This window comes from Streptomyces sp. ATLC9, assembly GCF_057196705.1.
In genome coordinates, this window is the sequence record NZ_JBXUOY010000012.1 from 1 (window position 1) to 41,672 (window position 41,672).

32 protein-coding genes, 5 tRNA genes and 1 riboswitch are annotated in these 41,672 nt (G+C 73.7%); of the genes, 18 read left to right on the forward strand and 19 right to left on the reverse strand.

What is annotated here, in order from left to right; translation table 11 throughout:
• Positions 1-447 precede the first annotated feature (447 nt).
• Entirely contained in the window at positions 448-1,005 is a 558-nt protein-coding gene (locus AC2CJA_RS02620; protein WP_241718311.1) for a MarR family winged helix-turn-helix transcriptional regulator, read from the reverse strand.
• 143 nt (positions 1,006-1,148) lie between these two features.
• Here AC2CJA_RS02620 and AC2CJA_RS02625 point away from each other — a divergent pair, with 143 nt between their 5' ends.
• The gene (locus AC2CJA_RS02625) at positions 1,149-2,459 is read left to right on the forward strand and encodes an MFS transporter (protein ID WP_484601002.1); all 1,311 of its coding nucleotides are present in this window, start codon (positions 1,149-1,151) and stop codon (positions 2,457-2,459) included.
• Here AC2CJA_RS02625 and AC2CJA_RS02630 read toward each other — a convergent pair.
• Both AC2CJA_RS02630 and AC2CJA_RS02635 read right to left on the reverse strand, forming a co-directional pair.
• A complete protein-coding gene (locus AC2CJA_RS02630; protein ID WP_484601003.1) occupies positions 2,456-4,186 on the reverse strand; it encodes an ATP-binding SpoIIE family protein phosphatase in 1,731 nt (576 codons plus the stop codon). The genes AC2CJA_RS02625 and AC2CJA_RS02630 overlap by 4 nt on opposite strands.
• 147 nt (positions 4,187-4,333) lie before the next feature.
• Entirely contained in the window at positions 4,334-5,686 is a 1,353-nt protein-coding gene (locus AC2CJA_RS02635; RefSeq protein WP_484601029.1) for an NAD(P)/FAD-dependent oxidoreductase, read from the reverse strand.
• A 379-nt stretch (positions 5,687-6,065) separates the two neighbouring features.
• On the opposite strand from AC2CJA_RS02635, the gene AC2CJA_RS02640 reads away from it, so the two are divergent.
• Positions 6,066-6,965 carry a TetR/AcrR family transcriptional regulator gene (locus AC2CJA_RS02640; RefSeq protein ID WP_484601004.1) on the forward strand — a complete coding sequence of 300 codons (900 nt, stop codon included), beginning with the start codon at positions 6,066-6,068 and terminating at the stop codon, positions 6,963-6,965.
• Between the two features lie 256 nt (positions 6,966-7,221).
• Positions 7,222-9,198: an NPCBM/NEW2 domain-containing protein gene (locus AC2CJA_RS02645; RefSeq protein ID WP_484601005.1), complete on the forward strand. Its 1,977-nt coding sequence runs from the start codon at positions 7,222-7,224 to the stop codon at positions 9,196-9,198.
• 61 nt (positions 9,199-9,259) lie between these two features.
• On the opposite strand, the gene AC2CJA_RS02650 is transcribed toward AC2CJA_RS02645, so the two are convergent.
• Entirely contained in the window at positions 9,260-11,455 is a 2,196-nt protein-coding gene (locus AC2CJA_RS02650; RefSeq protein ID WP_484601006.1) for an asparagine synthase-related protein, read from the reverse strand.
• 681 nt (positions 11,456-12,136) lie between these two features.
• Here AC2CJA_RS02650 and AC2CJA_RS02655 point away from each other — a divergent pair.
• A complete protein-coding gene (locus AC2CJA_RS02655) occupies positions 12,137-13,624 on the forward strand; it encodes an NsdA family TPR-like regulatory protein (protein ID WP_484601007.1) in 1,488 nt (495 codons plus the stop codon).
• Positions 13,625-13,716: 92 nt separating this feature from the next.
• Positions 13,717-15,009, forward strand: a complete 1,293-nt coding sequence (lhgO, locus tag AC2CJA_RS02660) for an L-2-hydroxyglutarate oxidase (protein ID WP_484601030.1) — start codon at positions 13,717-13,719, stop codon at positions 15,007-15,009.
• Positions 15,010-15,043: 34 nt separating this feature from the next.
• On the opposite strand, the gene AC2CJA_RS02665 is transcribed toward lhgO, so the two are convergent.
• Positions 15,044-15,841 carry an SAM-dependent methyltransferase gene (locus AC2CJA_RS02665; protein WP_484601008.1) on the reverse strand — a complete coding sequence of 266 codons (798 nt, stop codon included), beginning with the start codon at positions 15,839-15,841 and terminating at the stop codon, positions 15,044-15,046.
• Between the two features lie 225 nt (positions 15,842-16,066).
• On the opposite strand from AC2CJA_RS02665, the gene trmB reads away from it, so the two are divergent.
• Both trmB and AC2CJA_RS02675 read left to right on the forward strand, forming a co-directional pair.
• Complete coding sequence (gene trmB, locus AC2CJA_RS02670) at positions 16,067-16,933, forward strand: tRNA (guanosine(46)-N7)-methyltransferase TrmB (RefSeq protein ID WP_484601009.1); 867 nt, start codon at positions 16,067-16,069, stop codon at positions 16,931-16,933.
• 134 nt (positions 16,934-17,067) lie between these two features.
• Complete coding sequence (locus AC2CJA_RS02675) at positions 17,068-20,241, forward strand: DEAD/DEAH box helicase (protein WP_484601031.1); 3,174 nt, start codon at positions 17,068-17,070, stop codon at positions 20,239-20,241.
• A 12-nt stretch (positions 20,242-20,253) separates the two neighbouring features.
• On the opposite strand, the gene AC2CJA_RS02680 is transcribed toward AC2CJA_RS02675, so the two are convergent.
• Entirely contained in the window at positions 20,254-20,907 is a 654-nt protein-coding gene (locus tag AC2CJA_RS02680) for an ATP-binding protein (protein ID WP_484601010.1), read from the reverse strand.
• Positions 20,908-21,093: 186 nt separating this feature from the next.
• On the opposite strand from AC2CJA_RS02680, the gene AC2CJA_RS02685 reads away from it, so the two are divergent.
• From AC2CJA_RS02685 to AC2CJA_RS02700, 4 genes are all read left to right on the forward strand, one after another.
• Positions 21,094-21,939 (forward strand): helix-turn-helix domain-containing protein, encoded by an 846-nt coding sequence (locus tag AC2CJA_RS02685; protein ID WP_484601011.1) that lies wholly within the window; start codon positions 21,094-21,096, stop codon positions 21,937-21,939.
• The gene (locus AC2CJA_RS02690) at positions 21,939-22,163 is read left to right on the forward strand and encodes a DUF397 domain-containing protein (protein WP_484601012.1); all 225 of its coding nucleotides are present in this window, start codon (positions 21,939-21,941) and stop codon (positions 22,161-22,163) included. Before AC2CJA_RS02685 ends, AC2CJA_RS02690 begins: the two co-directional genes overlap by 1 nt.
• A gap of 9 nt (positions 22,164-22,172) precedes the next feature.
• Entirely contained in the window at positions 22,173-22,661 is a 489-nt protein-coding gene (locus AC2CJA_RS02695; RefSeq protein ID WP_484601013.1) for a glutathione peroxidase, read from the forward strand.
• A gap of 142 nt (positions 22,662-22,803) precedes the next feature.
• On the forward strand, positions 22,804-23,559 hold the full coding sequence (locus AC2CJA_RS02700) for an antibiotic biosynthesis monooxygenase (protein WP_484601014.1): 756 nt from the start codon (positions 22,804-22,806) through the stop codon (positions 23,557-23,559).
• A 133-nt stretch (positions 23,560-23,692) separates the two neighbouring features.
• On the opposite strand, the gene AC2CJA_RS02705 is transcribed toward AC2CJA_RS02700, so the two are convergent.
• From AC2CJA_RS02705 to AC2CJA_RS02760, 12 genes are all read right to left on the reverse strand, one after another.
• Positions 23,693-24,748 (reverse strand): M23 family metallopeptidase, encoded by a 1,056-nt coding sequence (locus AC2CJA_RS02705; protein WP_484601015.1) that lies wholly within the window; start codon positions 24,746-24,748, stop codon positions 23,693-23,695.
• An 11-nt stretch (positions 24,749-24,759) separates the two neighbouring features.
• A riboswitch (cyclic di-AMP (ydaO/yuaA leader) is annotated at positions 24,760-24,897 on the reverse strand.
• Between the two features lie 267 nt (positions 24,898-25,164).
• On the reverse strand, positions 25,165-25,401 hold the full coding sequence (locus tag AC2CJA_RS02710) for a hypothetical protein (protein WP_484601016.1): 237 nt from the start codon (positions 25,399-25,401) through the stop codon (positions 25,165-25,167).
• Positions 25,402-25,499: 98 nt separating this feature from the next.
• Positions 25,500-26,801: an APC family permease gene (locus AC2CJA_RS02715; protein WP_484601017.1), complete on the reverse strand. Its 1,302-nt coding sequence runs from the start codon at positions 26,799-26,801 to the stop codon at positions 25,500-25,502.
• Positions 26,802-26,993: 192 nt separating this feature from the next.
• Complete coding sequence (locus AC2CJA_RS02720) at positions 26,994-27,419, reverse strand: SHOCT domain-containing protein (protein ID WP_484601018.1); 426 nt, start codon at positions 27,417-27,419, stop codon at positions 26,994-26,996.
• Between the two features lie 224 nt (positions 27,420-27,643).
• Positions 27,644-27,805, reverse strand: coding sequence for a hypothetical protein (locus AC2CJA_RS02725; RefSeq protein WP_484601019.1), 162 nt, complete (start codon positions 27,803-27,805; stop codon positions 27,644-27,646).
• A gap of 39 nt (positions 27,806-27,844) precedes the next feature.
• Positions 27,845-28,201, reverse strand: a complete 357-nt coding sequence (locus tag AC2CJA_RS02730) for a PRC-barrel domain-containing protein (protein WP_484601020.1) — start codon at positions 28,199-28,201, stop codon at positions 27,845-27,847.
• Between the two features lie 199 nt (positions 28,202-28,400).
• A tRNA-Lys gene (locus AC2CJA_RS02735) sits at positions 28,401-28,473 on the reverse strand.
• A gap of 244 nt (positions 28,474-28,717) precedes the next feature.
• Positions 28,718-30,673, reverse strand: a complete 1,956-nt coding sequence (locus AC2CJA_RS02740) for a DEAD/DEAH box helicase (protein WP_484601021.1) — start codon at positions 30,671-30,673, stop codon at positions 28,718-28,720.
• Positions 30,674-30,926: 253 nt separating this feature from the next.
• Positions 30,927-31,715 carry a hypothetical protein gene (locus AC2CJA_RS02745; protein WP_484601022.1) on the reverse strand — a complete coding sequence of 263 codons (789 nt, stop codon included), beginning with the start codon at positions 31,713-31,715 and terminating at the stop codon, positions 30,927-30,929.
• Between the two features lie 55 nt (positions 31,716-31,770).
• Positions 31,771-32,145, reverse strand: coding sequence for a fluoride efflux transporter CrcB (crcB, locus tag AC2CJA_RS02750; RefSeq protein ID WP_484601032.1), 375 nt, complete (start codon positions 32,143-32,145; stop codon positions 31,771-31,773).
• An 8-nt stretch (positions 32,146-32,153) separates the two neighbouring features.
• Positions 32,154-32,669 (reverse strand): FluC/FEX family fluoride channel, encoded by a 516-nt coding sequence (locus tag AC2CJA_RS02755; RefSeq protein WP_484601023.1) that lies wholly within the window; start codon positions 32,667-32,669, stop codon positions 32,154-32,156.
• Complete coding sequence (locus tag AC2CJA_RS02760) at positions 32,666-33,028, reverse strand: metallopeptidase family protein (RefSeq protein ID WP_484601024.1); 363 nt, start codon at positions 33,026-33,028, stop codon at positions 32,666-32,668. Before AC2CJA_RS02760 ends, AC2CJA_RS02755 begins: the two co-directional genes overlap by 4 nt.
• A 116-nt stretch (positions 33,029-33,144) precedes the next feature.
• On the opposite strand from AC2CJA_RS02760, the gene AC2CJA_RS02765 reads away from it, so the two are divergent.
• The 4 genes from AC2CJA_RS02765 (at position 33,145) to AC2CJA_RS02780 (ending at position 35,145) form a co-directional block, all read left to right on the forward strand.
• Positions 33,145-34,779 carry a metallophosphoesterase family protein gene (locus AC2CJA_RS02765; protein WP_484601025.1) on the forward strand — a complete coding sequence of 545 codons (1,635 nt, stop codon included), beginning with the start codon at positions 33,145-33,147 and terminating at the stop codon, positions 34,777-34,779.
• 102 nt (positions 34,780-34,881) lie between these two features.
• A tRNA-Glu gene (locus AC2CJA_RS02770) sits at positions 34,882-34,954 on the forward strand.
• A 38-nt stretch (positions 34,955-34,992) separates the two neighbouring features.
• Positions 34,993-35,067, forward strand: a tRNA-Asp gene (locus AC2CJA_RS02775).
• A gap of 4 nt (positions 35,068-35,071) precedes the next feature.
• Positions 35,072-35,145 (forward strand) — tRNA-Phe (locus tag AC2CJA_RS02780).
• Positions 35,146-35,267: 122 nt separating this feature from the next.
• Here the strand turns inward: AC2CJA_RS02780 and AC2CJA_RS02785 are convergent.
• Entirely contained in the window at positions 35,268-36,425 is a 1,158-nt protein-coding gene (locus AC2CJA_RS02785) for an ABC-2 transporter permease (RefSeq protein ID WP_484601026.1), read from the reverse strand.
• Positions 36,426-36,531: 106 nt separating this feature from the next.
• Here AC2CJA_RS02785 and hrpA point away from each other — a divergent pair, with 106 nt between their 5' ends.
• From hrpA to AC2CJA_RS02800, 3 genes are all read left to right on the forward strand, one after another.
• Complete coding sequence (hrpA, locus tag AC2CJA_RS02790) at positions 36,532-40,596, forward strand: ATP-dependent RNA helicase HrpA (RefSeq protein ID WP_484601027.1); 4,065 nt, start codon at positions 36,532-36,534, stop codon at positions 40,594-40,596.
• Between the two features lie 138 nt (positions 40,597-40,734).
• Positions 40,735-40,809 (forward strand) — tRNA-Asp (locus AC2CJA_RS02795).
• A gap of 132 nt (positions 40,810-40,941) precedes the next feature.
• Entirely contained in the window at positions 40,942-41,235 is a 294-nt protein-coding gene (locus tag AC2CJA_RS02800) for a DUF6274 family protein (protein WP_484601028.1), read from the forward strand.
• Positions 41,236-41,672 lie beyond the last annotated feature (437 nt).

Below are 41,672 nucleotides of genomic sequence, written 5' to 3' on the forward strand. Positions count from 1 at the left end.
GGGGCATCAACATATCTGGCGTTGACTTTTGGCACGCTGTTGAGTTCTCAAGGAACGGACGCTTCCTTCGGCACCCCTCCCGGGGCCCCTCCGGGCGCTTCCCTTCGGTGTCTCCGACTCTATCAGATCCCTTTTCGGTCTCCGAATCCCCGCCGGCGGGGTCCTGCCTTTTCTTTCCGCGCCGTTTCCGGCGCTTCCACCACCGTAGCGGATTTCCCGTCCGGCTCCTAATCGGGCCGTCCGGACCGGAATTGCGGCATGCCGCAATTCACCCCCGGAAGGGAATCACACCAAGTGAGTGGTCGCCGCCGAGGGCGACAGAAGAGCTGCCCGGAGAACCGTTCCGGCTCCCTGGCAACTCGGAGAACCATACGGATCGCTCCACCGACTGTCAAGCCGCATCCGCGCCTCCTTCGGGCCGACGCCGACAGGGCTCCGTCCGGCCGTTCAGTCCAGGTCGCTGAGACGGCCGCCGGCGTCCGGCTGGGTGTCCTCGACCCGGCGCAGCAGGCGTGTCAGCAGCTCTCCCAGGGTGACACGCTCCTCGCCGGACAGGTCCTGGAGCAGGTCCTCCTCGAAGACCGAGGCCATTCGCATCACCTGGAGCCACTTCTCCCGGCCGTCGTCGGTCAGCCCGACGATCACCCGTACGCGGTTGCTCTCGTCCCGCTCCCGGGTGACCAGGCCGACGGTGGCCATGCGGTCGATGCGGTGGGTCATGGCGGCGGGGGTGAGGCCCAGTCGCTTGGCGAGGGCCCCCGGGCCCAGGCGGTAGGGCACGCCCGCCATCACCAGTTCCTTCAGCACCTCCCACTCGGCGTGGTTGAGACCGAGAGTCGCCAGCTGGCGCCCGTAGGCGACGCTCATGCGCCGGTCGAGGCGGCTGAGCGCATTGACGATCTTCTCCACCTGGGGGTCCAGCTCGCCGTACTCGCGCTGGTAGATGGCGATCTGCTCGTCGAGCGTGGGGCCGCGGTCCGGATCTGGTGAGGGCTGGTCAGGCATGGGACCGGAGTATGACACGTGCTCGTTCACTTCGAAGTCTTTCTCCATGTACTCTTTAGCATCGAAGTTTATCTTCGAAGTCTCTCTTCGGGCTTCTCCCCCTGTACGTGCCTTAACGGCACCGGACTCAGAGGCAGGTGAGTGTGACCACCGCGACGGGCGCGACGCTGCGCCGGATCCAGACGGGGAACGCGCTGAGCGCGTTCGGCAATGGCTTCACCGTCCCGTTCATGTTCATCTACGTGGCCCAGGTGCGGAATCTGGGCGCGGGCACCGCCGGGACGGTGCTCGCGCTCTTCGCCGTGGCCGCGCTGGTGGTGCTGCCCTTCACCGGGCGGGTGATCGACCGTCGCGGTCCGCTGCCCGTCGCCGTCGCGGGAACGGTCCTGGCCTCCGCCGGCTCGCTCGGCATGGCCTTCTCCGAGGGCGCGGCGGCGATGTACGTGTCCGCCGCCGTCTTCGGTGCGGGCCTCTCCGTGATCCAGCCCGCGCTCGCCACGATGATCGTGTGGTCCTCCACCACCGCGACACGCTCGCGCGCCTTTGCCACGCAGTTCTTCCTCAACAACCTCGGGCTCGGGGTCGGCGGGCTGCTGGGCGGTCTGGTCGTGGACACCGAACGGCCCTCGTCGTTCCTGCTGCTGTTCGGGATCGAGTCGGCGATGTACCTGGTCCTGGGCGCGATCGTGGCGACGGTGCGACTGCCGGACGGGCCGCGCGTCGGGTGCCCCTCCCCCGGCGGTCCCGTCCACGGTGGTGAGGACGGGGCCGGGGGCGGCTGGCGGGAGCTGCTGTCCGACCGTGCGATGGTGATGCTGTCCGCGCTCGGTTTCGCGATGTTCTTCGCCTGCTACGGGCAGTTCGAGTCCGGGCTGCCGGCGTACGCGGTCGAGACCTCGGGAATCTCCCCGGCCACGCTGGGGACCGCGCTCGCCGCGAACACCGCGGTGATCGTGCTGGCCCAGTTCGTCGTGCTCAGGATGGTGGAACGGCGGCGGCGCAGCCGGGTGATCGCGCTGGTCGGGCTGATCTGGACGGTGGCGTGGCTGGCGGCCGGGGCGTCCGGGCTGGTGGCCGACCACCATGCGGCGGCCGTCGCGGCGATCATCTCCACGTACGCGCTGTTCGGGCTGGGCGAGGCGATGCTGTCGCCGACCGTGGCGCCGCTGGTGGCGGACCTGGCTCCGGCCCGGATGGTCGGGCGGTACAACTCCGCGTTCGCCCTGGTGAAGCAGCTGGCGCTGGCGATCGGTCCGGCGGTGGGCGGGCCGATGGGCGCCACCGCGCACGGGCCGTACATCGTGATGCTGGTGCTGTGCTCACTCGGCGTCACCGTGCTGGCCCTGCTGCTGGGCCGCAGGCTGACCCCCGGGCAGGACAGCCCGCTGAGGGCGTCCCTGGTGGTCACCGCCTCGGTGCCGGCCCGGTCCGCCGAAGCCGTGCGGGCCGGCTAGCGCGGGACGGTGTCCGGAAGCGCGAACTCGCACCACACCGCCTTTCCGCCGCCCGGGGTCCGGCGCGATCCCCAGGCGGAGGCGATGGTGGCGACGATGGAGATGCCCCGGCCGCTCTCGTCCACGGGTTCGGCGCGGCGGCGGCGCGGGAGATGGTCGTCGCCGTCGGTCACCTCGACGATCAGGCGGCGGTCGGTGCGGCGCAGACGCAGGCACATGGGCGGGATGCCGTGCTGAAGGGAGTTGGCGACCAGCTCGCTGGCGGCCAGCACCCCCAGGTCGTGCAGGGCCCGGGGGAACCGCCAGCTCGTCAGGACTCCCGAGGCGAAGGCCCGGGCGCGCGGGGCGGCCTCGACTCCGCCCAGGAGGTCGAGTGCGGCGTTGTGGAAGAGCTCCGCCTCGTGGCCGGTGCGGACCGGGTGCTGGAGAGCCAGGAGGGCGACGTCGTCGTCGTGCTCGGCGGTGATGCCCAGGGCCCGCAGGAGCCGGTCGCAGACGATCTGGGGACTGCCGCTGGCTCCGGCGAATGCCTCCTCCAGCATCTCGATGCCCTGATCGATGTCGGCGTCGCGCCGCTCGACCAGCCCGTCGGTGTAGAGCACGGCGGCCGAGCCCTCGCCGAAGGGGACGGAGGCGGAGGTGTGCAGCCAGCCGCCGGTGCCCAGCGGCGGGCCGGTGGACTCGTCGGCGCGGTGGACCGTGCCGTCCGGGTCCCGGACGAGGATCGGCAGATGGCCTGCGGAGGCGTACGCCAGGCGGCCCTCGTTGGGGTCGTGGACGGCGTAGAGGCAGGTGGCGATCTGGTTCGGGTCGATCTCGGCGGCGAGTCCGTCGAGGAGCTGGAGCACCTCGTGGGGCGGCAGGTCCAGCCGCGCGTAAGCGCGTACGGCCGTGCGGAGCTGTCCCATGACGGCGGCCGCACGCAGCCCGCGGCCCATCACGTCGCCGATGACCAGGGCGGTGCGGCCCGCGCCCAGGGTGATGACGTCGTACCAGTCGCCGCCGACCGCCGCGTCGGTGCCGCCCGGGCGGTACGTGGCGGCCACCCGCAGGTCGTCGGGCTGCTCCAGTTGCTGCGGGAGCAGACTGCGCTGGAGGGTGACGGCCGCCTCGCGCTGGCGGCGCTCGCTGACGCGCAGCCGCTCGGCCACCTCGACCTGGTCGGTCACCTCGGCGGCGAAGACGAGGACGCCGCGCCGCGGTTCCGGGCCCTTCAGCTCCACGGGTGTGCAGGTGAAGGTGTAGTACCCCGCGCGGGTGCCGCCGGCGGCTCCGTGGCCCCCGCCGTCCCGGCCCTCCACCCGGCGGGACTTGACCGTGCGGGGCCTGCCGCTGCGCAGGACCTGGTCCATCAGCGGCAGGAGGCCCAGCTCGGCCAGTTCCGGCAGGGCCTCGCGGGCGGGGGCGCCGGGTGCGCGGGGGCCGAAGGCCGCGGCGTAGGCGTCGTTGACGAAGGCGATGCGGTGATCAGGGCCGTGGACGAGGGCGACCAGGGCGGGGACCTGCCCGAGCAGGTCCTGTACGGACAGGTCCTGTACGGACGGGGCGTCGAGGCCGCGTCCGGCTCCCTCGGCGTTCGCAGCGGACGGTTCGCCGCGCTCGTCCCGGGCGGCCGGGACGGACCCGGTGGGGGCCGGTGCCTCGGGCGGGCGCCGTACGGCCCTGGCGGCGAGGCGTCGTTGCCGTTGCGTGCCGGGCAGCCGGGCGCTCCAGCGCGTGAAGTTCACTGCGTGCGGTCCGATCCGATTCCGATGTTCTCGTGTCTGGCGTGTATGCGCGGGCCCGTCGCGCCGGCCGCGTCCGCCGGTGACTCTTCGCTGACGCGGGCCCACCCATGGTCACACGTTCAGTGTGGCCGATGACACCGGCGGGTGTCAGGGGCCCTCGGGGTGGCGGCCGGTGCCCGCGGCGAGTTCGAACTCCGCGCGCGGGTGCTCGAGCGAGCCGAGCGAGACGATCTCACGCTTGAACAGGCCGGCGAGCGTCCACTCCGCGAGGATGCGCGCCTTGCGGTTGGCCGTCGGCACCCGGCTGAGGTGGTACGCGCGGTGCAGGAACCAGGCAGGGTAGCCCTTGAGTCTGCGGCCGTACACATGGGCGACGCCCCTGTGCAGGCCGAGCGAGGCGACGGAGCCCGCGCAGGAGTGCTCGTACCGCGCCGGTTCCCGGCCGCGCAGCGACGCCACCAGGTTGTCGGCCAGCAGGCGCGCCTGGCGCACGGCGTGCTGGGCGTTGGGGGCGCACTCCGGAGGCCCTCCTTCCCCGGAGCCGCCGTCCCGGGGCGATCCGGCCGCCGCCAGGTCCGGGACGGCGGCGGCGTCGCCCGCGGACCAGGCGTGCTCGACGCCCTCGACGCGCAGGGCCGCGGTGCAGCGCAGCCGGCCGCGCCCGTCGCGGGGGAGGTCGGTCCGCTCCAGGAGCGGGTGGGGTTTGACGCCCGCGGTCCACACGAGGGTGCGGCAGGGATGGCGGGAGCCGTCGCTGAGCTGGGCGACGCGGTTCTCGCAGGAGTCGAGGCGGGTCTCCAGGCGTACGTCGACGTTACGGCCGCGTAGTTCGCGCACGGCGTAGCGGCCCATGGCCTCGCCGACCTCGGGGAGGATGCGGCCGGTGGCCTCGACGAGGATCCACTTCATGTCCCGGGGGCGGATGTTGTGGTAGTAGCGGCAGGCGTAGCGGGCCATGTCCTCCAGCTCGGCCAGCGCCTCGACACCGGCGTAGCCGCCGCCGACGAAGACGAAGGTGAGGGCGGCGTCGCGGACGGCGGGGTCGCGGGTGGAGGAGGCGATGTCGAGCTGTTCGAGAACGTGGTTGCGCAGGCCGATGGCCTCCTCGACGGTCTTGAAACCGATGCCGTGGTCGGCGAGGCCGGGGACCGGGAGTGTCCGGGAGACCGAACCCGGGACGAGGACGAGTTCGTCGTAGGGCACCTCGGCGGGGCCGGTTCCGGTGTGCTCGGTGGCGAGGGTCTCGACGGTGGCGGTGCGCCTGGCGTGGTCGACGGACTTCGCCTCGCCGATGACGATCCGGCAGTGGGGCAGCACGCGGCGCAGGGGGACGACGACATGGCGCGGGGAGATGGAGCCGGCCGCCGCCTCGGGCAGGAAGGGCTGGTAGGTCATGTAGGGGTCGGGAGTGAGCACGGTGACCTGTACGCCCCCGGCGCCCTTCCGCGCGCGCCTCAGTTCGTGTTTCAGGCGCCGCTGGAGGCGCAGGGCGGTGTACATGCCTACGTAGCCGCCGCCGACCACGAGAATGCGCGCGGGTTCCTTCTTCACCTGTCCATAACGCACCCGCGAGTGGACGTTTGTCCACAGGTCCCGGGAAACGTATGACCGGCGGAAGGTTGGGGTCCGGGGTTCACCGATCCGCCGTGGGCGGGAGAAGGCACAGCTCAGCGGGGGTGTGAGGGGTGTGCGGAGGGAGGCCGGGAGGGGGTGGGCGGCGTACTCCGGTCGGGGGTCGGAGGTGGCGGAACATCACTCTTCTCTCGTGACCGGGGCTCAACTATGTTCGTAGCACGCCGGACGGAGCCATGACCGTGTTCCGGCGGCAAGGGTGGGGGGCCTCCGGGGGGAGGCTGCCATACAACCGGGGGAATACAACATGCATATTCAGGGCATTCAGGGCTCTCGCTGGTCGACCGCCGTCGTCGCCGACTCTTCCGACGGCGGGGCGGGAGGGGCGGCCGGAGACCGCGGGGCCGCGCGCACGGCCGGCGGGGGGAGCGTCGGGGGCGGCGGGCGTACGACTCCGCTGCGGGTCGACGCCCAGCGCAATCTGGAGCATGTGCTGCGCGCCGCCCGCGAGGTCTTCGGCGAGTCGGGCTACGGCGCTCCGATGGAGGACGTCGCACGCCGGGCACGGGTCGGGGTCGGCACGGTCTACCGGCGTTTTCCCAGCAAGGACGTGCTGGTCCGGCGTATAGCGCAGGAGGAGACGGCGCGACTGACCGAGCAGGCGCGCGAGGCCCTGGGGCAGGAGGAGGAGCCGTGGCCGGCACTCTCCCGGTTTCTGCGCACCTCGGTGGATTCCGGCGCCGGGCGGCTGTTGCCGCCTCGAATACTGCGGGTCGGGTCGTTCGCCGACGGGCTCGACGGTGCGGTCGAGGGCACGGGCACCGGCCCGGGAGGAGCGCGTACGCCGCAGGGAGGCGAGCACGGACAGCCCGGCCTGCGACTGGTGAACGACCGGACCGCCCGGGAGGACGTGCCGGAGAGGGCCGGCCGGGGGCGGGACGGCGCCGGGAGCACCGGGAGCGTCGGGAGTCCCGGGGAGGACGCGGGCGTCTCCGACCTGCTCGGTGTCGTCGGCAGATTGGTGGAGCGGGCGCAGGCGGCCGGTGAACTGAGGTCGGACGTGACGGTCGCGGACGTGCTCCTGGTGATAGCCACGGCGGCGCCGGCCCTGCCGAACGCGGTGCAGCAGGCCGCGGCTTCGGCGCGACTGCTCGACATCCTGCTGGAGGGGCTCAGACCTCGGTACGCGAAGCCTGTGGGGTCCTGAGGCCGGTTCCTGTCGGCATGGCCCGCCGACAGGTGCGGCCGTCGGGTCCCGGTGCCCGGTGGCGGAGCAGCGTTTTTCGGTCAGATTCATGTGGCCGCGGTTCGGCCCTATACCCCCTGAGAGGGCCGCGTGCGCACCGTTTTGCGGTTTCCCGCCCTGGACGGGTGATTGAGGCGCACGGCCGGGAATGCGCGGCCCTCGCCGTGACACGCTTTGCCGGTGTTCGATGGCGACTGTGCGTACGGGGGTTCTCACTTTGGGTGCTGACGAACGGGAGAAGCCCCGCGGTTCGCGGGACGTGGAGAGGGCCGACGGTCCGGCGGGCGCCGTGTCCTGCGACGCGGAGCCGGCCGGTGCCCGGCCCGGCGACGCGGAACTGGTCTCGCGGATGCGCGGTGGGGACACCAGGGCGTACGAGGAGCTGTACCGGCGGCACTCCGGCGCGGTGCGCCGCTACGTACGCCACTGCTGCCGGGACGCGGCGGCCGCGAACGATCTGACGGACGAGATCTTCGCGCGAACGCTGCTGGCCGTGCGCAGCGGTGCGGGGCCGGACACCGCGGTGCGCACCCATCTGCTGGCGGCGGTCCGGGATGTGGCGGCGTCCTGGACGGGGACGAGTGGCTGGGATCTGCTCGTCGAGGAGTTCGCGGTGTTCGCGGCAGCGGCCGGGTCGCCGGGCGGTGGAGCGGCCTCCCGGGCGGACACGAGCGTGCGGGCCATGCGGAGGGCGGAGCGGTCCACGGCGGTGCGCGCCTTCCGCGATCTGCCCGAGCGGTGGCAGGTGGTGTTGTGGCACACCGTGATCGAGGAGGAGTCCCCTCGGGACGTCGCGCCGCTGCTGGGCCTGGCGGAGGACGCGGTGGCGGTGCTGGCACAGCGGGCGCGGGAGGGGTTACAGCAGTCGTGTCTCACGGCGCACACCGCCGGGACGCGGGCGGCGGGTGGCGACTGCGCACGCCGTACCGACCGGCTGGGGACGTATGTGCGTGGGGGGTTGCGGGCGCGGGCCGACCGGGGACTGCGCCGGCATCTGGAGCGGTGCGCCGACTGCCGGTCGGCGGCGCTGGACGCCAGGGACGTCTGCGAACGGCTCCGGGTGCTGCTGCCGTTGGCGGTCGTGGGCTGGGGCGCGGACGTGTACTCGCCGTATCCGATGGTGGGATCGGCGCGGGCGTGTGCGGCGCGAGGGCATGCGGAGCGGGGCTGGGCCGAGGAGGGAGAAGCCTCGCGGGCAGGCTCGGCGGGAGGGCTTTCCACGTGGGCGTACCCGGTGGCCGGGGAGGCGGGCCCGGTCGCGTCCGGAGGCGTGGACGGTGCGGCCGGCAGCGGTACCGCGGTGTTCGACGGGCTGGGGTCGACCGCGAAGGCGGGCATCACGGCGGGAGTGATGGCCGCTGCCGTGGCCGCCGCGCTGACACTGGCGCTGGTGGCGGACGGTCAGCGGCTGCGGGGCTCGCACCAGGGGCCTGGGGCACGGCCTTCGGCGACCGACGCGCCCGGCGGGGCGGAGGCGGGAGCGGAGGCGGAGGGATCGAGGGCGCAGACCGTGTCGCCGCGGGAGGTGGCGGGCAGGGGTGTACCGGGCCGGGAGCCGGCCCCGGTGGAGGACCTTCCCGGGCCGGGTGCGGAACGGGACGCGGAGTCCGGTTCCCCGTACGTGCCGGCGCCCCCGGCCGAGTCCGGGGCGAGGCCGGGAGCCGAGGCGCCCTCGCCCGGTTCCGGGCCGGCGCCCGGCGGGACGGCCGCCCCCACGGCCGGACCGGCATCTCCGCCGGCGCCCCCGCCGGCGCCCCGGCCCTCCGCGACCACCGTGCACCGGCTCGACCGGCTGCCCCGCGGAGGTGGTTCGGACGGCCCTTCCGTGCGGGAGGGGAGCGGCTGGCTGTGGCAGCGCTCGCAGCTGCGCATCGGCGGCCGGGACCGGGGTTACGGGGTTACGGTGTCCGCCCGTTCCTCCGTGTCGGTCGACCTGGGCGGTGCCTGCGTCTCGTTCGACGCGCTCGCCGGTGTGGACGACCTGACGGCGCTGCGGGGCGCGGTGAGGTTCTCCGTGTACGGCGACGGGGTCCGGCTGTGGGAATCGGGCGTCGTCCGGCGGGGCGGGGAGCCGGTGCCGGTCCACGTCCCCCTGGCCGGTGTGAGGACGCTGCGGCTGGTGGTCGAGCCGAACGGGGTGCTGGACTCGGCGGTCATGGCCGCCTGGGCCCGGGCGCGGATCGGCTGCCGTTGATCCCCTCCGCGGCAGGTACTGGCGCGGAGGGCCCGCGCACCCGGACCGGGCCTGACCGGGCTCACAGGCCGGGGCGCTGCGGCACCCCTCCGGCCACCGCGCGCCGGCGTTCGGTGGCCGCGCCCGTGCCCGTCCAGCAGCTGCCCCGGCGGGCCAGCAGCCGCCGCAGCCACACCTCGGTGGAGACCAGCTCCGCCAGCCCGTCCAGCGGCAGCGCCTCGCCCCCGGCCGCGGCCCGCAGTGCCCTGCGGACGACCCGGGCCTCCACCAGCCCCGCGTCGGCCAGCAGGGGTGCGTCGAAGAGGTCGATGAGATCGCCGACGCGGGATCGCAGCCCCGCCCGGGCCGCCGCCGTGTGGGTGGCGCGGGAGGGAGCACCCCAGCCGGGCGGCAGTTCGTGGACGCCCGCCCCCGCCAGGACGGCGCGCAGCACCGCCGCCCGCGCCCCCGGCTGTACGCGCAGCGCCTCGGGCAGGGCCCGGCAGGCCCGGACCACCTGGTTGTCCAGGAAAGGCGCGTGCAGCCGCTGGCCGCGGACCTCCGCGGCCTGTTCGAGTATCCGGTGGTCGGCGGCCAGCCGGGCGAGCGCCGCCCGTGCCCGCCGCTCCCCGGGACGCGTGCCCGTCTCCCCGGACGCCGGGCGGAGGGCCGCCCGCTCCAGCCGAATCGATACTTCGGCCAGCGCCTCCCCCGTCAGCCAGCGCGCGGCCGGCCCCGGGCGGCACCAGGCGAGGGCGGACAGCGAGGCGTCGAGCACCCCGGGCCCGGTCTCGTGGGCGGCCCCGCCCGCGCCGCCCGCACTCCAGGCCCCGGCACCGGCCGCGCCCCCGGTGACGTCCCGCTCCCGCAGCCGCCGCGCCGTCTCCAGCACCCCGTCCCGGTACGGCGTACGGGCCAGCCGCCGTGCCGCGCGGTAGACGGTGAGCGGCACGAGCACCGAGCGCCCGGCCGCGCCCTCCGCCTTCGCCAGCGCCGCGACCGGCCGCAGCAGAGGGCGGCGGCGCCGGTCCAGCAGCAGGTCGGCCAGCCGGGCCGGGTGCGCGTCGAGCACCTCGCGGGCGCCGTATCCGGACAGGTGGTCCGCGCTGCCGGCCGCCAGGCGCAGCCGGTGCCGCTCGGCGACGACCAGCGAGGGGCCCGGCTCGTCGGTCAGCGGCCCGCCGGCGAGCGGACCGCCGCCGGGACCGGTGTACGGCAGGGCCTCCTCGCCGCCGGCGACGACGACGTGGCGCAGCCGGGGGCTCTCGGCGATGCCGCGGGCGCGTTCCAGCTCGGCCTCGCGCCCCGGGAACGGGTCCGGCGTCAGGTCGTTGAAGGTGACGGCGAGCAGCCGCTCGCCCGCCGACGTCCCCGGCGTGCCGTACACCGTGCCGGGGACGCCGGGCAGTCCGGCGGCCAGCAGCGCGAGCGTCGCCGACGCGCTGCCGCCCGACAGGTCGGCGCCGATGCCGGGCGCGGGCCCTCTGGCCCGTCCGCCCGGGCGGTCCGCGAGCCGCTGGGCCGGTCCCATGCCGGGGACCGGCCCGGGGTCGAGGCTGCCGAGGTCGGGCACGGGCGCGTGGCGCGGGGCGGCCAGCCGTACCCGTACGGCCTCCACCAGCGCGTCGCGTACTCCGGCGACCGCCGCCTCCGCGTCCACGGGGGGCGCGGCGACGACGGTGGGCACGGCGGGTTCGTAGCCGGCGGTCTCGCGGCTGCGGCCGTCGCGCATGATCAGGGCGTGGCCGGGCGGTACACGGCGCACCCCCGCGTAGGGCGTGCCGTCGCCCAGGGCCTCGGGCGCGTCGGGGCAGGCGAGCAGGGCGGCGAGGTGCCCGACGTCGAGCTGCGCCTCGATCAGGTCGGCCAGCGGCAGGGCGGCGGTGGCGTAGGCGGTGCCGCCCGCCCACGGGGTGTGGAAGACGGGCCGGGCGCCGGCGAGGTCGGTGGCGATGGTGACGCGGCGGCCGACGCGCACGACGGCGGTGTAGCTGCCGGGCCAGGCGGTCAGATGGCGCAGGGCGCCGCCGCGGGCGGCGAACAGTCCGATGCGCAGCTGCTCGTCGGAGGCGCCGCAGGAGCCCAGCACGGCGAGTCTGCCGCCGCCGTCGGCCTCGACCAGGCGTACTTCGTCGGGCCGCCAGTCGCCGACGGCCCACAGCGGGTCGGGGCCGTCCCACAGCTGCCGCGCGCCCACCGGCCGGACCGTCTGCCCGGGTCTCACCGCGCCGCCCGTGCCGGAGGCGTGGTCTGCGGCCCATCCCACCAACCACCGCATAGCCGCCTCCGCATGGCCCCGTGGATCGGTAACTCGCGGCCGGCGGCGGCCGATCGGTGGCGGGTCACCGTCGGCAGCCGTCAACCGCCGTCGCTGCCGACCATGCTGCCACGGGATGAGCGTGCGGGATGTGTTCGGGTACGCGGACGCGCGGAAGCCGGCGCCGGGCTCCGGCGCCTCACCGGTCCGCCGGACGACTCCACCGGGAGCGGCGTCATTCAGCCAAATATTTGCCGTGAGATATGCCTAACGAATCACCGTCCGCGTCTCGCCGGGGCTCCACCGGCAGTCCGGGAGGCTTCGTCGCCTCCCGGACCGGACCGCCGTCCGCGGGGAATGGGACGACGGCATTCCCCCAGCCCACCGGTTCCAGTGCGGTGGGCCGACCCACGCAGCACCCATGGAAACGCCTCCCCCGCGGGCCGCACAGAGCGCACGGGCAGGCGCACCGGCACACACTCGGAGCACACGCCCGGGGCGCATGCGCGGTGCGGTCCGAAGTGCCCGGCCGGTCCCTTCGCGCCGTTCACGCGCCGCCTGCCCGCGCTCCGCGGAGCCTGCACGAATCGCGCCATCCCGGAAGACGGCCCTTAACGGTAGGGATGCGGCGAACTACGCTGGGTTGACGAATGCCCCGTGTGCGCGGCACGGGGTGGCCGTCGGTGTGTGTCAGGGGTGCGCATGTCCAGGGAGCCACGCGGGCCGAACGAGAAACTCGGCGCCGTCCTCGCCCTCGCCGGAATCAGCAACGCCGGTCTCGCCCGCCGGGTCAACGACCTCGGCGCGCAGAGAGGACTGACCCTCCGCTACGACAAGACGTCGGTCGCCCGGTGGGTCTCCAAGGGCATGGTGCCGCAGGGCGTGGCCCCCCACCTGATCGCCGCCGCGATCGGCAGCAAGCTGGGGCGTCCCGTCCCGCTGCACGAGATCGGCCTGGCGGACGCCGATCCGGCCCCGGAGGTCGGCCTGTCCTTCCCCCGCGGCGTCGGCGCGGCCGTACGGTCGGCCACCGAGCTGTACCGGCTGGATCCGGCCGGACGGCGCGGCGGGGGCGGGGCCGTGTGGCAGTCGCTGGCGGGCTCGTTCTCGGTGAGCGCCTACGCCGTGCCCACCTCGCGCTGGCTCATCAAGCCCGCCGACAGTTCGGTGGCGCGGGACGCGTCGGCCCCGTCCGGCGGGGCGAGCCCGCCGCCCGGTCCCGCCGACGGGCAGCGCCCCCTCCCGTCCGTCGCCGCGTCAGCCCCCGTCCCGCCGCGCGTGGGCCACAGCGATGTGGCCAAGCTGCGGGAGGCCGCGCAGGAGGCCAGGCGCTGGGACTCCAAGTACGGCGGCGGCGACTGGCGTTCGTCGATGGTGCCCGAGTGCCTGCGGGTGGACGCCACCCCGCTGCTGCTGGGCTCCTACAGCGACGAGGTGGGGCGCTCGCTGTTCGGCGCGACCGCCGAACTGACGCGCCTGGCCGGGTGGATGGCCTTCGACACCGGTCAGCAGGAGGCCGCGCAGCGCTACTACATCCAGGCGCTGCGGCTGGCCCGGGCGGCGGCGGACGTACCGCTGGGCGGGTACGTGCTGGCGTCGATGTCGCTGCAGGCCACCTACCGCGGTTTCGCCGACGAGGGCGTGGACCTGGCGCAGGCGGCGCTGGAGCGCAACCGCGGCCTGGCCACGGCCCGCACGATGAGCTTCTTCCATCTGGTCGAGGCCCGCGCCCTGGCCAAGGCCGGCGAGTCGGCGGCCTGCGGCACCTCGCTGGCGGCGGCCGAGGGCTGGCTGGAGCGCTCCCGCGAGGGCGACCCGGACCCGTCCTGGCTCGACTTCTACTCCTACGACCGCCTCGCCGCCGACGCCGCCGAGTGCTACCGCGATCTGAGGGCCCCGCGCCAGGTACGCCGCTTCACCGAACAGGCGCTGTCGCGGCCGACGGAGGAGTTCGTCCGCTCGCACGGTCTGCGGCTGGTGGTGTCGGCGGTCGCGGAACTGGAGTCGGGCAACCTGGACGCGGCCTGCGCGGCGGGCACCCGGGCGGTGGAGGTCGCCGGACGGATCTCCTCGGCGCGGACGACGGAGTACGTACGGGACCTGCTGCACCGGCTGGAGCCGTACGGCGACGAACCGCGCGTGGCGGAGCTGCGGGAGCGGGCGCGCCCGCTGCTCGCCGCCCCCGCGTGACGCGGCCCGCCCCGCCTCCCCGGGGGCCGTCCGCGGATCCGGGAGGATCCGGCACGCGGCCGGACGGTTGCCGGACGGTGGTCCGGGCCATGATGGAGGACGTGTCCACTGTCTCCTCGGCCGCTTCCTCCCCCTCTCCCTCCGCCGGCGCGCCCGCCGCGCGGCGCGCGGCGTACGACTGCGACGTACTGGTGGTCGGCGGCGGGATCGTCGGCCTGTCGACGGCGTACGCGCTCACGCGCGCCCGGCCCGGCACCCGGGTGGTGGTGCTGGAGAAGGAGGCCGGCCCGGCCCGGCACCAGACCGGCCGCAACAGCGGGGTGATCCACAGCGGCGTCTACTACCGTCCCGGTTCGCTCAAGGCCCGCTTCGCGGTGCGGGGCGCGGCGGAGATGGTGAAGTTCTGCGCGGAGCACGGCATCGCGCACCGGGTGACGGGGAAGCTGATCGTCGCCACCGGGCGCGAGGAGCTGCCCCGGCTGCACGCGCTGGTGCAGCGCGGCCGGGAGAACGGCATCCCGGTGCGCGAGCTGGGCCCGGCGCAGATCGCCGAGTACGAGCCGCACGTGAACGGCCTGGCCGCCATCCACGTGGCCACCACCGGCGTCTGCGACTACGGCGCGGTCGCCGCCGAGCTGGCCCGCCTGGCGGAGGCGGCCGGCGCCGAGGTGCGCCACGGCGCGGAGGTCGTCGCCGTGGACCGCCGCCCGGGCGTGGGCGTGGCCGTCCGCACGGCGGCGGGCACGGTGGTGCGGGCCCGCGCCATGGTCAACTGCGCGGGGCTGCACTGCGACCGGGTGGCCCGTCTGGCGGGCGACGCGCCGCCGGTGCGGATCGTGCCGTTCCGCGGGGAGTACCACGAGCTGGTCCCGGAACGCGGCTCCCTGGTGCGGGGCCTGGTCTACCCGGTGCCGGACCCGGCGTTCCCGTTCCTGGGCGTCCACCTCACGCGCGGCGTCGACGGGTCGGTCCACGTCGGCCCCAACGCCGTGCCCGCCCTGGCCCGCGAGGGCTATCGGTGGCGTACCGCCCGCGCCCGCGACCTGGCCGGGACGCTGGGCTGGCCCGGCTTCTGGCACATCGCCCGCCGCCACTGGCGCTACGGGGCCGGGGAGATGCGCCGCTCGCTGTCGAAGGCGGCCTTCACCCAGGCGGTGCGCCGGCTGCTGCCCGAGGTGGAGGCCGCCGATCTGCGCCCCGCCCCGGCCGGGGTACGGGCCCAGGCGGTCGGGCGGGACGGCGCGCTGGTCGACGACTTCCTGATCACCCAGGCCCCGCACACCGTCCACGTCCTCAACGCGCCCTCCCCGGCGGCGACGGCGTCCCTGCCGATCGGCCGCGAGGTGGCGCGGCGGGCGCTGGAGGCGCTGGACGCCGCGCGCTGACCCGTGCCGCGCGCGGCCGTTCCGCAGGGGCCCCCTACGGCTTGCGCGCGAGCCCGCCGTACACGGCCGTCTCCGGCTCCGGTTCACCCTCCGGCCGCCACCGCGAGCACGAGACGACGCCGGGCTCCAGCAGCTCCAGCCCCTCGAAGAAGCCCGCGATCTCCCCGGGGTCGCGCGGGGTGTAGGGGGTGGCGGTGCCCCGGGCGTTGTGGTTCTCGATGGCCCGGACGTAGACCGGGTCGGCGGTGGAGCCGTCGTTCAGGCCGAGGAAGCTGCCCGGCGGCAGGGCTTCCACCAGCCGCCGCACCACCGCGCGGGCCTCGTCGTAGTCGGGGACCAGCCCCAGGATGCCCATGAGCATCAGCCCGACCGGCCGCGAGAGGTCCAGCGTCCGCGCGGCCTCGGCCAGGATCCTCTCCGGGTCGCGGACGTCGGCGTCGATGTAGTCGCACGCGCCCTGGGGGGAGCTGGTGAGCAGGGCGCGGGCGTGCACCAGCACCAGGGGGTCGTTGTCGACGTAGACGATCCGCGACTCCGGGGCGGCGCGCTGGGCGACCTCGTGGGTGTTGTCCCTGGTGGGCAGACCGGTGCCGATGTCCAGGAACTGCCGGATCCCCTCCTGCCCGGCCAGGTGCGTCACCACGCGCCCGATGAAGGCGCGCGAGGCGCGGGTGATGTCGCGCATGCCGGGGAAGGCCGCCAGGACCTTCTCGGCGGCGTCGGCGTCGACCTCGTAGTAGTCCTTGCCGCCCGCCAGGTAGTTCCAGATCCGGGCCGAGTGGGGCCGGGAGCTGTCGATCCCGCCTCCGCCGCCCGCCGCTGCGCCTGCCATCCGTCCGCCTCCTCGTACCGGTCGTGAGGAACACACGATCCCACACGGCGTCAGCCCCGGCCCACTCCTGGTCCGGCCCTGTGGAAGACCGCGTTCCGGCACCCCTGCCCCGGGGAACGGCCGCCCTCCGGCCGCCTTCCCGGCCGAACGCGGCATCCGGCCCGGCGGCCGGTCCTCCCGCGGCCGCCGGGTCCGTGCCCGGGCGGCCGTAGACTCGTACGCACTGTGTCCGAGAAGATTCCCCAGCCCGCCGAAGCGGCGGCAGCGACCGAGACGCCCGAAACGCGGCCCGGGGCACGCGGCACGCTCGCGGCCCCCGTCCGGGACGGCCGGAGCGCGCACAGCGCGTCCGGCGCCATGTTCCCCGACGGCACCGGCCCCTCCGCCAACCCCGTCGGGGACCGCCACGAGCGCCGCATCCGCAGCTTCCAGCCGCGCCGCAGCCGCGTCACCGCCGCCCAGCGGGACGCGCTGCTGCGGCTGTGGCCGAAGTGGGGCGTGGAGATCGACGGCGACCGCCGCCTCGACCTCGACGAGCTCTTCGACACCCTTCCGCCCTGCTCGCCCGTGGTCCTGGAGATCGGTTTCGGCATGGGCGAGGCCACCGTGCGGATGGCCGCCGACGACCCCGCCACCGGCATCCTCGCCGCCGACGTCCACACCCCCGGCCAGGGCAACCTGCTGGGGCAGGCCGAGCGGCGGGGGCTGTCCAACGTCCGGGTCGCCAACGGCGACGCGATCATCCTGCTGCGCGAGATGCTCGACCCCGGCTCCCTCGCCGGGATCCGCGTCTTCTTCCCGGACCCGTGGCCCAAGAAGCGCCACCACAAGCGCCGCATCGTCCAGCCGGAGTTCGTGGAGCTGGCCGCCGCCCGGCTGCGTCCGGGCGGACTGCTGCACTGCGCCACCGACTGGGAGCCGTACGCCGAGCAGATGCTCCAGGTCCTCACCGGCTGCCCGGCCCTGGAGAACACCCGGGCGGACGGCGGCTTCGCGCCGCGCCCGGACTTCCGTCCGCTGACCCGCTTCGAGCGGCAGGGCCTGGACAAGGGCCACGTCGTCCGCGACCTCCTCTTCCGCCGCCTCCCCTGACGGGGCCGGCTCGGGGCCCGGTACCGATCGGCCGAATCGCCGTACGGCTGTCGGTGCCTGCTGATAGAACGGCCGGCGCCGGCCGCCGAGACGGGCGACCGCCGAGACGAGGAGGAACGCCCGTGGCCGACGCGATCGCGGAGCAGTTCGCCGGGCAGCCCGCCGGGCGGGGCGCAGCACCGGCACCGGGCCTGTACGAACAGTTGGTCACCGCACGTCTGGAGGAGCGGCTGCGGGCACTGGACGGCGGCGAGTGGCGCGCCGTCGAGGAGAAGGTGGGTGAGCAGTCCTCGCCCCACGTCCTGGCCCGGCACATAGCCGAGGCCGTCCGCCGCGTGCTGGAGTCCCTGCCCTCCGAAGAGGAGCGGGTAGGTGAGGCCAACCGGATCCTGGACGCCCTGGCGACCAGAGAGGGCGCCGAGGAGTGGATCGACCGCGTCGCCGAGGGCCCGAGGCAGCTCGTCGCCGTCGCCCGGCAGCAGGCCCGGGGCGTCTACGAGCTCCGCCGCCCCTCGATCCCGCTGTCCGACGCCGCCTTGATCACCAACGCCCCCGAGGACCCCGGCCTGGGCCACGAGCTACGGGCCGAGCTCGCCACGGCCGACCGCGTCGACCTGCTGTGCGCCTTCGTCAAGTGGCACGGACTGCGGGTGCTGGAGGACTCCCTGCGGCAGGCCGCCGAACGGAACGTACCCATCCGCGTCATCACCACCACTTACATCGGCGCCACCGAGCGGCATGCGCTCGACCGCCTGGTGAAGCGCTTCGGAGCCGAGGTCCGGGTCAACTACGAACTGCGCTCCACCCGGCTGCACGCCAAGGCGTGGCTGTTCCGCCGCGACAGTGGCTTCGACACGGCCTACGTCGGCAGCTCCAACCTCTCACGTGCCGCCCTTCTGGACGGCCTGGAGTGGAACGTCAGGCTGTCGTCGGTGGCGACGCCCGCGGTGCTGAGGAAGTTCGAGGCGACCTTCGACTCCTACTGGAGCGATCCCGCCTTCGAGCCGTACGACCCGGACAGCGAGGCCGACGTCTCGCGGCTCGACGAGGCGCTCGCGCAGGCCGGGGGCAGGAGGCCGCAGGGCGACACCCAAGCCGTCACCCTCTCCGGACTGGAGGTCCGTCCCTTCCCGCACCAGCAGGACATGCTGGAACGGCTCCGGATCGAGCGCGCCGTCCACGGCCGCCACCGCAACCTGCTGGTAGCCGCCACCGGCACGGGCAAGACCGTCATGGCCGCCCTCGACTACCGGGCCCTGAGGCGTGAACTCGGGCGCGACCTCAGACTGCTCTTCGTCGCCCACCGCCAGGAGATCCTGGGGCAGTCGCTGCGCACCTACCGGGATGTGCTGGTCGACGGGAACTTCGGCTCACTGTTCACCGGCGGCGAGGTCCCCCGAGACTGGCGGCACGTCTTCGCCAGTGTCCAGTCGCTGTCGAGGCCCGCCGCCCTGGCCCGTCTGGCGCCGGACCACTTCGACGTCGTGGTGATCGACGAGTTCCACCACGCCACGGCCGCCACCTACCGGCGCGTCATCGACCACTTCCGGCCCGCCGAGCTCCTAGGGCTGACCGCCACCCCGGAGCGCATGGACGGGCGCAACGTCCAGGACGAGTTCTTCGGCGGCCGGATCGCAGCCGAGCTGCGGCTGTGGGAGGCGCTGGAGAACGAACTACTCTCCCCCTTCCACTACTTCGGCGTCGCCGACATCACGGATCTTGAGTCGGTCACCTGGAAGCGCGGGGCGTATGACACCGGCGAGCTCGACAACCTCCTCACCGGCAACCACGCCCGGGCCAGGCTCATCGTCGCCGCCGTGATCGACAAGGTGGCCGACCCCCGCTCGATGCGGGCACTGGGCTTCTGCGTCTCCGTCCGGCACGCGCACTTCATGGCGGAATTCTTCAACCGGGCCGGCCTCAACGCGAGAGCCGTCGACGGCTCCACCCCTGACTCCGAGCGCGCTGAGGCTCTGGCATGCCTGCGTGACGGCAGAATCCAAGTGCTCTTCTCCGTCGACCTGTTCAACGAAGGGGTAGACATCCCCGACGTCGACACCCTGCTGCTCCTACGCCCCACCTCCAGCGCCACCGTCTTTCTCCAGCAGCTTGGACGCGGACTGCGCCGTACACCGGACAAGGCCGTGCTCACCGTACTGGACTTCATCGGCCAGCACCGCCGGGAGTTCCGCTTCGAGGAGCGGTTCCGCGCGCTGACCGACCTCGGCCGCACCAGACTGCTCCGCCATGCCGAGGAGGACTTCCCCCAGCTCCCCTCCGGCTGCCAGATCGTCCTCGACCGCAAGTCGAAGGAACGCGTCCTGGAGAACATCCGGAGCAACATCACCGTCAACGCCACCCGGCTCGCCCGCGAGATCGCCTCCTACGCCGAGCCCCGCCTCGGCTCCTACCTCCGTGAGAGTGGACGGGAGCCCAGGGACCTGTATCGGGGGAAGAACTCCTGGACCGGTCTGCTGCGCCGCGCCGGACTCCTGTCCACAGCGGCGCCGGACGGAGAGACCGAGCTGCTCAGGCGCGCTTCGGCCTTCCTGCACGTGGACGACCCCGAGCGGGTGGCCGCCTACGCCCGTCTGCTCGCCGACGATGCTCCGGGCTACGCGTCGTTGTCTCCGAGGGAGCAGGTGTACGCCCGGATGTTGTTCTTCTCCCTGTGGCCGGGCGGCGGAGGCTTCGACGACTACGGGGAAGGGCTGGAGTCCCTGCGCGGGCAGACCGCGTTCCGCGACGAGGTGCGCCAGCTCCTGGAGTACAACCTGGAGCACACCGGGCACTATCCGATCCCGCTCGACGGCCCACACGCCTCCGTCCCCTTGACCGTCCACGCCTTCTACAACCGCGAGGAGATCCTGACCGCCCTGTGCCAGGCGGGCCTGGACGGTCTCAGGCCGGTCAACTTCCGCGAAGGGGTTCGCTGGTGCGAGGACCTACGCACCGACGCCCTGCTCGTCACGCTGGAGAAGGACGAGAAGGACTTCTCCCCGCAGACGCGGTACAAGGACTACGCCCTGAGCCAGGAGCTTTTCCACTGGGAGTCCCAGAGCACCACCTCCGAGGCATCCCCCACCGGGCGGCGTTACCAGCGCCACCGGGAGCTCAGCACTCATGTCCTGCTCTTCGCGCGCCGTTTCAAGACGACGGACATAGGCGGTCCGGGGCCATGGATGCTGCTGGGTCCGGCCGAGTACGTGTCCCACAAGGGCAGTCGGCCGATGGGCGTCGTGTGGCGCCTCGCCCACCCCCTGCCGGCGGATGTGTGGACGCACACGGCCGTCGCGAGCGGTGCGTGACCGCCACGGCCGTCAGTTCCACTGGCTGGTCTCCGCCGCCATCGCCTCGAAGCGCGTCTGTGCGTGGTCGAGTGCGGTGTCCGGGTCGTGGCCGTGGGCGCGGAGCCAGTGAAGGACATCCGCGATCAGTCGTACGGCCGCGTCCTCGGTGGCGACGTCGGCCAGACGGCCGGATACCGGCTCCGTGCGGCCGTAGAGGCTGAGGAGCACGTCGGCTCCGATTGGGCACGGGTCTTGGGGCAGGCGCTGCGGGGCGCCGGGGACGGTGTCCAGCTCGCACCAGATGGCCTTGCCGCCCGCGTGGAGGGCGACGCCCCAGTCGGCGGCCACCGCGTCGAGCAGCGCCATGCCGCGTCCCGACTCCGCGTCGTCCGAGACCGGGAGGAGGACAGGGATCCGGTGGGGCTCCGGGTCAGTCAGCTCGATGCGCAGACGCCCCCCGCGAGCCGAGAAGCGCAGTGTGATCGGCGTGCCTTCGCCGATGTGCAGGATGACGTTCGCGACCAGTTCGCTGACGCAGAGCTGCGCGGCGTCGGTGAGGGCCTCCAACTTCCAGAGCTCCAGGTAGGAGCAGGTCAACCGCCTCAGACGTGAGAGCTCCTCGGGCTGTGCCAGGAGGGGAACGGTCAGCCCGCCGCGCGGTACCGCGCACTTGTTCTTCAACATGCCTGCGACCTTTCCGGTATGCCGTCGTTGCTCTCTCAGAGTGACACTTTCATTCTCTTTATGAAACTCTCACTGAGTATTGACGGAAGCGTTCTCCCGGTCGCGCGCCCCTGGCGCACGCCGTGGTTGTTTCCACGCGACCGGGCCGTGCAGGCTCAGGGGGATCGACAGAGGAAGGCCGTGACCATGGCTGCTGGACCGACGACCCGACGCCGCCAACTGGGCGCCGCCCTCCGCCGTATGCGCGAGCGCAGCGGCCTCACACTGGAGGAGGCGGGTGCCCGCGTCGGCGTCTCCAAGGCGACGCTGAGCCGCTACGAGACCAAGGAGGGTCCGGTCAGGTGGCCGGTCGTGGATGCACTCTGCCGCCAGTACGGCGCCACCGACGAGGAACGCGAGGCGCTGGTCGAACTCGCCAAGGGAGCGAAGATCCAAGGGTGGTGGCGCTCGCTCGCCGACCCCGTCCCGGAGTCGATGAACCTCATGCTCACCCTTGAGGACGAGGTCGTGCGCGAGGACCACTACGCGAGCGTCTACGTTCCCGGACTCCTCCAGACCCGTGCCTACGCCGAGGCCGTGCACCGCGCCTCCGAGATGCGCTGCACGGAGCAGGAGGTGAGGCACATGGTCGACATCCGCATGAAACGGCAGGAGTTGCTGAGTCGGGAGGAGCCACCGCACATCTGGGCGGTGGTCGACGAGGCTGTGATCAGGCGGACGGTGGGCGGACGCGACACCATGCGGGAGCAGTTGCGGCACCTGCTCGCGTGCGCCGAGTCACCCCACGTCACAGTGCAGATCCTCCCGTTCGCGGCCGGGGCGCACGCGGCCGCGGTGGGGAGTTTCGTGGTGCTGGGCGGACCCACGCCCGCGCTGGACGTGGTCTACGTGGACATCCTCGGCGGCGGCCTGTTCATGGAGAAGCCGGAGGAACTGGAGCGCTATAGGTTGGCGTTCGAATACCTGCGGGCGCAGGCGCTGGACATCTCGGCGTCGGCGGCCACCATCGAACGAGCCTGCGAGGAGCTTTGATGCGACAGCAGTCCACAGGCGGCTGGACCGAGTGGTTCAAGTCCTCCCACAGCGGCGGCAGCGGGACCGAGTGCGTGGAGGCGGCGTACGGGCCGGGGAGGGTGGCCGTGCGGGACAGCAAGGGGGCGGGCGGCGGGCCCGTGCTGAGGTTTCCGGCGGGGGCGTGGGAAACGTTCCTGGGCGGTGTGAAGGCTCACGGCGGGTACGGGCGCGATCTCTGCTAGACAGGGCGCATGAGCCTCTACGAGATCCCCCTGCGCACCCTGACCGGCGAGCCCACCACCCTCGGCGAGCACCGGGGCAAGGTGCTGCTGGTCGTCAACGTCGCGTCCAAGTGCGGGCTGACCCCGCAGTACGAGGGCCTGGAGCGGCTGCAGAAGAAGTACGCCGACCGCGGGTTCACCGTGGTCGGCGTGCCGTGCAACCAGTTCATGGGCCAGGAGCCCGGCACCGCCGAGGAGATCGGCGCGTTCTGCTCGGCCACCTACGGCGTCACCTTCCCGATGCTGGAGAAGACCGACGTCAACGGGGACGGCAGGCATCCGCTCTACGCCGAGCTGACGGAGCTGGCCGACGCCGAGGGGCAGGCCGGGGACGTGCAGTGGAACTTCGAGAAGTTCCTCGTCGCGGCGGACGGCGCCCCCGTCGCCCGGTTCCGTCCGCGCACCGAGCCGGAGGCTGCGGAGGTCGTCGCCGCGATCGAGGAGCGGCTGCCCGCCTGACCGGAGGCGTTCCCTCCCGGCCGTGACCGGGTGGCCGGACCGCGCGGACCGGCCACCCGTTCGCCTTGACCTCAAGGCGACTTGAGATGTGAGCGTGGTTCCGCGAAGCGAGGAACACCCTGGCCGACGAGGAGGCACACCCATGCCCGCTATGCCCGTACACCCCGACCCCGCCCACCCCGACGCCGGAGCCGTCCTCATCAGCGCCTGGGACGTCGGCACACCCGAGCGGCAGCGGGCCGCGGCGGACGCCATCGCCGCCACCTGGGGCAGGCGGGAGTGGCCGACGCCGGACATCCTGTCGTACGGCGTCTACGCCGGGACCGACGGCCGGACTCTGCTGCACTACTCCCAGTGGACGGACGAGGAGGCGTACGAGGAGTACGTACGCACCCACCGTCAGGACCGCAACGACGAGATCGACGACGCGGTGCCCGGGATCGAGCGGCTGCGCCTGGCGCGCACCCGGCGCTACCGCAGCCTGCCCGAGGGGCCCGAGGAGCGGGAAGGGGCCGGGCGGCGGCCCGAGCCGGGGTGCGTGGTGGTCGTGGAGGTGGAGTTCGAGGGGCCCGACGAGGCGCGGCAGCGGGCGTGGGTGGACGCCGTGGCCGCCGCGATCGAGGACGACGGCGCCGGCGGGGGCCTGCCGCCCGGCGGCATCTCGGCCCACTTCCACCTGAGCACGGACGGCACACACGTGATCAACTACGCGGAGTGGGAGAGCGAGCGGGCGCACATCGCCGCGCTGGGGGCGCCGGGTGAGGGGATCGGCGGGCCGTCCCCGCTGTGGGACCGGGTGCGGGACTTCCCCGGGCTGGTGAGCAGTGACGTGGCACGCTACCGGCTGCTGTTCTCCGCCGCGCGCCCCGGGGAGCCGGCGGGACGGGCTGCGCGGTAGCCGTACACGGTGGAGGGGAACCGGCGGCCCCGGTGTCGGGGGGGATGAGTCACCGGGGCCGCCGGGGTGTGGGGGCCGGCGTGCGGCAGCGGAGTGCTTCGCGACGCCGGCCGGACGGGCCGGACAGGCGTCGTCAGATGGACTGGCCCTTGCTCCGCAGCCAGGTCAGCGGGTCGACCGGGTCGCCGCCGCCGGGACGGACCTCCAGGTGGAGGTGCGCGCCGGTGGAGTTGCCGGTGGAGCCGACGCGGCCGATGACGTCGCCGGTGGTCACCTTGCCGGTGGTGACGGTCATGGAGGACAGGTGGCAGTACCAGATCTCGGTGCCGTCGTCGAGCCTGAGGATGATGCGGTAGCCGTAGGAGCCCGCCCAGCCGGCCTCGGTGATCTCGCCGCTGTGCACCGCCTTGACCGGAGTGCCGGTGGGAGCGGCGAAGTCCAGGCCGGTGTGGTTGTTGGCCCACATCGAGCCGGACTGACCGAAGGTGGAGGTGAGCTGGTACGAGGTGAGGGGGAGGGTGTAGCTGGCCGCGAGCTTGGCCAGGCGCTCGGCCTCGGCCTTGCGTGCCGCCTCCTCGGCGGCCTTGCGCTCGCGCTCGGCCTCCTCCTCGGCGGCCTGGTCGGCGGCCTCCTCGGCCGCCCTCTCCGCTGCCTGGTCGGCGGCCTCCTCGAGCGCGGCCTGGGCGGCGCCGGTCTGCTGCCGGTCGGCCTGCTGGAGGATGCGTGCCCGCAGCGCCTCTCCGGCGTCCGCCGTCACGACGGTCGTGGTGGCCTCGGAGGTGTCCAGGCCGGCCTGGGTGACGGCGCCGCCGAAGGGGTCGGCGCTCTCCGCCGGGGAGGCGGAGTCGCCGTCGTGGCTGTCGGAGACGAGACCGCCGACGACGGGGATGCCCTCGGCGACCGCGCCGAGGTCGACGTCCGGCATGGAGACGGCGAGGGGCGACTTGTCCTTGGCGGTGGCCATACCGCCCGCGCCGACGGCGGCGATCACACCGACGCCGAGGACGGCTCCGCTGCGGGCCATGCCGTTGCGCTGCTTGACGACGCGGTGCCGGCCGCGGACCGGGCGGACGGAGTCCTCGGTCGGGTTCCACACCGGCTGGTCGCCGTCGCCTTCCGGACCGAACGGGGCGAAAGCGGCGGTGTGCGGGTCGTACGAGACCTCGGGGGCCGGACTGCTGGACGCCACGGAGGCGCTCTCCTTTCCTTCCTTCTCGCCTACCGGGTTAGCTGACGGGTTCGGAGCAGGAAGGTCTCCTACGGATCCACGCGGACGGGCCGCATGGGTCCGATTCACCCCAATTGGTGGTTCCCCGGTTCCCTGGGCGCGTCCTCGCTGTTGACGGGGTTGCGCGTACGGGATTCGGCGACGGCGCACGGTGCCGCCCTCTTTGGCGACAGTGACGACCGCGCTGCGTTATCGAACGTTAATAGAGGTGCGCTCCGGTTTCCAAGTCCCCTCTTGGAACATGGGGCTTTCTTGACGGAGGACTATCGGGGCACCAGTGGGCCAAATCGGGCGATTCGACCGCCGGATCGGCCCATGAGACGCATGCCACACCATCTGACGTTGCCTCAGTTGTTATGCGGAGGGGCGCACGTCGACTACGGAAGGTGACCGCCGGCCGGAGGTGCCGGACCCTCCGGGTCGCGCATGACCGCCAGCAGCGCCATGTCGTCGCTCTGGTGCCCGCCGGTGTGCGCGTCGACCTCCGCGAGGAGGTGGTCGAGCAGGTCCGCCGGACCGGTGAGGGGCAGCAGCCACGGCGGGCGGCCGATGACGGGGACAGCGCGGATACGGGCCCTGCCGCCGCCCGTCTCCTGCCGCCTGTCGCCCCGCACCCTTCCGATCCCCCCGACGCCCGGCGTCCCGGCGATTCGATCAAGGACCGGCCGGACGGCACGGGTCCCTGGACGTGGACGCGGGGACGCGGGGACGGCTAAGCCCCGCGTGCGGCGAGCGCGCGGCGCACCCCGTACGAGGCCGCGCCGACCGCCAGCACTGCCGCCCCCGAGACCACCGAGGCGAGCGGCAGGGCGAAGGCCAGCACCACGCACCCGGCCAGCCCCACCACCGGCACGATCCGCGGCGGTCGCCCCTCGCCGGGGCCCAGGGTCAGGGCGGAGGCGTTGGCGATCGCGTAGTAGGCCAGGACCCCGAAGGAGGAGAAGCCGATCGCGCCGCGCAGGTCCGCCGTGGCGGCCACCACCGCCACCACCGCGCCGACCGCCAGCTCGGCGCGGTGCGGCACGCCGAAGCGCGGGTGCACGGCGGCCAGCGCGGACGGAAGATGGCGGTCGCGGGCCATCGCCAGGGTGGTGCGGGAGACGCCGAGGATCAGCGCCAGCAGCGAGCCCAGCGCCGCCACCGCCGCTCCGGCCCGCACCACCGGGACCAGTTCCGGTGCGCCCGCCGCACGCACCGCGTCGGCCAGCGGGGCGGTCGTCCGGCCCAGCGCGTCGCCGCCCAGCACGGCGAGCAGCGCGACCGCGACGGCGGCGTAGACGACCAGGGTGATGCCCAGCGCCACCGGGATCGCCCGGGGGATGGTGCGGGCCGGGTCGCGCACCTCCTCGCCGAGGGTGGCGATGCGCGCGTAGCCGGCGAAGGCGAAGAACAGCAGGCCCGCCGCCTGGAGCACCCCGCCGGGCGAGACGTCCCCGGAGGAGCCCGCCCCGTCCGGGGACGGCCAGAAGACCGGCCGGGCGGCGTCCGTCCCGCCGGAGGTCAGGCAGACGACCACGACGGCGGCCAGCACCGCCAGGACGACCGTCACGATCGCGCGGGTCAGCCAGGCGGTCTTCCGCACGCCCGCGTAGTTCACCGCCACCAGCGCCACCACCGCCGCGACCGCGACCGCCCGCGCCTGTCCGGGCCACACGTACAGGCCCACCGTCAGGGCCATCGCCGCGCACGAGGCGGTCTTGCCGACCACGAAGCCCCAGCCGGCCAGATGACCCCAGAACTCCCCCAGCCGCTCGCGGCCGTATACGTAGGTGCCCCCGGATTCCGGGTAGCGGGCGGCCAGCCGGGCCGAGGAGGTCGCGTTGCAGTACGCGACCACCGCCGCCAGCGCCAGGCCGAGCAGCAGGGCGGCCCCGGCCGCGCGGGCCGCCGGGGCGAAGGCCGCGAAGACGCCCGCGCCGATCATCGACCCCAGGCCGATCACCACCGCGTCGCCGGTGCCCAGCCGCCGCCGCAGCCCGGGCGCCTCCCGTGCGCCCCCCGCCGTCCCGCCCATCCCTGTCCCCTCCCGTGGGTGTGCCCGTGCCGTCCGCGCCGGCGGACAGCCGGCCGCACCGGACGCTACCGCCACAGGGCCCGTCCCCGCTCCCGGTGCCACCGCCGGGCGGGGCGGGGGTACGGGGGGCGGACAGCCGACGGCGGCGCGGAAGCCGTCCGCGCCGCCGTGGGGCCGGGCACCGCCCGCCGCTCAGGCCAGGATCTTCTCCTTGGCCCGCTGGTACTCGCCCTCGGTGAGGTCCCCCTTCGCCTTGAGCTCGGAGAGCCTGGCCAGCTGGTCGACTCCGGAACCGCCGCCGGTACCGGCGGCGGTTCCCGCGGTCTCGCGGATGTAGGTGTCGAAAGCCTCCCTCTCCGTCCTGGCCCGCCGCGTCTCGCGCTCGCTCATGCCCTTGCCGCGGGCGACCAGGTAGACGAGGACCCCGAGGTATGGGAGGAGGATCACGAAGACGAGCCAGCCGGCCTTGCCCCAGCCGCTCAGTTCGTGGTCGCGGAAGACATCGGTGATGACCTTGAACAGCAGGATCAGCCACACGACCCACAGGAAGAACCACAGGAAGGTGAGGAACGCCCCCAGCACCGGATAGTCGTAGGCCATGTACAGGTACCCGTCCATCGCTCCACCTCACGGTCGGACGGTCGCTCCGACCGGACACCCCCGGTTCCCGGGTCGGCACGGCTGTCGTGTTCTGTTCACCGCCGGAGCACGTCCCTCCCCGGAACACCGCCCGGCCACTCTCACAGGGCCGGACGGGCGTTTTCGCGCGCTTTCGGCTCTCTCGTTCAGTATTGCGCTCCCCATCGGCCGCGCAACACGGCACCCGCTCGGGCGCGGCCGCCTCAGCGGCCGGCACGGCGGCGGGACCGCTGCAGGGAGATGACGAGGATCGCGAGCACCAGGACGCCGATCCCGACGAACAGCAGGTAGAACAGCCCCTCCACGACCGCGCCGAGCACTCCCAGCACGGCCGCGACGAGAAGCAGGAACAGGAAGAACCCCATGCCGTGGACGCCTCCTTCACACTGTTCGGGCGCGGCCGGTCAGCCGCGCGCCAGCCTGCGCTCGCCTCCGGCGCCGGGGCGGTAGGGGATGCCGTAGTGCCGGAAGACCGGCTCCTCCCCCTCGGCGGGCAGCACGTCGTCGGTGCCGATGGAGGGGGCCTTCTTCACCAGTGCCTTGCCGTACCGCACCCTGAGGTGGTCCGGACCGGCGACCGCCTCGTCCAGGGGCACGAACACCAGGCGCTGACGGGTGGGCAGTCCGACCCGGACGGTGACCATGACGGGCTCGTCGGTCGCCGTGTCGGTGTAGACCGCCTCGAGCGGGCCGACCTTGTGCCCGTCCGCGTCGACGACGTCGCGGCCGCGCCACTCTCGGATGTCTGCTGGACGGATCATGCGCTCAGCTCCCTGGGCGGACGGTCCGGACGGCGCGTCCGCGCCGCGTCCGAGCCGTTTTCCGGGCTCAGGGTGCGGGTTCCCGTCTCCGCGGGCCCCACACCTGCCGTACGGCGCGCTCACCGCCGCACCGGGCCCCGGAAACACCGGAACCCCCGCCGACGCAGGTCGGCGGGGGTCCTGGCCCCGAGGGGTCCGGTAGGCCGTGTGGGACTCGAACCCACAACCAATGGATTAAAAGTCCACTGCTCTGCCAATTGAGCTAACGGCCCGCCCCCCGAAGCATAGCCCGGAGAGGCGCCGCGCTTCGAAGGCATTGGCACAGTGTGACGGCACGTCGCGTCGTATCCGCGCCCGGACGGCCGGGCGCACTCAGGCGGGCGGAGCTCGGAAGCGGACGCGGAGGCCGGAAGGGGGGGGGGGGGGGGGGGGGGGGGCGGCGGGGGGGGCGCGGGGGCCGGTGGGCCCGGGCCCGGAGCAGTGCTCCGGGCCGGGCCCTCAACTGGTCTGTCCGGCTCAGCCGTTGCGCTTCCAGCGCGGCTTGTCCGAGCGGCGGTCGAACGAACGGCCGCCGCCGCGGTGGTCGCCGCCCTGGTGCCCGCCGCGCTGGTCGCCGCCGCCGCGGTGGTCGTCGCGGCGACCGTAGGGGCGGCGGTCGTCACGGTCGCGGTCGCGGTTGAAGGGACGGCGGTCGTCACGGTCCCGGTTGAAGGGACGGTCGCCGCCGCCGCGGTGGCCGAACTCGCGCCGGTCGTTGTCGCGGCGGAAGCCGCCCCGGTCGTCACGGCGGTCGCGGTTGAACGGACGGCGCTCACCGCGCTCACCGCGGTCGTCGCGCCGGTCGCGGTTGAACGGGCGCCGGTCGCCGCGCTCACCGCGGTCGTCACGGTCCCGGTCCCGGTCCCGGCCGTAGGGGCGGCGGTCGTCACGGTCGCGGTCCCGGCGGAAGTTGCCCCGGTCGTCGCGGCGCTCGTACGACCGCTCCTCGCGCGCCCGGCGTGCCTCGGCCTCGGCCTTCGCCTCCGCCGCGTCGGCCTCGGCGGTGAACTCGGCCACCGCCGCCTCGGTCGCCTCGGCGACCGCGGCCACGGCCGCCTCCGGGTCGTCGCCCCGCTCGCGGGCGGCACGGGCCGACAGCTTGTCGGCCTCCTCGCGCAGCTCGGCGGCGCGGCGCTGCGCGCGCTCCAGCTGCCGGGTGACCTCGGCCACCTCGCGCTCGGCCTGCTTGGCGGCGTTCAGCGCCGACTCGGCCTGCACCTCGGTCAGCGACCGGGCGCCGGTGATCTCCACCACATCCTCGTCGAAGGCGTCGCCGCGGCCGATGACGTGGCGCGAGGCGTCCACGCCCGCGTCCTCCATCAGCCGGAAGATCTGCCGCCGCTGGTGCGGCAGCGCCAGCGAGACGACCGTGCCGGAGCGGCCCGCGCGGGCGGTGCGGCCGGAGCGGTGCAGGTAGTCCTTGTGGTCGCCGGCCGGGTCCACGTTGAGCACCAGGTCGATGTCGTCGACGTGGATGCCGCGCGCGGCGACGTCGGTGGCGACCAGCACGTTGACGCGGCCGTCCTTGAAGTCGGCCAGCGTCCGGGTGCGCAGGCCCTGCGTCATGCCGCCGTGCAGCGCGTCCGCCCGCACGCCCGCCTCGCGCAGCTGCTCGGCCACGCGGTCGGCGCCGAGCTGGGTGCGGACGAAGACGATGGTGCGGCCCTTGCGCGCGGCGATGGCGGCGGTGACCGGCGCCTTGTCGCGCGGCTTCACGATGAGCACGTGGTGGCTCATCGTCGTGACCGCGCCCTGGGCGGCGTCCACCTCGTGGTGGACGGGGTCGACGAGGTAGCGGCGCACCAGGGTGTCGATCTCGTTCTCCAGCGTGGCGGAGAACAGCATCCGCTGGCCGCCGGCCGGCACCAGGTCGAGCAGCTCGGTGACCTCGGGCAGGAAGCCCAGGTCGGCCATCTGGTCGGCCTCGTCCAGGATCGCGGTCTCCACGTCGTCCAGCGAGCAGGAGCCGCGGTTGATCAGGTCGCGCAGCCGGCCCGGGGTGGCGACGAGGATGTCGACGCCGCGCTCCAGGGCGGAGATCTGGTTGCCCATCGAGGTGCCGCCGCAGACGACCTTCAGCTTCAGGCCGAGGACGTCGCCGTACGGCTGGAGCGCGTCACTGACCTGCATGGCCAGCTCGCGGGTGGGGGTGAGGATGACGCCGCGGGGGCGCTTGCGCTCGGTCCGCCCGCCGGCCAGGCGGGCCAGCAGCGGCAGGCCGAAGCTGAGCGTCTTGCCGGAGCCGGTGCGGCCGCGGCCGAGGACGTCCTTGCCCGCCAGCGCGTCCGGGATGGTCGCGGCCTGGATCGGGAACGGGACGGTGACGCCGTTGTGCGCGAGCTTGCGGACGATCTCGCCCGGCAGACCGAGGTCGGCGAACGTGGTCGTCGGCTCGTCCTCGGGCAGAACGACGTCAGGGGTGGTTACAGTCATGCGGAAACAAACCTCTCGGAAGTCACATGGCACGCGCCCGCAACTCCGTGTTTTCGCATAAGACCGCCTCGATGCGGTCAGCCACGGCTCAGGTGAGGAACGCGCCACACGGCGCGCTGCTGATTCACGGCGCCGGGCAAATGGGAGCAAACGATCTGCCACCATACGACCTCCCCTCCCCGAGCGCAAATCTCTTGTCCGCGCTGCCGATGGGGTGGTGAGGAACGGCGGTGGCGACCGCCTGCGGGGAAGTCTACCGGTCCACGGGGCCGAAGCGTTCACCCGAGGGGTGCGGGCCGCCGGTTCCGTGGACGTCGTACGGGGAGTGAACGACGGACGGCTCCCCGTTCATTCCGTACCGCGCCGACGGCCGGGAGGCCCTCTCGGCACCGGCCTCCGCCCTCTCGTCGGGGCCGTCCTCCGCGCCGCCGTCCCCGCCGCCGCCATCGCCGTCACCCCCGCCGGCGCCTCCCCCGGTGTCACCGTCCCCTCCGCCGCTCCCCTGCGACGGGGTGGGCCGGGCGGGCGGGGGCGTGGGGTCCGGGGGCGGTGGCGCGGCGGTGCGCGAAGGGGCGGCCGGGTCGGTCGTCCGCCCCCCACCTCTGCCCGAACTCGCCGACGCGGTGGGTTTCTTCGGCCTCGGAGCGCCCGTCGAAGGGACCGCGAAGGACGGCGAGGAGGAGGCCGACGGGCCGGACAACCGCTTCGAGGGTCCGTCCTCCCCGTCCCCGCCCTTCCTCCCGTCCTGCCCTCCGCGGTCCGTCCCCCGTTCCCCGCCTCCGCCGCGCGGAGCGACCCCGCTGCCCGGCCGCGGGTCGCCGGCGTCCCGGGAGACCCGGTGCCCGGCCGGCTGCCGGCCGCCGCCCTCCTCCTCGCCCCCGGAGGAGCCGACCGTCATACAGCCGCCGAGGGCGGCCAGCAGCAGGGCGCCGGCGGCCGTACGGGCGGCCCCGCGGGCGTGCTCCCGGGCCCGCTCGTGACGGGTGGGTTCGCGTGCGGGCTCGCGGGCGGACTCACGTTGGACGGGACTGGACGGGCGCACGGGCGGCACCTCCGGGAGGCGGAGTTCGAAGCGGGCTCCTCCTGCCCAACTCCCCTCAGCCCGACAGGTAACGCGTCAGCTCCAGTCCCGCCCACACCGCGCCCAGGGCGACCGGCGGCGTGACGGCCGCGTTCACCAGCGCCGCCCGCCCGTGGCCGCGCTCGGCCAGCCGCAGCGTCTCGTAGGAGAAGGTGGAGTACGTCGTCAGCGCGCCGCACAGCCCCGTGCCGAGCAGCGCGGCGGCCCCCGGCCCCGCCGCCCCCGCCCCGACGGCACCGGCCACCAGGCCCAGCAGCAGGCTGCCGGCGGCGTTGACCGTGGTGGTGCCCCAGGGGAAGACCGACTCGTACCGCGACTGCACCGCGCGGTCCACCGCGTACCGCAGGCACGCGCCCGCCGCGCCGCCGAGCGCCACCAGGAGCCAGTTCACCGCGCCACTCACCGCGCCACCGCCGCCCGGGTCGCGGCGGTGGCCGCCCACACGGCGCCGAGGGCGGCGGCCGGGGTGGCGCCCAGGTACAGCAGTGCGGTGCCCGCGACGCCCTCCTCCAGCAGCCGTACGGCGTCCAGCGCGTACACGGAGAAGGTGGTGAAGCCGCCCAGTACGCCCGTGCCCAGGAAGGGCCGTGCCAGGGGGTGACGCGCCCACGCCCCGCCGGGCTTCTCCAGCAGCGCCATCAGCACGCCGATCAGCGCGCACCCGGCGGTGTTGACGGCGAGCACGGCCCAGGGGAGCCCGCCGGGCGCGGCGGGCCACGGCAGTGTGAGGGCGTACCGGGCGCAGGCTCCGAGCGCACCGCCCGCCGCGACGGCGGCGAGGACGGCCACCGCGTGCGCCCCGGCGGTCTCGGCGCGCTGGGCGGGTACGCGCAGATCGACGTCCGGGTCGACCGGCCCGTCCCCGGAGCCCTCGGCCGGTCCCTCCCCGGAACCCTCCCGAGAGCCTCCGCTCACGCGTATCCCAGGTCGTGCAGCCGCTCGTCGTCGATGCCGAAGTGGTGGGCGATCTCGTGCACCACGGTGATCTCCACCTCCTCGACGACCGTTTGGCGGTCACCGCCGCCGCGTTCGCACATCCGCAGGGTGGGCCCGCGGTAGACGGTGATCCGGTCCGGCAGGACGCCCGCGTACCACTCGCCGCGCTCGGTCAGCGGTGTGCCCTCGTAGAGTCCGAGCAGTTCGGGATCCTCCGCGGGCGGCTCGTCCTCCACGAACACCGCCACGTTGTCCATGAGCCGCGTCAGCTCCGGAGGGATCCGGTCGAGCGCCTCGGCCACCAGTTCCTCGAACTCCTCGCGCGTCATCTCCAGCACGCGCCCATTGTCCGCCACGGCACGCGGACGGCGCACGGGACGGTGTACCGGGCGGCGGCGGGTGGACGCCGTGCGGCCGCCGCATAGTCGGCCCCCCGGCGGGCATATGGCACGGCATGAGCCGAGAACCCCTCCGGCCCCGCCGGGCCGCAGCCGTTCCCCGTGCTCTGCGGCGCGCCCTGCGGCGCCGCCCCCGGGCGCACCGGCCCGCGCCGGCGCGTTCCCTGGGCCACACCCCGCACCCGTACGCCCGCGCGTTCGCGCTGGCCGCCGTCACCCTGCTCGGCGCCTGGCTGGGGCTGCTCGTCCTGGGCGGCGTGAAGGCGGACGTGGGGCCGGTGGACACCCGGATGTCGCTGCGCCCCTCGCTGACCGGGGGCACCGAGATCGGCGTGCCGCCGCTCGGCGCGCTCGAACTGGACAGCCACCTCGCCCCGCTCGCCCTGGACGTCGACATCGACCAGCTCGACCCCGAGCGCGCCCAGGCCCTGGTGGACCGCCCGGAGCGGATCAGCGGCCTGGAGGAGCGGATCACCCGCGATGTGCGCTCCGGCACACGGGACCTGGCGGTGAAGGCGTCCGTCGCGGTGGTCGCCGGCGCCACCGCGCTCGGTCTGGCCGTCTACCGGCGCCCGCGGCGCGCGCTCGCGGCGGGCGGCCTCGCACTCGCGCTCCTGGCGGCCTCCGGCGCGAGCGCCTACGCGACGTGGAACCCGAAGTCGCTGCTGGAGCCGAGGTTCTCCGGGCTGCTGGCCAGCGCGCCGAGCGTGGTGGGCAACGCGCGCAGCATCGTCACCGAGTTCGACGTCTACCAGCAGGAGCTGGCACGCCTGGTCACCAACGTCACCAAGCTCTACGACGCCGCCTCCACCCTCCCCGCCTACCAGCCGGATCCCAGCACCATCCGCGTGCTGCACGTCTCCGACATCCACCTCAACCCGGCCGCGTGGCACATCATCAAGTCGCTGGTCGAGCAGTACGACATCGACGTGATCATCGACTCGGGCGACACCATGGACCACGGCACCGCGGCCGAGAACGGCTTTCTGGACCCGGTCGAGGACCTCGGCGCGCCGTACGTGTGGGTGCGCGGCAACCACGACTCGCTCACCACCCAGGAGTACATCGAGGAGCTGGACAACACCCACGTCCTGGACGACGGGGAGCCGGTGACCGTGGGCGGCCTGCGGATCGCGGGCATCGGCGACCCGCAGTTCACCCCGGACCGCTCGGTGGTCGCCAAGGGCGACCCGGCCGAGCGCGTCGCGGGCCGGAGACTGGCCGCCTCGCTGCGCAGGAGCGAGGCGGCGGGCGAGCCGGTGCACATCGCCGCCGCGCACAACCCGATCGCGGCCCAGCAGACGGACGGCGACGTGCCCCTGGTGCTGTCCGGCCACATACACCGGAGGGAGACGCGGGTGATGGAGGAGGGCACCCGGCTGATGATCGAGGGCTCCACGGGCGGCGGCGGACTGCGGGCCGTGGAGGGCGACGAGCCGGAGAGGGTGATGGCCTCGGTGCTCTACCTGGACCAGGACACCAAGCGGCTCCAGGCCTGGGACCAGATCACCCTGGGCGGTCTGGGCCTGACGACGGCCGAGGTCAGCCGCCATCTGCCGGAGGACGTGGAGCCGGGCGCCTCCCCCTCCCCGTCCGGCCCGCCGTCCGAGTCCCCCTCCGGCTCCCCGGAGCCCTCCCCGTCCGGCCCGCCGTCACCCTCCCGGTCCCCGTCGCCGCAGCCCTCCGGTTAGCCCGTACCGGCGCCACCGGAAATCCGTTTTGGCGATCCGCACCGGCATCCCATATGCTTCTCACGTCCCCGACGCGCTGGGAAGCGCCCAGGTGGGCCATCAGCCCTCATCGTCTAGTGGCCCAGGACGCCGCCCTTTCAAGGCGGTAGCACGGGTTCGAATCCCGTTGGGGGCACGCACAACCTGTGCGAGACTGGTGCTCGTACATCGCTTGGTCCTGTGGAGCAGTTTGGAGTGCTCGCCACCCTGTCAAGGTGGAGGCCGCGGGTTCAAATCCCGTCAGGACCGCTGCGGCTGGGTAGCTCAGTTGGTACGAGCGTCCGCCTGAAAAGCGGAAGGTCGCCGGTTCGACCCCGGCCCCAGCCACCGCAGGTGAAAGCCCCGATCCGGGTCTCCCGGACCGGGGCTTTCACCTTCTCACGCCGGCCCCGTACGCCGACGCCGCCGCGTTCGCTCCGGTTGCGTGCCCGGCGCCCCCGTCCGCTCGGTCAGGAGCCGCCGTCCCGGCCGCCCGGGTGGCGGTGGCGACGGAGCCAGAAGACGGCGCAGGAGGCGACCGCCCAGGCGGCCAGCACCAGGTAGGGCTGTGCGTGCGGATAGCCCGGGAAGTACACGGCCGTGTGCTGGGCGTTGACGGAGGCCCCCGGCGGGAGCCAGCGGCCGATGGTGCCCAGCGGTGAGGGCAGCAGCGGCCAGGAGACCGCTCCTCCGGAGGAGGGGTTGCCGATGAGGACCATCAGGCCCCAGGTGGGGAGCATCGCCCAGCGGCCGATCAGGGCCTGGAACATGGTGAAGACCATGCCCGAGGTGAACATGGTCAGGGCGAGGATCATCCAGGAGTGGACGAAGGGGAAGTCGACCGCGTTCAGCAGCCAGTCCACGGCCGCGGCGATGGCGAAGCCGCCGAGCAGCGAGTAGGCGGCCGTGAAGGCGATCCGTTCGGAGGGGTTCAGAGCCTTCGCGTGGACGCTCATCTGGATGGCCCCGATGAAGCCGGTGACCACCGCCGCGAGGGTGACGTAGAAGAGGGCCAGGCCGCGCGGGTCGCCCGGGTCCAGCGGTTTGGCGTCCCGTACCTCCACCCGCAGCCCGGTCTCCTCGCCCACCGACCGGGCGGCCTCGGTCAGCAGCTCGGCGACGGAGGCGCCCGAGGCGCTGGAGACCTCCAGCGCGGGCCTCTCCCGGCCGGGGCCGGCGGGGATGCGCAGCACGGCGAAGACCCTCTGCGACTCCAGGGCCTCGTCGGCCGCCGCGGCGGTGGGGTACTCGCGCGGCTCCAGGGAGGAGCGCAGGTCCTCGCCCACGGCGTCGGCGAAGGCATCCACGCGGTCCCGCCAGGCCTCGGCGTCCCCGGTGGCGCCGACGACCGCCACGGGGACGCGGCGCGGGGTGGGATCGGCCATGGCGTAGGTGTACGAGCCGGCGAAGAGCCCGGCCGCGGCGGCGATGAGCAGCGACAGCACGGTGGCGGGCAGGAAGGGCGAATCCCCGAAGCTCCGCCACGGCCCGGCGGCGCCCCCTGCCCGGCGGCCCTCTCCGCTTCCCTCCCCGGCGCGGGCATCATGAGAGCCGTGCGCGGTGCGCGAGCCGTCAGGACCTCCGGGACCGCCAGGGCCGTCGGGGAGGGGGTGGTGCCGGTCGTTCATGCGCTCACCCTAGACAGTCATTCCACCCATAACACCGCATGCCGGTCACGAGGAGCGGTGAATTGATTCGCCCGGCACTCGGTGCGGGTGCGATCCTGGAGTCCGTATGTCCACTGTGTCTGATCCCAGCCTCCCCGCCGTCCTGGAGCGACTGCCCGAGCTGATGCTGCGCGACCAGCAGCGACTCGGCCGCCGTCTGGAGGGCACCCGCCGCATCCGCAAGCCGGAGGCGCGGCGTGCCGTGCTCGCGGAGATCGCCGCCGAGGTCGAGCAGGCCGAGCTGCGCGTGGCCGCCCGGCGGGACGCCGTCCCCGCCATCGACTACCCCGACCAGCTCCCCGTCAGCCAGAGGAAGGACGAGATCCTCCGGGCGATCCGGGACAACCAGGTCGTGATCGTCGCGGGCGAGACCGGCTCCGGCAAGACCACCCAGATCCCCAAGATCTGCCTGGAGCTCGGGCGCGGGGTGAAGGGGCTGATCGGGCACACCCAGCCGCGCCGGATCGCGGCCCGCACGGTGGCCGAGCGCGTCGCCGAGGAGCTGCGCACTCCGCTGGGCGAGGCGGTGGGCTGGAAGGTCCGCTTCACCGACCAGGTGGGCGAGGACACCCTGGTCAAGCTGATGACGGACGGCGTCCTGCTGGCCGAGATCCAGACCGACCGCGAGCTGCGCCGGTACGACACGATCATCATCGACGAGGCGCACGAGCGCAGCCTCAACATCGACTTCCTGCTGGGCTACCTCGCCCGGCTGCTGCCCCGCCGCCCGGACCTCAAGGTCGTCATCACCTCCGCGACGATCGACCCCGAGCGCTTCTCCCGCCACTTCGGCGACGCCCCCATCGTGGAGGTGTCCGGCCGTACGTATCCGGTGGAGGTCCGCTACCGGCCGCTGCTGGAGGAGGAGGGCGACAGCCCCGACCGGGACCAGGTCACCGCGGTCTGCGACGCGGTCGACGAGCTCCAGGCCGAGGGACCGGGCGACATCCTGGTCTTCCTCTCCGGCGAGCGGGAGATCCGCGACACCGCCGACGCGCTCAACAGGAAGAACCTGCGCTCGACCGAGGTGCTGCCGCTGTACGCGCGGCTGTCGCACGCCGAGCAGCACCGGGTCTTCCAGCGGCACACCGGGCGGCGGATCGTGCTGGCCACCAACGTCGCCGAGACCTCGCTGACCGTCCCCGGCATCAAGTACGTCATCGACACCGGCACCGCCCGCATCTCCCGCTACAGCCACCGCACCAAGGTCCAGCGGCTGCCGATCGAGCCGGTCTCGCAGGCCAGCGCCAACCAGCGCAAGGGCCGCTGCGGCCGCACCTCGGACGGCATCTGCGTCCGGCTGTACTCCGAGGAGGACTTCCTCTCCCGGCCGGAGTTCACCGACCCGGAGATCCTGCGCACCAACCTGGCCTCCGTCATCCTCCAGATGACCGCCGCGGGGCTCGGCGAGATCGAGCGCTTCCCCTTCATCGACCCTCCGGACCACCGCAGCATCAAGGCCGGTGTGCAGCTGCTGGAGGAGCTGGGCGCGCTCGACCCGAATCAGAAGGACCCGCGCAGGCGCCTGACGGAGACGGGCCGGAAGCTGGCGCGGTTCCCCGTCGACCCGCGGCTGGCGCGGATGGTGCTGGAGGCCGACCGCAACGGCTGCGTCCGCGAGGTCATGGTGATCGCCGCGGCGCTGTCCATCCAGGACCCGCGCGAGCGCCCCGCCGACAAGCAGCAGCAGGCCGACCAGCAGCACGCCCGTTTCCTGGGCCCCTCCTCCCCGAAGGCGGGCGGGGAGGGGGAGAACAGCGACTTCCTCGCCCTGCTCAACCTGTGGCGCTACGTACGCGAGCGGCAAAAAGAGCTGTCCTCCTCGGCCTTCCGCCGGATGTGCAGGTCCGAGTTCCTCAACTACCTGCGCATACGCGAGTGGCAGGACATCTACGCCCAGCTCCGCCAGGTCGCCAAGTCCATGGGCGTCCACCTGAACGACCAGGACGCGGACGCCGACCGCGTCCACCAGTCGCTGCTGGCGGGCCTGCTGTCGCACATCGGGCTCAAGGAGGTCAGGGAGAACGGGAAGGGCTCCCCGGGCGAGGGCGGGAGGGAGAGCGCGAAGGGCAACGAGTACCTGGGCGCGCGCGGCGCGAAGTTCGCCGTCTTCCCCGGCTCCTCGCTGTTCAGGAAGCCGCCGCGCTGGATCATGTCGGCCGAGCTGGTGGAGACCTCACGGCTGTGGGCGCGGGTCAACGCGAAGATCGACCCGGACTGGATCGAGCCGCTCGCCGGCCACCTGGTCAAGCGCACCTACAGCGAGCCGCACTGGGAGCAGAAGCAGGCGGCGGTGATGGCCTACGAGAAGGTGACGCTGTACGGCGTGCCCGTCGTGGCCCGGCGCAAGGTGAACTACGGGCGCATCGACCCGGAGACCTGCCGCGAGCTGTTCATCCGCAACGCCCTGGTGGAGGGCGACTGGCGCACCCACCACCGGTTCTTCCACGAAAACCGCAGGCTGCTGGGCGAGGTGGAGGAGCTGGAGCACCGGGCCCGCCGCCGCGACATCCTCGTCGACGACGAGACGCTGTTCGACTTCTACGACCAACGCGTCCCCGAACACGTCGTCTCCGGAGCGCACTTCGACTCCTGGTGGAAGCGCGAACGCCAGGAGGAGCCGGACCTGCTCAACTTCGAGAAGTCCATGCTCATCAACGAGCGGGCCGGGCAGGTCACCAAGGACGACTACCCCGACTCCTGGCACCAGGACAGGCTGCGTTTCCGGGTGACGTACCAGTTCGAGCCGGGCGCGGACGCCGACGGCGTCACCGTCCACATCCCCCTCCAGGTGCTCAACCAGGTCTCCTCCGAGGGCTTCGACTGGCAGATCCCGGGCCTGCGCGCGGACCTGGTCACCGAGCTGATCCGCTCGCTGCCCAAGCCGGTCCGCCGCAACTACGTCCCCGCCCCCGACTTCGCGCGCCGCTTCCTGGGCACCGTCACCGGGCAGGACGGCGGCATCCCGCGGGACACGCTGAACGAGCCGCTGACGGCCGTGCTGGCGCGGGGGCTGACGCGGATGACGGGAGTGCGGGTGACTCCGGACGACTTCGACCCGTCCAGGGTCCCCGACCACCTGAAGATCACCTTCCGGGTGGTGGACGAGCGCCGCCGCAAGGTCTCCGGCGACTCCGAGAGCAAGGACCTGGAGGAGCTCAGGGACGCCCTGCGCCCGCGCACCCGGGCCGCGCTGTCCAAGGCGTTCGACTCCGCCCGGGAGAAGGGCGGCGACGGCGACGGCGGTCTGGAGCAGCGCACCGGACTGACCTCCTGGACCGTCGGCGCCCTGCCGCGCACCTTCGAGACGCGGCGGGCCGGCCAGCCGGTCAGGGCGTACCCGGCGCTGGTGGACGACGGCGGGTCGGTGTCCGTGAAGCTCTTCGACACCGAGGACGAGCAGCGCGAGACGATGTGGCGCGGCACGCGCCGCCTGATCCTGCTCAACCTCCCCTCCAGTCCGGCCAAGTTCGCCCAGTCCAAGCTGACCAACCAGGACAGGCTCGCCCTGGCCGCCTCCCCGCACGGCGGCGTCCAGGCGCTGTTCGACGACTGCGTGTCGGCCGCCGCGGACCGGCTGATCGCGGCGCACGGCGGGCCGGCCTGGGACGAGGAGGGCTTCCGCAAGCTCTTCGACGCCGTGCGCGCCGACATCACCGACGCGACGGTGGTGACGGTGCGGCAGGTGCGCGAGGTGCTCGCCGCCTGGCAGTCGTGCGAACGGCGGATGAAGTCGCCGCCGCTGTCGGGCAGTCCGACGCTCGCGCCGAACCTCGCGGATGTGCGGCAGCAGCTGACGGAGCTGGTCGGCCCGGGCTTCGTGACCGCCCACGGCGCCCGGCGCCTGCCGGACCTGCTGCGCTATCTGACAGCCGTGGACCGCCGCCTGCAGCAGCTCCCCACGGGCGCCGACCGGGACCGCGCCCGGATGGCGAAGGTGAAGGAGATGCGGGACGAGTACGAGTGGCTGCTGGAGCGGTTCCCGCCGGGACGGCCGGTGCCGCGGGAGGTCCGGGAGATCCGCTGGATGCTCGAGGAGCTGCGGGTCAGCTACTTCGCGCACGCCCTGGGCACGGCGTACCCGGTCTCGGACAAGCGCATCATGAGGGCGGTGGACGCGGCGGCGCCGTAGTGAGACGCCGCGGCCCGGCGGCGGGGGCGGCGGTGGACCGGTAGCGGGGGCGGCACTGTGGGTGAGTTCGCCTTGTTCCCCTGAGCTGCTGTAGAGTCCTTCTCGCAGCTCGGGCCGCGCCCGGCGCTGCGGCTTCCAGGTCCTGTGGAGCAGTTTGGAGTGCTCGCCACCCTGTCAAGGTGGAGGCCGCGGGTTCAAATCCCGTCAGGACCGCATCGGATGGCCCGGATCCACGAGGATCCGGGCCATCGGTCTTTCCGCGCGTCCCCGGGCGGTCCCGGGCGCGCAGACCGTCTTGACGGCTCCTCGGGCCGCGGGTACCTCTGCTACAGGGAGGTGGGCGCGATGCCGACGACTCCGAGGAAGTATCCGCGGCACGAGACACGGGCCCTGCTGCGGGCCCATCTGTCCGCCGCGACGCGTTACGGCCACGCCACCCGGCACTGCCCGGTCTGCCACCGGCTGCAGCGGCTGGCGATGGAGCCGGCCGGCGAGGCCTCCGGCGGGCCGCCCGCGCTCTCCCCCTCCCTCCCGCGCCCGGAACCGCCCGCGCCACCGGTCCGGTCCGTGCCGCACGCACGCCCCGGGGAGGGCCCTGAGCCGCCCGTGGAGGACCGGACCGGCCTCGGCGGAGCCTGAATCCGGATCTGACGGCCCCTCGGCCCGCACAGCGCTCGCAGGGCTCGCGGGCGCCATCTCCCGCGGCCGGGGCGGCCCTGCGGCGGCCGGCCGCGCACCGGCACCCGGCGCGGGGTCCGATTGCGGGGCGTCGTACGCTTATTTCCCATTACCGCACGGTAGTTGGGGCGGGCAAGACCTGTGCGATGTGACGGGAGTCACCGAATCGGTTGATCGGAGAAGGGAATTCAACCCCTTCCCGCATCAGGTAAATTTAATATGTGCAATTTTACTGCATCCGAGCGCCCCTCCCAATGCCTCCGCGCGCCCCCCTCGCGGGGCCTCCCGGTGCTCTCGGCCGGCCCGGCGAACCGGATGCCGGGCCGGCGTTGTCGACGGCTGGACGCACGGCAGAGGCCCGGGGGGGGGGAGCGCGTGCAGGCGCGCGGGCGCCGCCG

Excerpts from the sequence above, each read along its gene's own strand:
- AC2CJA_RS02620 (WP_241718311.1), bottom strand. The coding sequence starts at position 1,005 with ATGCCTGACCAGCCCTCACCAGATCCGGACCGCGGCCCCACGCTCGAC.
- AC2CJA_RS02635 (WP_484601029.1), bottom strand. The coding sequence starts at position 5,686 with ATGTACACCGCCCTGCGCCTCCAGCGGCGCCTGAAACACGAACTGAGG.
- AC2CJA_RS02640 (WP_484601004.1), top strand. The coding sequence starts at position 6,066 with ATGCATATTCAGGGCATTCAGGGCTCTCGCTGGTCGACCGCCGTCGTC.
- AC2CJA_RS02650 (WP_484601006.1), bottom strand. The coding sequence starts at position 11,455 with ATGCGGTGGTTGGTGGGATGGGCCGCAGACCACGCCTCCGGCACGGGC.
- AC2CJA_RS02655 (WP_484601007.1), top strand. The coding sequence starts at position 12,137 with ATGTCCAGGGAGCCACGCGGGCCGAACGAGAAACTCGGCGCCGTCCTC.
- lhgO (WP_484601030.1), top strand. The coding sequence starts at position 13,717 with ATGGAGGACGTGTCCACTGTCTCCTCGGCCGCTTCCTCCCCCTCTCCC.
- AC2CJA_RS02665 (WP_484601008.1), bottom strand. The coding sequence starts at position 15,841 with ATGGCAGGCGCAGCGGCGGGCGGCGGAGGCGGGATCGACAGCTCCCGG.
- AC2CJA_RS02680 (WP_484601010.1), bottom strand. The coding sequence starts at position 20,907 with ATGTTGAAGAACAAGTGCGCGGTACCGCGCGGCGGGCTGACCGTTCCC.
- AC2CJA_RS02685 (WP_484601011.1), top strand. The coding sequence starts at position 21,094 with ATGGCTGCTGGACCGACGACCCGACGCCGCCAACTGGGCGCCGCCCTC.
- AC2CJA_RS02690 (WP_484601012.1), top strand. The coding sequence starts at position 21,939 with ATGCGACAGCAGTCCACAGGCGGCTGGACCGAGTGGTTCAAGTCCTCC.
- AC2CJA_RS02695 (WP_484601013.1), top strand. The coding sequence starts at position 22,173 with ATGAGCCTCTACGAGATCCCCCTGCGCACCCTGACCGGCGAGCCCACC.
- AC2CJA_RS02700 (WP_484601014.1), top strand. The coding sequence starts at position 22,804 with ATGCCCGCTATGCCCGTACACCCCGACCCCGCCCACCCCGACGCCGGA.
- AC2CJA_RS02715 (WP_484601017.1), bottom strand. The coding sequence starts at position 26,801 with ATGGGCGGGACGGCGGGGGGCGCACGGGAGGCGCCCGGGCTGCGGCGG.
- AC2CJA_RS02720 (WP_484601018.1), bottom strand. The coding sequence starts at position 27,419 with ATGGACGGGTACCTGTACATGGCCTACGACTATCCGGTGCTGGGGGCG.
- AC2CJA_RS02725 (WP_484601019.1), bottom strand. The coding sequence starts at position 27,805 with ATGGGGTTCTTCCTGTTCCTGCTTCTCGTCGCGGCCGTGCTGGGAGTG.
- AC2CJA_RS02730 (WP_484601020.1), bottom strand. The coding sequence starts at position 28,201 with ATGATCCGTCCAGCAGACATCCGAGAGTGGCGCGGCCGCGACGTCGTC.
- AC2CJA_RS02740 (WP_484601021.1), bottom strand. The coding sequence starts at position 30,673 with ATGACTGTAACCACCCCTGACGTCGTTCTGCCCGAGGACGAGCCGACG.
- AC2CJA_RS02765 (WP_484601025.1), top strand. The coding sequence starts at position 33,145 with ATGAGCCGAGAACCCCTCCGGCCCCGCCGGGCCGCAGCCGTTCCCCGT.
- AC2CJA_RS02785 (WP_484601026.1), bottom strand. The coding sequence starts at position 36,425 with ATGAACGACCGGCACCACCCCCTCCCCGACGGCCCTGGCGGTCCCGGA.
- hrpA (WP_484601027.1), top strand. The coding sequence starts at position 36,532 with ATGTCCACTGTGTCTGATCCCAGCCTCCCCGCCGTCCTGGAGCGACTG.
- AC2CJA_RS02800 (WP_484601028.1), top strand. The coding sequence starts at position 40,942 with ATGCCGACGACTCCGAGGAAGTATCCGCGGCACGAGACACGGGCCCTG.